This window comes from Anaerovibrio lipolyticus DSM 3074, from assembly GCF_900141865.1.
Lineage (GTDB): Bacteria > Bacillota > Negativicutes > Selenomonadales > Selenomonadaceae > Anaerovibrio > Anaerovibrio lipolyticus.
On the sequence record NZ_FQYW01000004.1, the window covers coordinates 57,672 to 115,342 of the forward strand.

Consider the following 57,671-nt stretch of genomic DNA (forward strand, 5'->3'; position numbering starts at 1 on the left):
CATCTGCTTACCAGGCATTGCGTCCAAAGTGAATCGTGCAGATACCTCGGCAACTCGCTCGGCGCCCTTGGTAATAACAATAAACTGAATGATAATCAGAATTATGAAGATAATGAAACCTACTACTGCATTACCACCCACTACGAAGTTACCGAAGGACATGATTACCTCACCGGCGTAGCCCTCCAGCAAAATAAGTCTGGTGGAGGATACGTTCAGTGCCAATCGGAACAGGGTGGTAATCAAAAGCAGTGATGGGAACACGGATAAATCCAGAGCCTCCACATTATATATAGCCGCCATTACCACTATCAGAGCCAAAGTGATGTTCATACACAGCAGCAAATCCAGCAGCATGGTTGGCAGCGGAATTATCATCATTACAACGATGGTAACAATACCTACTGCTACCATTATGTCACTGTATTTAGTTATAAAACTGCCCTTCTCCTGGGCAGCCGTCTCGGGAGCAGCCATGTTGTTCTCCTAATGTATCAATAAAACTTACGCGTAATATCTGGTCTTTCTCTTTAGCCTATATACATAAGCCAGCACCTCAGCCACAGCCTTGTACAGCTCCTGAGGAATAGCGGCGCCGATTTCCACGGCGGCAAAGAGTGCTCTTGCCAAAGGCTTGTTTTCCACAATTGGAACCTTGCTTTCCCTGGCAATAGCCTTGATTTTCTGGGCAACCAAATCCTGCCCCTTTGCTATAACAATAGGAGCAGACATCCCCGACTGATATTTTAAGGCAACAGCAAAGTGAGTAGGGTTTGTTACGATTACATCAGCCTGAGGAACCTCCTGCATCATACGGGCCATAGCCATCTGACGCTGTTTCTGACGAATCTTGCCCTTAATCTTAGGGTCACCTTCCTGCTGCTTGAATTCTTCTTTTACTTCCTGCTTGGACATTTTCAAATCCTGCAGGTTCTGCCATTTCTGATAGGCATAATCCAGTACCGCCATGACGATGAACACGCCGATAATCTTAAATGCCAGAAAGAATATGGTATCCGACATCTTATTTAGCCCGGCGAATATATCCATGTAAATGAGCTTCGGTATCTGGAAAACCTCATCTTTAAGATAAGTGATAATAAAGTAGCCTATTATTATTATCTTAAGCAAAGACTTAATGAGCTCCACCAGTGAACGCTTGGAAAACATTCGCTTGGCACCATTAATAGGATTGAGCTTATTAGGGTCAAAGCTGATGGTTTCTGTGGAAAAATTAAGACCTACCTGGGCCAAATTCATAGCCAAACCGATAATCATAATAAATACCATCAGCGGAATGGAGGTCTTGGCCAGAAGGATTATCATGCCGATAAACATCTGCATGATGGACTCCTCATTTATATCAACATTCAAGTTGCCATAAATGTAGGTGGAATAATTCATAATCTCGGCCACAGCATTGCCACCAAGAACTTTAAGTACCATAAAGCCAGCCAACAAAACGAAGGCGGCATTTATTTCCTGGCTTTTACCAACCTGACCTTTTTTGCGGGCATCAGCCTTACGCTTGGCAGTTGGTTCCTCGGTTTTTTCTCCGGCGAACAGCTGCAGATCAAACTGGAAAAGAGGTTGTCTATATTTGTTATTGTATTGCCCGTAAGGCGATGGTGATGTTTCCATACATCTCATTGAACAACACATCCAAAAACAATATATAAAATGGAATAACGATAGCCAATGTGAAGGTACCAATAACAATCTGCATTGGAATACCTACAACGAAGATATTCATCTGAGGCATTGTACGGGCCAATATACCAAGGGACACATTCGTAAGAAGTATGGCGAAGGTAATTGGCATGGCTATCTGAACACCTGTTAAGAATATATTGGCGGTAAAATCTATTATTAAATCTGTAATGGCGGCATCGTAATGTATACCCACCATTGGTATGGCATCAAAGCTCCTGATTATGGCCGTCAATAACATGTGATGGCCGTTGGTCACCAGAAAGACTATCATAGTAAGATAGTAAAGAAATGTACCAATCAGCGGATTTTGCTGACCCGATGTTGGATCCATTTCATTTACCACCGCAAAGCCCACCTGCATATCCATTATCTTACCTGCCATGGTAACACACTGAAGGCACACATAGCACACAAAGCCTATAAGCCAGCCCACAAACAATTCTGAAAGCACTGACAAGGAATAGGCAAATAATGACATGGGAGCCTCTATAGGGTAGTTCTGGTCTATCACCGGAAACATAACCAGTGATATGGCAAAACAGGCCCCGGCCCTGAAATATATTGGTATATTCTGGCTGCCAAAGAATGGCGCAATCAGGAACATACCGCTAATCCGAGTCATCATTAACAGGAAAACAGCGGCATGATTTTGCAATAAATCAAAAAAATCCACCTATTTTACCTCATTGAACCTAGCCTATATAAGTTGGCAGATTTACAAAAACATTTGTGAAATACTCCACCATAATTCTGAGCATCCAAGGACCAAAAATCAATATGGCCACAAATACTGCCACAATTTTTGGAATAAAGGCCAAGGTCTGCTCCTGAATGGAGGTGGTAGCCTGGAATACGCTGACCATCAGACCAACAGCCAGGCCTAGTCCCAGCATTGGGGCAGATACCAAAAGTACCACCCTTAAGGCCTCCTGGGCCATCTGTATTACAAGATCTCCTGACACTTAATCATCCCCTAATGAAAACTTATTATCAAGGACTTTATCAGCAAGTGCCATCCATCCACCAGAACGAACAGCAATATCTTAAACGGCAATGAAATCATTACCGGCGGCAGCATCATCATACCCATGGACATGAGGGTACTAGCTACAATCATATCTATTACGATAAATGGAATATAAATCATAAAGCCCAGCTGAAATGCTGTCTTTAGCTCACTTATCATAAAGGCCGGAATTAATGTAAAGGTGGATACTTCCTCTGGGCCGTTTGGCCGAGGAGCATCAGCCAGATTTACAAACATAGCCAGATCAGCTTCCCTGGTCTGCTTGAACATAAACTCTCTGATAGGCTCCACCACATTATCAAGGGCCTCCTCCTGGGTTATCTGCCCAGCCAAGTATGGCTGAAGGCCATTTTCATAGCCCTGATTCCAGTAAGGTGCCATTATATAAAATGTAAGAAATAAGGATAATCCTATTATTACCATGTTTGGCGGTGTTGTCTGTGTGGACATGGCGTTACGCAAAAATCCAAGGACAACAACAATCCTGATAAAGGCTGTAGTCATTATCAGAATTGAAGGAGCGATGGACAAAATGGTCAATACCGCCATGAGCTGCAGAGTCACTGCAACATCCTGAGGATTATCCGAAGATCCAACATCAATATTCACATTAGGAATAAGAGGTGCCGCACTGGCATCTCCTACAAATAAAAAAAAGAAAAGCAGGCTTCCTCCTACTAAGAGTAGCCGCTGCAGCTTTGTCAAGCCTCACAACCCCTATCTTCTGCGATTCAAACCATCACGAATAAACGATGGAACCCTCTTGGTCAGCTCATCCAAGGATGACAGCTGGCTGGCAAACATTCCTGTTTCTATTGGCTGAACAACTGACTGTCTCCTAAGCCGTTCGATTTCTTCAGGATCAGTCACTTCACCCAACAGGGTAACCTGCTGGTCCGTAACACCCAGCATCAAAATTTTTCCTGCCAACTCAACAACACATACTGATTTATGTGGCCCCAGGGGTAAATGCTCCAACATTCTGCCGCCATTATTATTGACACTCTGTCCAAATCTGCCGCCTAAAAATTTAGACGCAAAATATGCCATGACAACCACAAAGGCAAACACAACCACAAGGCTGATAACGTATGCCAATGTCGACCACCATGACATTTGAGAAGGTTTTGGATCGGCATTCTCATATCCAGACAGATAGCCACCGCCACCTGCTGAATCAGCTGCCGCCAGACAATCTGGCGACAGCACTGATAACACCAATATAAAAATACATAGGACAGATGCCATGGAGCAGAAACGTCTCCAGTCAATCATCAGCCAACTGCTTTACGAACAGCTTCAAGAACACGGTCAGCCTGGAAAGGCTTTACGATAAAGTCGCGGGCACCGGCCTGAATAGCCTCGATAACCATTGCCTGCTGGCCCATAGCGGAGCACATAACGATCTTTGCGTTAGGGTCAATCTTTCTGATTTCCTTAACTGCGCTGATGCCATCCATCTCTGGCATAGTGATATCCATAGTGGTAAGGTCTGGCTTCAGCTCCTGATACTTTTCAAGTGCCTTGGCGCCATTCTCTGCCTCGCCAACTACTTCATATCCATTCTTGGATAAAATATCTTTTACCATCATTCTCATGAATGCTGCATCATCAACTACTAATACTCTTACTGCCATTTGTCATCTCTCCTCATCAAATATTCTCATATTTTGAATTGAAATTATACTTACCTTAGTACACTTTATTATATCTTAATCAACGAGATTTAACAAGTATTACTGTTTTGTAACACATCCATGGAATTACAGACTCTGTACTCTTTCCATAGGACTTACAATCTCCGTAATACGAACGCCAAAGTTCTCGTCAATTACAACAACTTCGCCCTTGGCTGTGAGCTGACCATTTACATGAATGTCAACTGGCTCACCGGCCAATTTGTCCAGCTCGATAATCGAACCAGTGGAGAATTCCAAAATCTCCTTAATAGACTTTTTGGCACGTCCCAATTCAACAGTAACCTGCAATGGAACATCCTGAATGAGGCTGATATTTGCTGTATTGGCCACGGTAGGTTCGTTGGTCAAAGGAGCAAACTGTGCGCTCTGTACTGGAACTCCGGCACCAACCACAGCAGAATTTGCATACTGTGCTGGTGGAGCGTACATTGGCTGTGGTGTAGCCATCATCTGAGGTGGTGGCGGTGCCATTGGGGCCGCCTGAGGTGGTGGTGGAGGTGGTGCAGCCGCTGGAGCTGGTGCTGGTGTTGGTGCAGGAGCTGCCGCTGGGGCAGGTGCTGCTGGTGCTGGAGCAGGCTCCGGTTCTGGCTCTTCCTCTGGCTGAGCTCCTCCATTCATAAGGAACTCTACCATTTCCTTAGCCACATCTACTGGAAGTATCTGCATGATCTCACTATCAATAAGACCATCAACCTCCATACGGAAGGATATCTTCGCCACTGGCTCACTCTGGCTGAGGAGCTCAGTGACTTCACTGTTTTCCTCCATACCAAAGTCTACCAAATTTACCCTTGGTGGTGAAATATCAATCTTCTTGTTGAACATGGTAGACAATGAGGTAGCAACTGTACCCATCATCTGGTTCATGGATTCACCCACCGCACTCATGTGAATCTCAGTGAGTTCTCCAGGTGGGTTAAGACCATCACCGCCCATCATCAAATCGGCAATGATGGAAGCATCCTGGGCCTGAATGGCCAGAATATTGTTGCCATTGATACCAATTACATATCCTACCTCGACTATTAAGTAAGGCATTGGGTACTCATCCTTGATGAGCTGCATGGTAGCCATGGAAACAGTAGGAGTGGTAATGTTTACCTTGTGGCCAAGGAGTACGGACAAGGTTGTGGCCGCACTGCCCATGGAAATATTACCAATCTCTCCTAAAGCATCTTTCTCTATATCTGAAAGCATGCCATCAACATCTGCTCCAGCATCGGAAGGAGCCGGTGCCGCCTCAGTAGTAGGCTCTGGATCACTGCTTTCAGAAGATCCGCCGCCGCCATTCATCAGCGCATCTATCTCCTCCTGTGTAAGCATATCACCCATTAGTGCCTTCATCTCCTTCCGTCTTAATCAATTTCGTAATCTGCACCGCAGATCGTTTGCCGGATGTACCCGGCCGACACAAGAATTTTGTGTCGCTTCCTATAATACATTTCAGCTCGTCATCAACCTTGGTATCCAGCTGTAAAACATCACCATAGCTTAATGACAGGAATTCACGAACTGAAATATCGAATTGTCCCATCTGAACTATAACAGGAACCTTTGTCCTCCTAAGCTTCTCTCTGATAATATCAGTATTTTCAGGATGATCCTCCTTGCTGACATTAGCAGATACCCAGAAGGTTGTGGTCAGCTTGGACATGATAGGCTCCAGTACAAGGTATGGAATACAAATATTTAAGAAGCCTTCTACTGAACCAATCTGTGTCTTCAGCGTAATGATAACAACCATGTCACTAGGTGGTACAATCTGAGCAAACTGAGGGTTTGACTCCATTGCCTCCATCTTAGGATTAAACTGAACAACATTGAACCACGCTTCTCTGAGATGTCCCAAAGCCTTATCAAAAATTCTTCTGATAACGGCCTCCTCTATCTCAGTGAGTACCCGGGGCTTAATGGTATTATCTCCTTGACCGCCAAATACACGGTCTATAATTGAAAACGCAATACCAGAGTTCATCTCCAAAATAATATTCCCCTTAAGAGGCGGTACTGCCAATATTCCAATAACACTAGGGTTTGAAAGCGATTGGACAAATTCCTGATATGTCAACTGCTCAACTGACACAACCTCTACAGATACCAATGCACGCAAGTAGGTGGACAGGTACGTATTAAATAGGCGTGCAAAGTTGTCATGCAGCATATTTAATGTTCTAATCTGATCTTTAGAGAACTTATCTGGACGCTTGAAGTCGTAAGTTTTAACCTTTTTCTGGTTCTCTTCCTTCTTCATCTCCTCAGCGTCGGCTTCACCAGAAGCGAACTGGGCCAGTAGTTTATCTATTTCAGATTGTGAGAGTACATCATCTGCCAAGCTTCATCCCCCTTTCCTTCTCAAGATATATATAATGTAACATTTTTACTGAAGCATAAAGCTGGTGATGTAAACATCATAAACACTGCCCTCGCCGAGAGCCTTGTTTACCTCACTCTTAATCTTGGCCTTCAAATCGTCCTGCTTGTTGGCATCGAGCTCCTCGATCTTTACAGTACGAAGAATCTGCAGGGTGGAGTCCATAATCTTGGTTTCAGCCATAGGGACGAGCTTGCCCTCTTTTACGACCTCCTCCTTCTCAGGATTCAGCTCCATAACTACACCGACCTTCAAAAATCTGCTGGCCTTAATGCCACCAACATTGACAATCATACCTTCCTTGGGATCGCCGAGCTTAACAAAAACGCCAGGGTCGTGATTCTTTACTTCACCACCTGCTACGTTAGAGCCGTTGGACATCACCTGAGTGGTAATGAAAAAGGAAATACCGCCGGCCAGTATCAAGCCAAAAAGAATAAGAACTACTACAATAATGATAGGGAACTTCTTACTTTTGCCACCTGCTTCGGGAGCCGGTTCCTCGATCTTTTCTTCATCAGCCATTCTATGTCACTCCTTCATTTTTTATCTATACCATTGACGAGAATCCTTTCTCATCAAAATATATTCAATATTAATATTTTACCAATTCTATGGCAAAATACAACTACTTATTTAAACCAGGCTCTCTTATACTTTACCACCTGGCGGACAACCTCTTCCATTGGTTCCTCAACGATAATCTTCTTGCCATTGGTGAGGGTAATAACAGTATCTGGTGTTTCCTCTATTGTCTCAATTATTTCAGCATTAAGTACAAATTCTGCTTTTTGTTTTTTTTCTGAATTAAATCTTGTAAGCTTAATCATAACTAAGCTCCCCCTTAGAACATTGTAATACTTATTGGCAGGTGTAGGAAGCACCTGCCAATAAATATTTGAAAAACCCTTTTAAAGTCCTAATTACTAAGACCTATTTATTATCTCTTCATGTTGATGAGGTTCTCCAGCATCTCGTCGGATACGGTTATAATCTTGGAGTTGGACTGGAAACCACGCTGGGTGATAATCATGTTACTGAATTCCTCGGCCACATCTACATTGGACATTTCCAGTGCAGAGGCAGTAATGGTAGCACCAAAGCCGCCTGCAGTACCAATATTTGGAGTACCGGAGTTATTTGACTCAACATAGAGAGAATTACCCTTCTTGGTAAGACCAGGAGCATTGGTAAACTGGGCTACGGCAATCTGGGCCTCCTTACGAAGCACGCCATTGGTATATGTGCCTACTACAGTACCTGACTCATCAATAGTTACAGTATCCAGTGTACCGGAAGCATAGCCATCAGCCTCTGCGTTAATGGTGCTGGAATTAGCATACTGGGTAAGCTTGTCAAAGGTAATTGCCACAGTCTGACCAGCCGCACCATTACCATTGGAATAAGCTAATGTCAAAGAAGCACTACCAGAATCAAAAGCTCCTGTTTCCTTGAATTTAATCTCAGCATTAGGCATAGTCAAGGTAGTTATGGAACCATCCTCCTCTTTAATCGTAGCTTGGGCTAATCTAGCAGACCAGGTATTAGCAGCAGTTTTTTCAACAGTTATAGGAACAACGTGAGCAGACCCCAATGAATCATAAACTTTAACCGTTGTAGACAACGGAATACTATTATTCTTATTATACGTTCCAGATGTTACTGTCTGAGTAGTGCCATCCGACATAGTAAGAACCGCCGCAATATAACTAGAGGTGCCGCCTACCGTTACTGTGTTGAGTCCAGTTGTCTGATTGCCATCACTATCAGTGGCTGAAATTGCTGTAATAGTCGGTGCAGTAGCATTAAGATTATTAATATAATCAGCTTTTTTCGTTGCAGAAGATGGCATAGTCTTACCGGCGCGAATCTGAATAGACGAGGTAGCACCGTTGGTATTAATTGAATTATGCTCAGTGGCAGAAGCGTTCATATACCCCTGAACATAAAGGCCCTCTGCGTTGACCAGATTACCTTCAGCATCAAAGTTAAAAGCACCATTACGGGTATAGAAGGTCTGATTGCCCTGCTTTACTACGAAAAGGGCATTACCGGAAAGGCACAAATCGGTGTTTATACCGGTGCTCTGTACGGAGCCGTCCTTGAAGTTTACATCAATGGCGGAAATCTTGGAACCAAGACCGATCTGCTTAGGGTTGGTACCACCAGTGGTGCCGGAGGCCTGGGAAGCAGCGGTAAGGGTCTGGCTAAGGGAATCCTCAAAGTTTACACGGGAGGATTTAAAACCAGTGGTGTTTACATTGGAAATATTGTTACCGATAACATCCATACGAGTCTGATGATTTTTAAGACCGGAAACGCCGGAAAAAAGTGAACGCATCATAATGAATCAATCTCCTTTTCTTGTTCTGATGCGGCTGTGTGGTAAAGGACATCTGTCATTCCGTCCTTTAAGCTCTCCATATAGGTCCAAGCTTACAATATGGCCGCACTGTCAATATTCGTAAAAATGTTTTCCTTTGCACTTGATCCATCCATGGCGGTAATTACAGTCCTGTTGGCGACACTGACAACTAAAGCGGCATCATTCATATAGATAACGGATTCCTTAGCTCCCTTTTCAGCCATCCTGGCTACCGTGTCATCCAACTTCGCAAGGTCTTCTTCACTGAAATTCAGATTACGGTCATTGAGTCTCTGAATTGCATGATTTGAAAACATCACCTTGTTGGAGCTTTCCTTTAACAAGCTGGCAAAGGATGCTCCCTTGTTAACTGCTGAACCAGCATTGGTTCGGCGACTATTGAGACTGGAATTTTCCACTGGCAAAATGGGTTGTGACGGAAAATAAATTCGTGGGTCACTCATATTCTGCCTCCAATACTTTTATACACCATCGCCTACACGAGTTATATGTGCTATGTCGACCTTGGTGGACATATCTGTACCATCCGGGCCCTTTACAGTTGCAAGGACGGAGGTTTTGCCATCGGTAACACTTACACCGCTAACCTTGCCCTCATAGAAGGTTTTACCATCAGCGGACCACTGAATATTTTTGCCAATCATGCCACTAAGCTGCCCCACCAATACGGAGGAATCGATGTTTTCCACCAGAGAATAAACATCACCCAGCTTGGATGCTACGTTGGTCATCTGCTCCAAGGAGGAATACTGGGCCAGCTGTGCCAAATATTCGGTGTTGTCCATTGGAGAAAGGGGATCCTGATACTGCATCTGGGTTACCAACAGGGAAAGGAATGCGTCCTTGTCCAGCTCGTTCTTCTTGCCAACCTCAGAGGCCTTCACACCCTGGGTGGACTTGTAGGTTTCCAGATCATAGGTCTTGCCATCTACAGTAATGGTATTTAATGAATTTGCCATATATTTCTCTCCTTTCTAAAATTTTATACTGCGTAATCAACGCCATCGGAAATCTTATTGCCCTCGCTGTCGCGAATAACCTCGGTGGCCTTGTTTACCGGCTCTGCTGCAAGATTCTCCACATCATCCTCAAAATCCTTCAGATCAATCTGCTGGCTTCTGACATTCTGCTGTTCCTGCTGCTGCTGATAATAGCCCTGGCTCTGTCCCTCTGGTAGCTGTCCATCGGAAAGACCGGTCTGTACTTCTACACTGTCAACCTTGATGCCCTGCTCGTTCAGCTCCTTCTGTAGCTGAATCATTGAGGTTTCAAGCATTGCCCTAACTTGAGCGTTATCAGTGTGGAAGGTGGCAGTTACACCGCCGTTGCTGTTTACGGCAACCTTCAGAGTCAAATCACCAAGATGTCTTGGATTCAGCTTGATTACCATTTCGGTGTTTTCAGCATTACGGAGAAGTCTAGCCTGCTCCACAATCTGCTGATTAATCTGATAATCAGCTCTGGTCTGGCTCACGTTCTGCTGACCCGGAATCTGGGCTGTATTGTCAGCGGTCTGGGTCTGAACATTGGAAACATTTGCGGCTTGGGCTGCATCCATACGGTTGGTGAAGGTTGTTTCTTCACTTTCTGCTGGCTGAGCCTGTGGTACCGCCATGGTCTCTGTTTCTGTTGCCTGTGGTAAGCCCTGCTGGGACTGCTGTCCATCTGGATTTAAGCCCTGCTTGGCATCATTACCAGCTACCACCTGAGTCTGCTGACCAATGAGATTGTTCATATCCTCCACAGTAGTTTTCTGAGGAGCCGTTTCAACAGCCTTTGTTTCCTGTGCTACAACCCTGCCGGACAAAACTGCCAGCAGCTGCTGTTCCTTGGTCATATCTCCTGAATTCATTACCTGGGAGCCATCTGGTGCGGTTACCTTTTCCACTGGCTGTACTGGCTTTAACAGTGCCTCAATGGACTTAGGCTGGTGCATCTCTGACTGCTTCACCTGTGGCTGAGTATTTTCACTTTGAGCCATTGGCTGTGCCTCTGCCTCGGTTACTACAGCATCATTAACCACCACATTTGTCTTTGCAGTATCCTGAGCCTTTGCCTCAGTCTGAATGGACTGCTGCTGGAGCTGAGTAGCTGCTGTTGGCTGCTGTAATTCCTGGGCTGCTGCGCTAACCTCTGGTGCTGTGGTATCCACCTGCGCCATCTGCTGAACCGGCTGCTCCAATGCCACTGAAGCTGCCTCAGTCTGCACTTGCTGAGTGGAAGTTGTCAGTTCTGCTAGTGGAAGCTGAACCACAGTGGCAGCCACTGCTTCGGCTGTCATTTCCTCTGCTGTCTCATCCACCACCTCAGCTACTGCCTCTTTGGCATCAGCACCTGTTGTGGTATCAGCATTTTCAGAGCTTTTCTGCACTGCTTTTTCGGCTGCAGGATTTTCTACAGCCTCCTTGGCAGCCTGGGCCAGCTTGTCATCCTTTGCTACATCCTTAGTAGCATCATTGGTGGCGTCCTTGGTAACGTCCTTCAGCTCAGATGAGAAGTCCTTGCCCTGCTTGCCAGTGGATGCCTTGCGGCCCTCAAAGGCAGTGTTGACATTTTTCTGCTGAACATTGGCCTGTGGCGCAGCGGGTGCAGCGGTAAAGAGATTTGTACTTACATTTGTTCCCATGAATTCACCTCCTTAAAAAAATGAATAATATATATGGAAGGCACCGTATTAGTGCTTAACCATCAAGATTATTTTATCAAAAGAAGATTAAATCATAATTAAGAAAGATTATTAATTGATTAATTATATCCTTATTCGGGATTACCACTCTGATTCTGCCCAGGCTGTGGTGGATTCTGCATAACACGCTTTGGTGCGCCGTTATACATAATCTTGGTTATATTGGCTGCCCGGTCCGTATCAAACTTGGTGAGAACCTGAGATACCTGGGACTCGTCCATACGCTGAAGGATGGATATAACAATATCATCATCCATGGATTCCAATATCTTGGCAGCTTCCTCTGGCTTCATTTCGTTGTAGAGACGGGCCAGCTTGGAAACACGTTTCTTTTCTGCAGCCTGTCTTTCCTTGGTCTGCTTTTCTATTTCCTCCTTGGAAAGAACCACTGGCTTGGACTTGGTTTTAGCATCAGCCTTCTTGTCATCCTTCTTGGTTTCGGTACGCTTTTCCGCCTCATCCACAGATGACTCACCATCTTCTACCGGTCTTACAAAATATTCTCCTATAATCGGCAGCTCATAAAGACCATATTTTTCATTAGCTTCATTGGTGTCAATGATTCTGAAATAGATGCCTAAAAAGAAGCCAGCAATGATTATTATAAACAGCACCAGGGCTATCAGAAGAAACTTCAATATTTTTTTGAATTTACTTGGCTTTTTCCCAGCTTCGCCGTTCTGATTCTCGTCCATTAAATCCACCCTATATATCTATTATCGATAAATATCCAGTACCTTATTTACATAATTTTGGGTCTCAATATACGGAGGAACCCCACCATAATCCTTAACGGCCTGAGGACCGGCATTGTATGCGGCCACGGCCTTCTTCACATCCCCATTGAAGGTATCAAGCATTTCCTTTATATACTTGGCACCACCATCAATGTTCTGCTGCTTGTTATATGGGTCAACGCCCAAAGCTGCAGCAGTGTCCGGCATAAGCTGCATAATGCCAACAGCTCCTGCAGAGGATACGGCCTCCTGATTGCCACCGGATTCAGTCTGGGCAATGGCTGCCACAAGACGCGGATCAACATGATACTTGGAGGCAGCTTCATTTATAAGTGCAGAGGTATCTCCTCCAAAGGAGGTGGCCTCCACCTTGGTGCCACTAAAATCCTTGGTAGGGTCCAGCTTGCCCTCCGCTGCCTTCAGCTCTGCAGCAAAGGAGTTTTTCCCGGAAGCATTGGCATTGTAGGCAGGCTTGCTGATACCAAATCTATCATTAAGTTCATTAATGCGCTGGACAACGCTTTCCAGCCCTTCTATTCTCATCATATTAAATCACCTTTACATATACAGATGTGTTAACCCATATTTCGGAAATAGAGCTGACCGCCGATTTCATCCAGCACCTTCTGTTCCTCAAAGAGAACCTCAGCCATGTATTGCTGGAACCGTTTTTCCTTCAGCTGTTCAATGCTCTTAAGCTTATTCATTATCTTCACCAGCTCTGCCATGCGTTTCTGCCTTTCCGCCTGACATTCCATAATGTAATGCTGCTGTTGTTCTATCTGTTCTCGCTTATAGTTGAAGAAGCTGTTATAGGTCATCAGCGTTCCCACGGTGATGGTTCCCTTGCTGGTAAGGGCATCGTAATCCTTATGCCCCTGGGCCATCTGCTCCAGCAATTCCTCCAGGTGATGTCTTGCTTCTTCAACCTTTTTGGTGGCGGTGGCCAGTTCAACCTGGGCCTGGTCCTTATTCATTTTGGTAACCTTCAGAAGGGTTTCCAACTGGAACCGAAACTTTTTCATGTTTCACTGCCTCCACCGTCTATACTAAATGGCTTCCAATCTCTCTATGGTTTCATCGAAGCTCTGAACCTCGAATACCCCCTGACAAAGGAAGTCATTTATGGCATCTATTTTCTGTATGGCTTCGTCAATTTTCGGGCTGGAGCCCTTGACGTAAGCACCAATGTGTATCAAATCCTCGGCATCCTTATATACTGCCATAAGGGCCCTTAGCTTTCGGTTGGCCTCCATGTGTTCATCCGGCACAACGGCTGACATTACACGGGATACGCTGGCTAATACATCTATGGCTGGGAAGTGGTTCTGGGCCGCAATATTTCTTGAAAGCACAATATGACCATCCAGAATACTTCGCACCGCATCGGCTATTGGCTCATTCATATCATCACCATCAACCAGTACAGTATAAATCCCGGTTATGGAACCCTTTTCACTGGTACCGGCTCTCTCCAAAAGTCTTGGGAGAAGGGCGAATACTGACGGTGTATAGCCTCTTGTGGCTGGTGGCTCACCAACGGTAAGTCCCACCTCGCGCTGTGCCATGGCAAATCGGGTTACTGAGTCCATCATAAGGATAACCTTACGGCCTCTGTCGCGGAAATACTCCGCAATAGCAGTGGCTGTCATGGCACCTTTGATGCGCACCAGTGCAGGCTTATCTGATGTAGCTACTACTACTACAGAACGCTTTAAGCCCTCTTCACCCAAATCACGCTCGATAAACTCCTTTACCTCACGGCCACGCTCCCCCACCAGTGATATTACACTGATGTCGGCTTCGGTATTACGGGCTATCATGGACAGAAGGGTGGATTTACCAACACCACTGCCGGCCATAATACCAATTCGCTGGCCCTGTCCCATGGTTATAAGGCCATCAATGGCCCTTACACCAACATAAAGGGACTCCTTGATAACCGGCCTGTCAAGAGGGGCCGGCGGATCAGCCTGTAGGGGATATTCCTCCTTGCAAAGGATAGGACCCTTGCCATCTATAGGATTTCCCAGGCCATCGATTACCCTCCCCAAAAGCTCCGGGCCAACCTTGACTTGGAGAACCTTTTGGGCGGATACAACCTCACAGCCTGGTCCGATACCCTTGGAATCACCCAAAGGCATGAGAAGAACCTTACCATCCCGAAAGCCTACTACTTCAGAAGGAACTGGCTCCACATCGGGAAAATGCGACTTAACATAGCACAATTCCCCCATGCTGACATTTGGTCCCTGGCACTCAATAACCAGACCAACCATCTGTACCACCTTGCCTATCATACGCATAGGCTTGCTGTTTTCAACTGCGTTAGTAAACTTTTTCAGGTTGATTTCCATTATTTCATAACATCCCTAATAGACTGCTCAATTACTTCAAGCTGAGTGCTCAGCCTGGCATCTATAGTTCCATTAGGTGACTCAACAACCACATCACCTAATTTCAAGGTTTCATCGGATTCAATGGTCAGCTCACACTTTCCCTCCATGGTGGTAAGGTAATCGGAGCGGGCCATAAGCACCAATTCATAGGCCTCAGGGCAAACCCTGACAGTAATCTGGGGCTGGTCCTTGACCTTTTCGATGGCATTTTGCACCAATGGCAACACCATCTGTGGTATATCAATAAAATGCTGGGGAATGACTTTATTGGCAATTTCAATGACCATTTCAGCAATGGTATTTTCTGCCTTTGTTACATAACCAAGAGCCTCCTGCTGGGCCACCTTTATGGTGTTCTCAGCTTTGGCATTGGCATCAACAATGATATGTTGCTGTTCCTCTTTGATCTGCTCCATGCCCTCCTGACGGCCGGCTTCAATGCCTTCCTGTCTTCCGGCTTCCCTAGCTTCATCTTTTATCTTATCCGCCTGGGTGGTAGCTTCAGAAATAATTTTCTCTGCCTCAACCCGGGCTTCCTGTCTTGTGATCTCACTGGCTATTTCAGCATCCTTGAGCTTTTGAATGGCCGCCTCCTCCTTACGGCGGATGTTGGCCAACATATTTTCACGAGCTTCTTCGCTCATCTCCGGAGAATCTTCTTCCGCCTGCTCCTTGGGACGCTCAAACTTGGGAGTCTCCACTATATGGGGATCATCCTTCCAGACTACACCTTTCAGCACCCTAGACAATCATTTCGTCACCCTTTCCACGGGAAATAACAATCTCGCCCTTTTCTTCCAGACGACGGATGACATTTACGATACGCTGCTGAGCTTCCTCAACGTCGCGAATCTTAACAGGGCCCATGAACTCGATTTCTTCACGCAGCATATCGCCGGCACGCTTGGACATATTCTTGAAGACCTTGCCCTGAACATCGGAATTGGTAGCCTTGAGGGCCAAGGAAAGGTCCTTGGTATCCACCTCGCGGAGTACCATCTGAAGGGAACGGTCGTCGATCATTACAATGTCCTCGAATACGAACATGAGCTTCTTGATTTCCTCGGTGAGCTCTGGGTTGTCCACTTCCAGGGCATCCACGATACCCTTCTCTGTAGCACGGTCTACACGGTTCAGCACTTCTACGATAGCCTTTACACCACCGGCATCGGTGAAGTCCTGAGTTACCAGAGCAGACAGCTTGCGCTCCAAAACTCTTTCCACCTCACGGAGTACATCCGGTGATGTACGGTCCATGATGGCAATTCTCTTGGCAACCTCAGCCTGCCGCTCTGCCGGAAGTGAGGACAGAATGGTAGCAGCCTGATCCGGATCAAGATAGGCCATAATCAGGGCTATGGTCTGAGGATGCTCATTTTGAATAAAGTTTAACAGCTGGCTTGGGTCAGTCTTATGCAGGAAGTCAAATGGACGCACCTGAAGGCTGGTAGTAAGACGACTGATTATAGCAGACGCCTTTTCGGAGCCCAGGGCTTTTTCCAGTACGCTCTGTGCATATTCCAGACCACCGGAGGACAAGTAGCTCTTGGCCATGGCCATCTGATAAAATTCACTGATTACGGCTCTTTTCTGTTCTGGAGAAATCTGCTTCTGATTGGCAATTTCCAATGTAAGCTTTTCAATTTCTTCATCGTTCATATGCTTGAACAGCATGGCAGAATATTCTGGGCCGAGGGTTATAAACAAAATCGCAGCTTTTTGCTGATTTGTCATTTCTGGTTCTTTATCACCATACATATCCATAGTCTTTAGTCCTCCGACAGCCAAGTCTTAACAAGCAAAGCAATCTCGGCAGGTTTGGTACGGATGAGTTCCTCGATAACTTGGCGCTCGTTGATATGTTCCTGCTCCTCTGGAGTGAGCTCGTCCGGCTCAACAGTACCAGCTTCAATAGCAGCAGCACGTTCTGCTTCCAAACGCAATCTCTCTTCCTCTTCCAGTCTTGCCTGTTCCTCGGCAGCCTCCCTTGCCAAACGCTCCTTTTCCCGCTTTCTTCTGATATAGAAGCCAACGATAAGAGCAATTATCAGGAGTATCAGGCCGATGGCAATATACATATTTCTGGCCTGACGATCCCTTTCTGCCTGTTCCTCAGCTGCGCGTCTATCAGCCAGTTCAGTGCTGAATGGCAATGGCTCAACGGACACTGTGTCGCCACGTTCCGGATTGATACCAACGGCAGAGGATACAGAACGGGAAATGCTTTCCTGCTGGGCAGGAGTAATATCGTCATTTACCAGAACGGCAATATTTACACGCTTAATGGAGCCAGGTGAAGCAATGGTCTTTGCCTTGGCTTCGTTAATTTCGTAGTTCTTGGTGGTTTCCTTTTTGGCATACTCAGCATTGGAATTATTCTCAGTAGCCACATACCCCGGTACGTTGGACTGTGTACCAGCTGGACCACCTGGAGCATTGGAGGTACCATTATATGACTCATTGACAGTCTGCTCACTGCGAATAATACCAGAATCATCTACTACAGGAGTAAATGTCTGAGTGTCAGTCTGACGCTGGTCAAAGTCAAGCTCCACATTGACACGGACATAGGAACGTCCCTCGCCCAAGGCCTGATCCAGCATGGTCTGAACGTCCTTCTGCATACGGTCCTGAACCTTGCGGGTCATTTCCAGCTGAGTCATGGTCTTGACGCTTACGTTATTTTCCTCTTCATCATCTGGATCGTTGAGAATTTTACCAGTTTCGTCGACTACAGTAATATTTTCAGGCGAAAGACCCTGGATACTGTTGGAAGCCAGGTTAACAATGCCCTTTATTTCTTTTTTGTTTAACTGAGTGTTTGCCTTCAGCTTCAGCATAATGGATGCTGTTGCTGGTTTTTCATTCTTCTTATAAAGGCTGTCCTCCGGGAGTACAATATGTACTCTGGCCTTCTCTACAGCCTCAATCTGTTCAATAGTACGGGTCAGCTCGCCCTGCAACGCCTGGAGATAGTTGACCTTGTTCTGGAACTCGGTAACGCCCAGCTTGCTATCATCAAATATCTCAAAACCCTTGTTACCATGAGGAAGTCCCTCGGTAGCAAGTTGCAGTCTGGCTTCATGAACATTGGCAGAGGGAACCAAAATCGTGGTGCCCTGCTTAGTCTCCTGAACCTCGTATTCTATTTTGTCTTCCTTGAGCTTTGCCGCTACTTCGCCAGCATCCTTTGTTTCCATATTTGTAAACAGTGGAACCATATCAGGCTTGCCGCCATACATGAAGCTGGCACCAATAATCAGAAGCACCAGCAGTACAATACCGCCGATGGCCAAATAACGCTGTTTTTTAGTGGTTTTTTCCCAAAGCTGAAGGTATTTTTCTTTCCACTCGCCCATTATCTCAATCCCTTCGCTGTGTTTTGCCTAATTTTATCAAGTAATTATACCTGCATACGCATAATTTCCTGATAAGCTTCCACAGCTCTGTTACGAACTTGAAGGGTAAGCTGTAGTGCAATATCAGCCTTTTCAGCTGCCACTACAACCTGAGATATATCTTCTACCTGGCCGGCTGCCAGCAGGGCATTCATCTTCTCTGATTCGTGTTCCAAGGAATTTACCTTGCCCAAGGCATCCCCAAGATATTCTCCAAAGGTCTTGACTACAGGAGCTTCCTGGGTCTCACCCAAATGACTCTCAGCATGCATAGAAACCGGAGTCATTTTTAATGCTTCTATCTGCATCATGTCACATCATTTATTTGCTGATACTCAAGGCCTGTGTAGCCATACTCTTCGCTGCGTTAATGGTAGTAACATTGGCCTCATAAGCGCGGGAGGCAGTAATCATATCTACCATTTCATTTACAATATTAACATTTGGCAACTCAACATAACCATCTGCATTTGCATCGGGATGTCCCGGATCATATACCAGCTTGCCCTGGCTTGGATCCTCCTGAATAGCCACAGCGCGAACGCCATCGCCACTTTTTTTGCCAAATTCAGACTTGGAAATTTCACCGGAGAGAACTCTGGCAAAATTCTTGTTGTGCATTTCTCTAGGTTCAAATACCACGAACTTACGCTTGAACGGTGTACCATTCTCAGTACGGGTAGTATTAACATTAGCAATGTTGTTGGATATAACATCCATTCTGAGACGCTCAGCTGTCAAACCAGAAGCAGCCGCATCTATGCCACCAAACATACTCATAAGCTGTTCTCCATTCTGTAATACATATAATGAAAGAATTTAATTATTTGCTATTTTACTTGCTGGTAATGGTAGTCTTCAGCTTCTGAATAAAGCTGCCCATTTCCTTGGTCATGGCATTATAATAAATCTGGTTCTTGGCCATATTTGCCATTTCCTTATCAATATCAACATTATTCTTATCTGTTCTCATTGTGGTACTTTCGTCCATAACAACAGTAGCCTCTGCCCGCTCCCTCATAGGAATAGGCAAATGGCGGTCATGGGTACGCACCATTTCAAGACCCAGCTTTTTATCCAGGCCCATTTCCTTGGCCAACAGACTTTCAAATACAACGTCGCTTTTCTTAAACTTAGGAGTATTTACGTTGGCTATATTGTTACTGATTACTTCATGTCTGAGGTTTGCTGCTGACATACCTCGGGACAGATAATCCATAGTAGAAGTATTAAAAATCTGGTCCAACATGGGGTCATATCCTCCTAAAAAAATTATCTTATAACGCAATTAGGCACAATTCGATATATTACTACAATTCTACATATAATTAAAAAATCCTTGTCTATTCTAACATATTTATTGGGAATCAAGAAGATTTTTTCATACTTTTTCCATAAATTACGAGGAAATGTGACTATTGTCCACCATACTTTATAACTAGTTTTAGTTAATTTTAATTATATTTTTTCTAAAAAAAATAACAAGGAGATTGTAACCTAAAGATAACAAGCTCCTTGCTATTAAAATCGTCACTAATGATAACAATCCATTGCCATCATTCAGCTTCTTTTGCCAATTCTTCAATACCCTTCCACAGATACTCATTCAGTACCTTAATATGAGTTCCCTTCATTCCCTGGGACTTTGGTTCAACAACACCAGCAGACTCCAGCTTGCGAAGGGCATTAACGATTACGGAACGGGTAATATCCAGGTTAGCGGCAATCTTGGAGGCGTTAACGGCGCCATCCTTGCCTCCCAGTTCACGGAAGATTTCTATAGTGGCAAGTGCTTCAGATATGGACAAAGTTCCCAGAGCCATGCGGACATTTTCCTTCTTCTGAGTCTCTTCCTGATTTTTTCTGGAACGATCATGGAGCATTTCCATACCCACTACGGCTGCACTGTACTCTGCCAGGAGAAGGTCATCATTGGTAAAATCCTCATTGTATCGTGCCACCACCAGGGTACCAATACGCTCACCTACGCCATAAATAGGAACAATGGTGGTATTCTTTCCATGGAACTTGCACTTGGTCTCACTGTCATCCACAAAAGCACAGAGACCGGACTTGGAACGAAGGTTGGCAGAGGTCTCATCAATCTTGTTGAGCCAGTTTACATAATGGCGTGGGAATTTTCCCACAGCCACTACATTGTCAACCATCAAATCGCATTCAAAATCATCCTGAAACGCATAGCCATAAATACTGCCATCTGTATCTACAATATATACATTTGCATCAATAACATTGCTGAGCACCGTGGCAATTTCCTTGTATTCTACATTGTGGAACCGCTGCAATACTCTGTTAATTTTTCTTGTTCTCTCCAAAAGAGTAGCCATACTCTTTTACCTCCTAGTTAATTTTATCTTTTTCCTTTTTAGTGCAATTTATTTTACCACAAAAAACAAAAATAATCACATAAAATTGTGATTATTTTTGTTTTAATTATTTATATTTTAAATATTCTTCTTTTTTGATACACTTACGTATTCCAGTTTTTCCCATTATCAGAGAATAAACTGGCTCACATCCTGATTAACAACAATCTCAGAAAGTGCTTCCTTGACATAGGCCTCATCCACAACCACATGCTTTTCCTCCAGATCAGGTGCATCGAAGGAAAGATTTTCCAGCAGCTTCTCCAAAATAGTGTGAAGGCGACGGGCACCTATATTTTCATTCTGGTTGTTTACATCGCAGGCCAGCTTTGCCAGACAATCAATAGCCTCATCGGTAAATTCCAAATCGATACCTTCAGTCCCCATAAGAGCCTTATACTGCTTAATAAGGGCATTCTGTGGCTCAGTGAGAATCCGCTTGAAATCTTCCTTGTCCAAGGAAGTAAGCTCCACGCGAATTGGGAAGCGGCCCTGAAGCTCCGGAATTAAATCAGATGGCTTGGAAGTGTGGAAAGCACCGGCGGCAATAAAGAGTATATGGTCAGTCTTTACAGGACCATACTTGGTCATTACAGTGGAGCCTTCAACGATTGGCAGGATATCACGCTGTACGCCGTCACGGGCCACGTCATGATTACTGCCATGACCACCGCTGGAGGCCACCTTGTCAATCTCATCAAGAAATACGATACCGCTGGTTTCTGCCACCTTTACGGCTTCCTCGGTAACCTCTTCCATATCAACAAGCTTCATGGCTTCTTCCTGCTGGAACAGCTTACGGGCTGCCTCCACAGTAACCTTACGCTTTTTGTGCTTCTTTGGCATCATGCTGCCAATAATATCCTGAATATTGTCACCCATTCCCTCTAAAGAAGAACCCGCAAACATACCCACCATTGGCTTATTGTTATCCTCAATATCAATTTCAATCATCTTGTCTTCGTACTCACCGGCCAGGAGCTTTTTACGGCACCATTCACGTCCTGCCTGGTACTGCTTTGGTTCCTCATCAGAATTCCCCTCGGCTTCCTCATCATTGGAGCTGCCAAAGAGCTGACCAAATGGATTCACCACAGATTTCTTTGGCTGTGGCACCATAACATCAAGAATTCGCTCCTCTGCCATTTCCGCAGCCTTCTCCTGTACCTCCTCCAAACGGGAAGAACGTACCATACGCACGGAGGTCTCAGCCAAATCGCGGATAATAGATTCCACGTCACGGCCTACATAACCAACCTCAGTAAACTTGGTGGCCTCCACCTTAATGAATGGAGCCTTTACCATTTTGGCCAGACGGCGGGCGATTTCAGTTTTTCCCACACCTGTGGAGCCAATCATAAGGATATTCTTTGGAATAATATCATCCTTCATGCTTTCGCTGTCAAGCTGACGGCTGCGCCAACGATTTCTAAGAGCAATCGCCACAGAACGCTTGGCTGCCTTCTGCCCTACTATATATTTATCTAATTCCTCAACAATTTGCTTTGGAGTCTGTTCATTCATTTATAAATTCCTCCGTATTCGTAATATTAGTCCAATTCTTCAACCTTGATATTATGGTTGGTGTATACACAAATATCTGCAGCAATGGTAAGGGCCTCCTTGGCAATTTCCGCAGCAGACAGCTCGGTATGCTTTACTAGGGCACGGGCTGCGGAAAGGGCGTAAAAGCCGCCAGAGCCAATGGCTCCTACTTCACCATCCGGCTCAATAACCTCGCCATTACCGGAAATCATTAAGAGGTTTTCCTTGTCTGCCACCAGAAGGAGGGCCTCCGGCTTGCGAAGTACCTTGTCTGTGCGCCATTGCTTGGCCAGCTCTACGGAAGCTCTTGGAAGATTTCCGTTATAGGCCTCCAGGGTTGCCTCAAATTTTTCAAAAAGGGTAAAGGCGTCAGCCACAGAACCGGCAAATCCAGCCAGCACCTTGCCATGGTACAGGCGGCGCACCTTTCTGGCACTTGCCTTCATTATGGTATTCTGACCAAAGGTAACCTGGCCATCACCGGCGATGGCGGTTTTGCCGTTATGCTTAACTGCAACTATGGTAGTCGCATGAAATTGTGTTTCCATTTATTTCTCCTTTTTTGCAGTGGCTATTAGTTTTTGCTCAGCTTCGTCACTAAAAGTATTTTTTGTTTATAACTAGCAGCAAGAAAAATCCAAACTCGCTCCACCCTTACAGGACTGGCTTCGTGTCGCTCAAACAATGGATATTTCCTCGCTGTGTAAGAACACAAAAAATCCTTTCTTTACGTTCCGAAGCCTAATGCAAAAACATAATAGCCACATGCAAATCACAGCTTTAACAATAATTCATCAAAATGATGCTCTAAATACCTTGTTTAAATTCTTCCAGCGTCGTCAAGGCCCGCTCAGCGATGCGCTGTTTTTTGAGCTTCTTGTCACGGATTTTTTCCTTTATAGGGGACATGATGCCAAAGTTTACGTTCATTGGCTGGAAGTGCTTTGCAGGGGCAGTAGTGATGTAATGGCACAGGGAACCATGGGCAGTTTCCTGTGGGAATACTACCGGCTCCAAGCCTTTACAAATACGGGCTGCATTTATGCCGGCCACTAACCCGGAGGACGCGGATTCCACATAGCCCTCAACACCTGTCATCTGCCCCGCAAAGAAAAGGTGGTCGTTATCCTTGAACTGCATGGTAGGCCGCATAGTTTCCGGGGAATTGATAAAGGTATTTCTGTGCATTACCCCATAGCGGACGAATTCTGCATTTTCAAGTCCCGGAATCATTCCAAATACGCGGCGCTGCTCCGGCCATTTCAGATGTGTCTGAAAGCCTACAATATTATAAAGTGTACCATCTGCATTGTCCTGACGAAGCTGTACCACTGCATAGGGCAGCTTGCCATCTGCAGGATTTTCCAACCCCACGGGCTTTAATGGTCCAAAAAGCAGGGTGTCTTCACCACGGGAGGCCATTTCCTCCACTGGCATACAGCCCTCAAAAAATTTTTCCTTTTCAAAATTATGGGTAGGTGCCTTCTCGGAATTAACCAGCTCTGTCCAGAACTTATGGTATTCTTCCTTATTCATGGAGCAATTAATATAAGCCGCCTCACCCTTGCCATAGCGGGAAGCCTTCCAGGCCTTGGTCATATCAATTGACTCCAGAGTAACTATTGGTGCAGCAGCATCATAGAAATAAAGATACTCCTGTCCCATAAGCTCCCCAATTTTTTCTGCCAGCTTGCCTTCTGTAAGAGGGCCACTTGCAACAATGGTAACTGCATTATCTTCATAGGGAATTTCTTCCAGCTCCCTATGAATGACGTTGATTAATGGATGATTGGTTACCTTTTCGGTAATGTAACGGCTGAAGCCCAAACGGTCCACAGCCAAAGCCCCACCTGCCGGAACCTTGGTGGCGTCAGCAGCCTCCATGATAATGGAGCCTAAACGACGCATTTCCTCCTTAAGAACACCTACAGCATTTTCCAGCCCAGCACCACGAAGGGAGTTGCTACAAACAAGCTCCGCAAACAGATCAGTCTTGTGTGCCGGTGTATTCTTTACCGGGCGCATCTCATATAAATCAACCTTTATACCTCTGCTGGCAGCCTGCCAGGCAGCTTCACTGCCTGCCATTCCAGCGCCAACTACGATTATTTTATCCATTCTGTTCCTCTTTTGACTTTTGGGCCTCCTCTGCCTTTTGGGCTTTCTTGGCCTGCTTTAAAAGCTCCTTGTTTATCGGATGGTCAATTCTGGTCTTGCAGTCTGCATTATAGCAATATACCAATCCACGACCATTTCTGTAATAATGCTTCAGCTGCAGTGAACCGCACTCAGGACATGGCTCTGGAATTGGTGCATCCCAGCTTACAAAATCACACTCCGGATATTTGTTGCAGCCATAGAAGCCCTTACCACGACGGGATTTACGCTCCACGATATGGCCGTCACATTTAGGGCACTTTACGCCGGTGTCCTTCAAAATTGCCTTGGTATTACGGCATTCAGGGAATCCAGGACAAGCAAGGAACTTGCCAAAACGCCCCTGCTTAACCACCATCATGCGGCCACAAATATCACATGGCACATCAGAAACCTCCACTGGAAGCTCTACATGGCCAATGGCCTCGTCAGCCTTCTCCAGGGTCTCTGCAAATGGCCCATAAAATTCGCGAAGGAGATCTGTCTTGTCCATCTTGCCTACGGCAACGCTGTCCAGCTTGCCCTCCAAATCAGCGGTGAATTTGGCATCTACAATATCCTTAAAATATTCCTTCAGCATATCCACCACAATATCTCCCAGCTCAGTTGGCTGGAAGGATTTGCTTATACGCTGTACATAACCACGTGCCAATATGGTTTCGATAATTGGAGCATAAGTGCTTGGTCGGCCAATCCCCATTTCCTCCAAGGTCTTAACCAGAGAGGCATCGTTATAGCGAGGTGGTGGCTCAGTAAAGTGCTGAACAGGATTAACCTTAAAGAGGTTAATCTCATCACCTATAGTCATATCTGGCAGAATTACATCCTTGTCATTGGTATCTGCCATGGTATAAACGGCTGTAAAGCCGGCAAATTTCATCTTGGAGCCAGTGGACTTCAGAGTAAATTCTTCCTTAACATCCTTGGCCTTACCGTCATTTTTAATGGTAACAGTAAGTCTGTCAAATACAGCCGGTACCATCTGGCTGGCCACAAAGCGCTGCCAAATGAGCTGATACAGCTTAAACTGGTCCTTGCTGAGATATTTTTCAATCTGCTGTGGTACCATCATGGCACTGGTAGGGCGAATGGCCTCATGGGCATCCTGGGCCTTCTTCCCAACGGAGTAAACATTGGCTTTGGCGGGATAATACTTTTCGCCGAAGTTTTCAAGTATATATTCCTTGGCCTCCTGCTGTGCCTGCTCTGAAATACGCACGGAATCAGTACGCATATATGTGATAAGACCTACAGGGCCCTTGCGTCCTAAATCAATACCTTCGTAAAGCTGCTGTGCCACCATCATGGTGCGCTTGGATGTAAAGCCCAGCTTTCTGGCAGCATCCTGCTGTAGACTGGATGTCGTAAAAGGTGGTGCCGCCTTGCGGGAGGTCTGACGTTCCTTGATGTCGCTTACCTTCCATTTGCAGGCTTCCATTTTCTCCTGAATAGCTCTGGCCTGGTCCCCTTTGCTAATTTCCAGCTTTTTACCGTTAACCTGGGAAAGCTCCGCCTCAAACTGAGGAGAAGTCCCCTTTTTCAGCTTGGTGCCAATTGTCCAATACTCTACAGACACGAAGTCCTTTATTTCCTTTTCACGGTCGCAAATAAGCTTTACAGTAACTGACTGTACACGACCGGCACTAAGGCCCTTTCTGACCTTACGCCAAAGAAGTGGGCTCAGCTTGTAACCCACTATACGATCCAGCATGCGGCGGGCCTGCTGGGCATCCACCATATCCAAATTGATGGAATGGGGGTCCTTGACAGCTGCCTGAATAGCTGGCTTGGTTATTTCATTAAATACAATACGACAGTCAGAATTACTGTCGATGTCAAAGATATGTGCCAAATGCCAGGCAATGGCCTCGCCCTCACGGTCCGGGTCGCTTGCCAGATATATTTTATCAGCCTTCTTGGCTTCTTTTTTCAATTCCTTTATCAGATCACCTTTGCCACGGATGTTAATATACTTTGGCTCAAAGTTATTGTCCACATCTATAGCAAACTGACTCTTTGGCAGGTCCCGGAGATGCCCCATGGAGGCCTTAACCACATAGCCTTTGCCAAGGTAACGCTCAATGGTCTTGGCCTTGGTAGGAGACTCCACCAATACCAGAGTGTTCTTGGTGTCCTTGGTTTTCTTGGACTTGGCAGTGGTCTTTTTGGCAGTTTTCTTGGTGGTCTTTTTGGCAGCAGTTTTTTTGGCTACTGTTTTCTTTTTCTTTACGTCTTCATTTTGCGTTGCAGTCACAAAATGTCCCCCTTTATTTACTTACATACAAATGAGCCTCATTACTCTTTATTATCCCCCGTATTTCCAACTGGAGCAGCAAAAAGGCTACGCTGGCAGGGTCGCCGCCATGCAAATTGTATATGATCTCATCAACTGATAATGGTCTGTCAGGAGTAAGAAGGCTGTAAATACGCCTTTCTTCCTCTGATAATGCAAATTTCTTTTCCATATTATCATTTTTTGCTGATAAAGTCTTGTTTTTTATAAAATCACCGTACTCTGATATTATATCGCCAATGTCAAGTACCAGCTTGGCGCCCTGCTGAATCAGCTTATTGCAGCCAATACTTCCTTGGGTAAAGATACCACCAGGAATGGCAAATACATCACGATTTTCCTTAAGGGCATAGTCCGCAGTGATAAGAGCACCGCTTCTTTGGGCCGCCTCCACAACAAGGGTGCCACTACACATGCCGGCAATAATTCGGTTACGGGCTGGAAAGGTATACTTGGTGGGCTGGGTACCTGGTAAGTATTCAGAAATAACCGCCCCCCTCTCAGTTATTTCTTCCAATAATTTTATATTGGAACGTGGATAGGCCACATCCACTCCACAACCCAGAATGGCTTCCGTTATACCCCCAACAGATAATGCCCCTTTATGGCTTTCAGTATCCACCCCATAGGCCGCACCACTGACAATGGTTATTCCCAAGGAAGCAAGACCGGAGGAAAATCTTTCAGACACCGCTCTGCCATATGGGCTTATTTTTCGTGAGCCCACCATGGCAATGCTGGGCTGAGTATTATCTAAGTGACCTCTGTAAAATAAAATGTGGGGTGGTTCGAAGGTTTCCTTCAATAAAGTAGGGTACTCCTCATCCTCCTGTGATACCAGCTTAATGTGCTGCTTATGGCATATATCCGGCAGTGTTTCCGGATAGGAGGAATTGTCCCGACGAAATTGCAGGAAGCTCTCCAGTTTATTTTCTGTTAAGAGGTTGGTATGGGCCAGCTCCTTTTCTGATGCCTGCCAGATAGCTGCACCAGATTTAAAATTATCCAAAAGTTTGGCTAATATAGTACTAGTCATTCCTGGGATATTCTGTAAAACTGATAAATAATATTTTTCCATGGTTCTCTCCACTTATTTTTTTCTGAATTATATCTATATTGTATAAAATAATTAATAGATTGTGAAGTGTTTAGTTGTTATATAAAGTGGAACTAATGATTTGAACAATTAGGTTCGGTGCGTTAATAAACTTTTTGTTGCTCAACCTTAGTATTAGTGGAAAAAATCATAGTTCCACTTATATAAAAAAGACAGACTACAATAATTGCAGTCTGCCGAAAAATATTATTTAATTTGTAAACAGCTTATCCCAATATGCGTAGAGAATCATCAGGAACACCAATATTAAGATGATTACATCACCCATAATTAATCCACATCCTCAAGTCTTGGGTTATCACTATATGCCCGGCCTGCCTTTGCACATGGCTTGCCGTTAACCAAAACGATATCAGCGGTGAAGTCCGCATTAGTGGCAAAAATATTGCTGCCCACAGCATATACATCTACAGGAACATTATTAGTCTCAAAGAGACGAATACGCTCAGGATTGAAGCCACCAGAAACCATGATTTTCACATGATTGAAGCCCTCAGCATCCAGTGCTTCACGAACATTTCTTACCAGCTGCTCGTTTACGCCGGTTGGCTTGAAATGGCCCATCTGACCGATAAGAGACTTGTCCACCATCTTGTCAGAGGTATCAAGGCGCACACCATAGAGCTTGTCACCCAGGGCACGAGCCACCTTCAGGCTGGTGCCTACACAGTCATTGTTGAAATCCACCAGGGCCACACGACCGATTTTAGGATCGATGTATTTATCAAACATCTCAGTAGCCTTAAGGGTATCTCCTTCACAGGCTGCAATAAGAGCATGAGGAATGGTGCCTGCTGCTTCAATTCCCCAACTAATGGCGTTAGCAGGTGTGGAAACATTAGTCATGCCACCGATCTTAGCTGCATAGCCGTCCCCCTTTTGAACTGCATAATGGTCAAAACGGGATGGGAAGAACAATACAGGCTTGCCGTTGGCTGCCTCCACTGCCTTGGCACAGTTGGTTGCCACCTTGGTCTGGCGGGCAATAATACCAAGATATACAGTCTCCAAATGGCTGAAATCAGCCAAATCTCCTTCAATAGTCATAACGGTCTCCCATGGCTCGATTTTATCGCCATCATGGAGAGCGCGAAGCTTGATTTTTTCCGGATGATAGGCACAACGCTTAATAAGGGCAATGGCCTCATCTATACCGCAGAGGGTGGCATAATCACGCTGGAAAATCTGCATGGTTACAGTTGGATGATAGTCAGCATGATTGAGAATCTCCTGAGTACGGAGAAAATATATGTCACTATACAGTCCGCTCTTAATCTCGTCTACCGGAAAGTCAAAGCTTTCTGGATTAAGCCGCTTCTTTGTCATAAAATATGCCTCCTAAGTTCCCTATGTTATCTAATACTTTATTATGATACAATGAAAAGGTTAATAAACGCAAATAAAAATAAGGAGATTTTCCCATGGAAAGCCATATTATAACTTTATCCCCCTTATCCTCCAATGATATTGAAAAGGAACTGCAAAGCATCCAGGCTTCTGCACGAGGTATAGAAATAATGAAGGAAAAGCTGATTTTCCGTTGCTTCAGAATAACTGATGTGGATACCAGAGCAGCCAACATTTTAAAGCAGACCATGCTTAGTCAGGGGGCCGAGGCAGCCGTTTCCGCAGGTACGGTAAATTTAAGTGCCAGCCACACGGATGTAATTATCGGCGCCACCCTGCACCAGCTCAGAAATGCTGTAGCTCGTCTCAAGGAGCAGCCCTGGGGATTAAAGGACATTGCCCATCAAATTGAAAAAGAGTATTTGTAATATTATATCTTTATTTATATCCTTTTAGGCAGGAATTAAAATTCCTTTGGCGAATAAGTACCTATACGACAAAATATTCCAAAGGAGTTGATTTATGTGGCAAAAATCAGAATAAACAATATGATGTTTTATGGATTCCACGGTCAGTACGAGTATGAGCGTGAGCAGGGCCAGAAATTTTACTTTGATGTGGAAGTAACCACCAAGAACGACAAGGTTGTGGATAGTGATGATATGGCAGACACCATTAACTCCAGTGCCATTTATTCCATAGTAAAGGAAGCAGTAGAAAACAAGAAGTTCCATGTGCTGCAGGCTCTGGGGGGACATATTGGCGACAAGCTGATTGCTCACAGTGACGTGGTGGCTGAAGTTAAGGTTACCATCCGCAAGCAGTATGTGCCTATCTCTGGTGCCTTGGACTGCGTAGAAATCGAAGTCATCCGCAAGGCACAATGATTTAATAATTTTGTATATGCAAAGGACCTGTACCGTGGTGCAGGTTCTTTTTATTGCGATAATTGAGTCTTTTAAGCGTCTTATTTTTTTAACGAGGAAAATGGAATTAAGACAAAAAAAGACGGAGCACTAAGCTCCGCCAAATAGAAGTTTTAAATTACTCTGCGTGCGCCGATGTAGCATGAACCCCAGTAACCACTGTACAGGGAATCTACAGCAACACCACGGCTGGAAGATGCATTGATGAAGGAACCATCGCCGAGATAGATACCAACATGGGATGCACCATAATCGTAAGTGGAGAAGAATACCAAATCGCCTGGGATTAACTCACCACGGGATACTGGCATACCGACCTCATACTGTGCATCTGCAGTGCGTGGAAGGTAAATTCCGGCATTTGCAAATACATAGCGTACATAACCAGAACAATCGAAACCACTTGGGGAAGTACCACCGAATACATAAGGTACACCAATGTAGTTCATTGAATTGGCAATGATACGGCGGGAAATGGAGTTAAAGCTACGGCTTACCTGTGGCATCTCTCTACCCATCAAAGCAGAATAAGTAGAAGGGCCAACAAGACCATCAGCGTCAAGCCCCTGGTTTCTCTGGAACATCTTAACTGCTTCTACAGTAGCTGGTCCAAAGTCACCGTCAGCGGCAACATCATATCCAAGGTTAGCTAACTGACCCTGGATCTCTGCCACCTCACTTCCCTGATCTCCCATACGAAATGCTGTCGCATTGCACACGGAAAAAACGCACACAAACATCATGGATAGCGCGAAAATACGCATAAACTTACCCAAAAAGACACTCCTCTCTCTATGCGCCTACGAGGTTAGCTGTCGGGTTAGGGTTGAGAAAGACTACCCTTTAAGATCCACTTGTGCAGCATCCGTGCTGCAACAGCTGATTTTCATTCACCCCAAAAATTTGGTTCCCCCGCTCCATGGGCTGGATTAGGCTTTTTATAGATATATATGCCCATTATATTAGATTGTAAAAATGCTATGAGTGATCAATAAGCCGAGTTCTGTTCCGCCGAAGCGGTGACAATCATTTATCTGGACTGCCAGTTGCCTGACAGCTCTAGCGACACACCCGGAAGGTCAGCGGGCCGCCTCATACCCTTCCCTATTCGGTCTTGCTCCATGTGGGGTTTATCAAGCCAGCCAGTCACCTGACTGCTGGTGCGCTCTTACCGCACCTTTCCACCCTTACCTGGCGAACCAGGCGGTTTCCTTTTCTATGACACTTTCCCTAAGGTCACCCTCGCTGGACGTTATCCAGCACACTGCCCTGTGGAGCCCGGACTTTCCTCAAACGAAGTAAATCGTCAGCGATTGTCTTTCACGCTCATAACACGATAATTATATCATTCTGAAAAAAAGGTGTCAAACCACATAGGACAAAATTGGTCATATAATGGTTACGTTTTGATTATCTTTTGATATTATTGACCAACTCATGTATTTTTTGTTCGATATTATCAGACTGCGTTATATCGGTAACTACAGCCATATTTTTAGCTCCATGTTCCCATACATGAAAAATATTTTGAGTTTTTATGCCACCAATTGCTACAAATGGCACAAGAGAATTTTGAGCTGCATACTCAACGTAGGAAAAGCCCACGGGCTCAGCAGTGGCCTTGGTTTGAGTAGCAAAGACAGGACCGACTCCCACATAATCTATCATATCTTTTAAGCGGTTTGCTGCCTCTAATTGGTCCGGGTTATGGGTCGAAAGTCCGATAACCATGTCTTTCCCCACGATTCGTCTGACAACTTCCACAGGCAAATCATCCTGCCCCACATGAATTCCGTCAGCTTCCACAGCAAGGGCCAAATCCACAAAATCATCAATAATAAATGCCGCCCCATATTCACGGGTGAGCCTTCGAAGCTCCACACATTCCCTGTAACGGGCCAGACCACTCTTTTCCTTTTCACGATACTGTACAAAGCGGATTCCAGCTTCCAGCATAGCCTTTACCACTTCATAGTTGCTTCGCCCCAATGATGCTTTTTCTGCTGTAATTCCGTAAATAGGGAAGCTCTTAAATAGCTCCATGGTTTCCTGTCTTTTCATAATCAGCCTTCTTTCCCGCCAACTACCTTAAAGAAATCTTCGGATATATTATCCTCACAAACCTCCACATCAGCCTCCTGTTTCATGGAGGCCAGCTCCTGACGAAGATATTTCGCCACGGCCTCTACCATGGGAAATTCAGTGGCAAAGTGGCCGGCGTCAATAAGATTAATGCCCTGCTTTACAGCCTGTTGGGCTTCATGATACTTAATATCGCCGGTTACATACACATCGGCCCCCTTAAACACTGCCTTGCTTATAAATTCAGCACCGGCACCACTGCAAAGGGCCACCTTTTTCACCATATCCTTACCGCCCTTCACAAGACGCACATGATGACATCTAAGAGTATCACACAGCATTTTGGAAAATGCTTCTATGGACATGGGCTTGGAGAGATAGCCAATTCGTCCTAAACTGTCCCCAGTTTCGGGATCTGTAAGGGCAAGTCCTTCTACCTTTTCCAGATTCCATAATTGTGCCAGAATATCATTACAGCCTCCCTGGGCAATATCCAGATTAGTGTGGGCAGAATACACGGCAATGTTATGGGACAATATTTTTTGAAGCATTTCGCCATCATAGGTATCGGTTCTAATGCTAAGAAGTCCCTTAAAGAGCATCACCGGGTGATGGGATATGATCATATCCGCCCCAATCTCAATGGCCTTGTCCACCACTGGCTGACTAACATCAAGACACACCAAAAGCTTACTTATCTCCTGCTCCGGATTTCCCAGCTGAAGGCCGGGATTATCCCAGTTCTCTGCCAGCTTTTTGGGAGCCAGCTTTTCCATAATCCCCATTATAGTCTGACACTTCATAAAGTATATTCCTCCAACAGCTTCATTCTGACTTCAATCTCTGTCAGCTTGTCCTTGGTGTTACTGCCACCCTTTTGAAGACCCTTACGGATTTTATCCAGCTGATCAATATTGTTTTGAACATGGTCCGCAAAAAGCTCCGGGCGTTTTTTTATAAGGACGGGGCCCAATATAAGCTCCGGCTCTGTAAGCATTTTTTCCTTCCCTTGGACAGCCTTTATTATCTGATATACCCTGCCATCAACCTTGGATAGCTTCTCATCCTCTATGTGCCAATTATGGTCATAAAGCCAGCCCCTAAGATATTCAAAGCCATTTTGTGGCTGCAGCACCAGGCATTGCAGCTTGGCTGTTACATCAGGCTGTGCCTCCAGGATATCTGCCTCCAGCTTGCCCCCCATGCCAGCGATACAGACAGTATCCACCTCACCGGGAGTCAGGGCAGCCAGTCCGTCACCCTGACGAACCTCTATAGAGTCACTGAAACCAGCCTCAGAAATAGTGCGCCGAGCAGCCTGGCATGGGCCTGCATTTAAATCTGCAGCTATTACTTTACGGGTGCTATTTATTTTTAAAAGCTCAATGGCCAGATAGCCGTGGTCAGTACCGATATCGGCCACACTGGAAGCCGGTGGAACAAAATCTGCCACAGCCTGTAAGCGGTCATCTAACATATTGTCACCTCTGATTTTTATTCATGGGCAGTGACTGGTGTCTTTCACGACGGTTTCGGTTCTAAAACTTTTTCTTGCTTTTATATAGTGTAAAAAATCATAACTCGCGTTGCTCAAACAGATGATTTTTTCCACTAATACTAAGGTATAGCAACAAAAAGTTTCTTAACGCACCGAAACCTAATTGTTCAATCCACCAGTCCCTGCCCTTCTAAAGCATAAAAAGGGGACGGCATATGTCCGTCCCCTTGATATTTAAATATTCTTAGTCCAAAAAATCCTTGAGCTTTTTGCTGCGGGTTGGATGACGCAGCTTCCTCAGGGCCTTGGCCTCAATCTGACGGATACGCTCACGGGTTACACCGAAGCTCTGCCCAACCTCCTCAAGAGTGCGGGCACGGCCGTCCTCAATACCGAAGCGCAGAACCAAAACCTTCCGTTCACGCTCGGTGAGGGTATCAAGTACCTCCGCCAGCTGCTCCTTAAGCATCATGAAGGATGCTTGCTCTGCTGGTGCTGGTGCGTCATGGTCCTCAATGAAGTCTCCAAGGTGGGAGTCCTCCTCCTCACCAATAGGAGTTTCCAGTGAAACTGGCTCCTGGGCTATCTTCATGATTTCCCGAACACGCTCAACGCTGATATCCATCTTTTTGGCAATCTCGTTAGGCTTAGGATCACGACCTAAATCCTGAACCAGCTGTCTGGTAACCCGAATCAGCTTATTAATTGTTTCCACCATATGAACCGGAATGCGGATGGTTCTAGCCTGATCCGCAATGGCTCTGGTGATAGCCTGTCTAATCCACCAGGTAGCATAGGTACTGAACTTATACCCCTTGGTATGGTCAAACTTCTCCACAGCCTTTATAAGACCCAGATTGCCTTCCTGAATCAAATCGAGGAAAAGCATCCCACGCCCCACATAACGCTTGGCAATACTTACAACCAAACGAAGGTTAGCCTCTGCCAGACGTTTCTGGGCATCCTCACCAAAGGCCTTGGCGGTATTCATGGCGATAATATCTGTCTTGGAAAGCGGCTCCACCTCAAGCTCAGCATAGCCTAATGCTTCATTATAATTGGTGAAGAGCTCACTGTCAAAGTCCTCCAGGCCGTCAATATCCTCCTTGTACTGCTCCACAATGGCATTTACACTGTCATTGTCCACATGAAGATATTTACGGGTAACATCATTGTTGTCCAGCTTCAGCAGCTCAGTCCACTCTGACAGTGGTCTTACACTGTCAGTGCCAGCCTCAGCATCCTGCTTAACAACCTCATCGGCAGCCAAACGGATTTCAGCGGACACGCCGTCCTCCATACGCTCTGCCAGTTCCTTCTCCTCAGAGCCTGTGAGAAGTGGCACACGGCCAATCTCCTTCAGATACATACGAACCGGGTCATCTATATTTACACCGTCAGGTATGTTAATACCAACCTCAACGTCGACGTCTTCTTCGTCTTCAGGTTTATCAACATCATCTTCTGAGTCGTTATCGTCAAAAGAAACTTCCACACCATTCTTACTGAACTTGTCAACGATAATCTCATCCAACTCTTCTGGAGATATATCCTGTTTCTGTAAAGCTTCCATAATCTCCCCTGCTGTTATCTTATTCCCATTATCACGGGCACGCTCAACTAAGTCAGCTAAATTGCCTGTCTCCATCTCCGTGGTATTTTCCACAGCTTCATTTGCTTCAACTAAAGCCTTTGGCTTAGCATTTTCTTCAGCTTTGGTGCTCTTGGTTGCTTTGGTGGTTTTTGCAGTTTTTGCAGTTTTTGTAGTTTTGGTTGATTTTGTTGCCTTTGCAGGCTTTTCACTCTTGGCAGTCTTTTCTGGCTTTGTTTCGCTATCCTCGACGACTGTCTTCTTCACTGCTTTGGTGGTAGCCTTAGTGGCCTTGGCTGTTGTTTTTGTAGATGTTTTGGTTGTTGTGGTTTTGGTAGATTTCTTGGCGGTAGTCTTGCCAGTCTTCTTCTCCGCAGGCTCTGCTGCCTTGGTGGTCTTTGTCTTCGTCTGGGTTGCTACTGCCTTTTTTTCTTCTTGTTCAGTAGTGGTAGTCTTTTTCTTCTTCTCAGCCATTGATAAACCTCCTTTCTCAGAATTTTGGTAGTTGATTGTTAATTAACACCTTGTAATTCATCCATTTCATGCTTTATTTTCTGACTGGCGGCCAGTTCCTCCAAATACTTTGCATCACCCTGCCGATACAACTCCTCGGCATTTTTTGAATGCACTTCATACTGACTCACCAGATAATTTCTTCGTAATTGGCGCACACAAGCTTCATATAATATAGAGCGGTCTTCCTCTCCTAAATCCTCGACTACAGCCCGGGATAATTCCTCCACTGCCTCGTCGCCTAAATGGGCCAGCCCCATTATGTCGCTTATTTTCTCGCCTGCCCTATACTTCTCCATAAGGGCTTCCAATATTCTTTTGTGAATTTCGTCAGGCACAGACTCCATAGGCACCAGGCTTATAAAATGGTCCAAAATAGCCGGCTCATCCCATACCATGCGAATGATTACCCTGCCAGCCCGACGGCCTGCATCATCGACTTGACGCACCACGCTTCTTACTGCCCTGCCTGAGCTTGGCTGGTTTACTGACCAACGACTTTTTTTGCCTAACTCTACAAGTATATCATTTTCTGACACACTTAGCAATTGTGCCACCTTGGACACATAAGCTGAACGCTCGGCGGCATTTTTTATGGTGGCCAATATAGGAAGCATTTCCGACAAGGCTTTGAGTCTGCCCTCCAAGCCAGATACATCACTGTGAGCCATAACATGTCTCAGGCGGAATTCCACCACGGAAACGGCCTGGCTCACAACCTTTCTGAAATCCTCAACCCCATGCTTTCTGATATATTCATCAGGATCCTTGCAATCCGGGAGCTGAACCACCTTCACTATAGCAGAGGTGCCAGCAGCTATGCCTATGGCTCTGGCTATTGCCTCCTGTCCCGCATTATCGCTGTCGTAACAGAAATAAATGGCAGGAGCATATCTTAGCAGCTTTTTGCACTGGTCTATGGTAAAGGCCGTTCCCAGAGAAGCAACCACATTTTTGATGCCGGCTGCCGCCACGGAAATAACATCCATATACCCTTCCACCACAAGGGCGAATCCCTCCTGACTAATGGCCCGATGGGCCTTGTCCAGTCCAAAGAGAAGTCTGCGCTTGTTAAACAAAATAGTTTCAGGAGAATTGAGGTACTTTGGATTGCCATTGTCAATAACACGGCCTCCAAAACCGCAAACCCGACCACGTTCATCCATAATTGGAATCATGACCCGATTGCGGAATCTGTCATATTCCCCCTGGCCCTTCTGTCTTTTCACCACCAACCCGCTTTCCAGTAAAAGCTCAGTATCAATACCACGCTTAGCGAAGGCGGTGGTGAGCTTGTCCCAGGCATCTGGAGCAAAACCAAGGTTAAACTCTTCTATTATATTGTCGTTTATACCACGATGATGGAAATATTCCAGACCGGCGGTGCCATATTTTGTCATTGTCAGACAATTATGGAAGAATTTGCCAGCCAGCTCATGGGCCTCACGGAGTTTTTTCAGCTTCTCCTCCCGGGCTATTTCCTCTGGGGTCCGCTGTCTCTCGGGCAGGGGAATATTCAGCTTCTCCGCCTGAAATACGATGGCCTCCCTATAGGAAAGGCTTTCTATCATAGATATAAACTTAAAAACATCCCCACCTGCGTGACAACCGAAACAGTAAAAAAATCCCTTATCCGGGGTCACTGCAAAGGAAGGCGTTTTTTCATTGTGAAACGGGCAGCAGCCCCAAAACTGTTTTCCTTTGCGCTTCAGAGGTACATAAGTGGAGATTACAGAAACAAGATCTGATTCTGACCGAACCCTTTCCACGAATTCATCTGTCAGCCAGGTTGCCATGTGTACTCATCCTTTTCCAACGCATAAAAACAGTGCAAAGATTTGTCATACCTTTATACTGGATATCAGAAAGATACACAGTATAATTCGAGGCTAAACATAAAATTCCTGCAAGAATCCACTAAAAATTCGTCTAGCCCTACTCAAATCCCTTGCACTATTAATATTCAATATAAATCTAAAATATCCTTTTTTTACTACGAAATCTTGGCGAATCTATGCAAATTTGTCAAGATAAGCCTTAGATTTCGTGTAAGGGCTGATGAAAACCCGTATGTTTTCATCTTGCTTATCTTGACAAAATCATATTAGCATCTCAACTAATGGTGACAAGCCTTGAAATCACTTCACCATTACCCCCACAGGCGGCATAAAAATATCATTAAAAAGCTGTACAGCATAGCTGTCGGTAATGCCGGCCACATAATCCACCACCGTCTGTTCCAGACCCCATTGGTCCTGACGAGCCTGAAACTCATGGGGCATCTTGTCAGGATTGTCCATAAAATACTTAAAAAGCTGCTCAATAACAAAAACTGCCTGTCCCCGCTCCTTGGCCAGCCGTTCTGAGTGATATATACTATTGAACATAAATTCCCTAAAAGTCCCCATGGCCTCGGTCATTTCCCTGGAGAAGGTAATATCTCCTGCTTTTTCTGAGGAACGAATCATGTCCGATACCATGGCGGTTATCATTTTTGAGGTATCCGTACCAATTTTTTCAATGACAATCCTCGGCAAGTCATCGGGCTTTAATATATCCGCCCGCATACTGTCATCATAATCGTGGCAAAGATAAGCTATACGGTCAGCCCAGTGAATAATTTTTCCTTCCATAGTAATAGGTTTTCCCTTGCCACTATGGTTAAGAATGCCATCCATGGTTTCCTTGGTAAGATTAAGACCCTTGCCACCCTTTTCCAGATACTTTACCACTCTAAGGCTTTGCTCGTTGTGGGCAAAGTGGCCTGTAAGACGGTCAAGGACTGCTTCCCCGGCGTGTCCAAAGGCTGTATGTCCCACATCATGCCCCAATGCAATGGCCTCAGTAAGATCTTCGTTAAGCCGCAGGCTTCTGGCAATGGTGCGGCCTATCTGTGACACTTCAAGGCTGTGGGTCATGCGGGTGCGATAATGATCACCGGAGATAATATATACTTGTGTCTTGTGCTTTAAGCGGCGGAAGGCCTTGGAATGGATAATTCTATCCCTGTCACGCTGAAATCTGGTACGGAATTCGCAATCCTCCTCAGGGCGTTCCCTTGTCGCATCGCGACTTTTGGCTGCCAATGAAGAAAGCATCTGGTATTCGTTTTCCTCAGTTCGTTCCCTAACCTTCATATATAACACCGCCTTTTGCATAATCTCTATACCTGTTAAACGAAATCTCATTTTATGGTTTATCATTTTAACCCACTTCTGTCAAGGGTTGCGGTTTTCTTTCATTAAAAACAGTGTACACAAAAGTATTTTTCTATGATATAATATAGCATATTATGTTTATTATGATTTAGAGGGGAGAGTTTTAAATGACTCAGGAATCTATCGAAGCAATTCTCAAAGCAAAGATTGCTGAAGAGCGCGGCAAGCTGCCAGTTCATGAATATATCGACCTGAACGCTGTTTCTAATGGTCGTGGTGTTGCTGACGGCGGTCTGATGTTCCTCAAGGCTGTTGATACTGCTCTGGACATCATGAGCAAGTCTGTAGCAGCTACCTTGGCTGAGGTTGTAAAAGACTAATTTTTAATCTATTAAAAAAATGCTGTTCCTTTCGGAACAGCATTTTTTATTTAGTTAAATATATGACGCAGAGACAGATGGCTTGAACAGTTTGTCGCGATGCGTTAAGAAAGTTTTTATTGCTTACCTTAATATTAGTGAAAAAAATCATCTGTTTGAGCTACGCATAGCTAGACCTTTAGGGCGAAGCGAGTTATGATTTTTTACACTATATCACAGCAAGAAAAAGTTTTAGAATCGTGACATTGTGAAAGCCACTGTCTCTGCGTCTATTATTTATCCTAAAACAATCTTGCTGAAGTCTGCCACCTTGCAGATGAGCTGATCAACAGCCTTCAACAAGCCAAGACGGTTGTTCTTAATCTTCTCATCCTTGTCCATAACCATAACAGCATCAAAGAAGCCATCAATAGGAGCTGCCAGCTTGGTAAGCTCAGAAATGGCACCAGCATAATCCTGATTCCTCAAAAGGCCTTCAACCTTGGCAGAAGCCACCTTGAACTCATCATTCAGAACACCCTCTGCTGCCTCCACAAAGAGGGAAGCGTCACAGCCAGGAGCAACTTTTTCGTCCTTGCGGGAAATATTGCCGGCACGGTTAAAGGACTGAATTGTTTCTTCCATACCTTCCTTCTTAACTGCCTCATTTACAGCCTGAGCACGGAGGGTTACGGAATAAATATCATCCACATCTACAAATACTGCGTCTACCACATCATAGCGGATTTCAGCATCGGAGAGAACATTCTTCAGACGGAGCTTCATAAAATCAGCCACATCATCCTGCATCTTGGCCTGAGCCTTGGCATCAGTTATATCAAGGAGCTCCATAGCCTTTGCCACTAGACCGGAAAGAGAAATGTGGTACTTGGCCTCCACCAGCATATTTACCATACCAAGTGCCTGACGGCGCAGAGCAAATGGATCCTGAGAGCCAGTTGGAATAAGACCGCGGCTGAAGGTTGCCACCAGATTATCAATCTTGTCAGCCAAGGAAACAATACGACCAGCTACAGAAGCAGGCTGTCCATCGGATGCACTTCTTGGCATATAATGCTCGTCAATAGCCTGGGCTACTGCTTCGTTCTCACCATCAAGAAGGGCATATTCACGGCCCATAATACCCTGAAGCTCAGTGAACTCAGTTACCATGCCGGTTACCAGGTCAGCCTTACAGAGCTTGGCTGCACGAACAGCATCCTTTTTCTCCTGATCAGAAACCTTCAGCTGGTCTGCAATATATGCTGCCAGCTTCTCCAAACGTCCAGCCTTGTCGTAAATAGAGCCAAGGCCTTCCTGGAATACTACTGTCTTCAGCTTGTCACAATGCTCCTCCAGGGACTTCTTGCGATCCTCATCGAAGAAGAACTGGGCATCCTCAAGGCGGGCACGAAGTACGCGCTCATTACCATGCTGTACAACCTCCAAATGCTCACTGCCACCATTGCGAATGGTAATAAAGAGAGGCATCAGCTTGCCATCCTTCAATACAGGGAAATAGCGCTGATGGTCACGCATTGGGGTGATAACAGCCTCAGCAGGGAGCTTCAGATACTTGTCATCAATGGTACCGCAGAGAGCAGTTGGATACTCCACCAGATAGAGAACCTCCTCCAGCAGACCTTCCTCAATCTGAGCCTTGCCCCCCTTGGACTCAGCCAGCTCCACAATCTGCTGACGAATCATCTCGCGGCGACGGTTATGGTCAACAATAACGAACTGCTCCTCGCAAGCCTTTTCATAGCTGCAAGCGCACTTAATTTCAAAATCTCCATCAGAGAGGAAACGATGGCCACGGGAAATGCGACCGGATTTTACATTGGCAGTTTCAAAATCAATAACATCCTCACCATAGAGGCCCACCAGCCAACGAAGCGGACGAATGAACTTGTAGTCCAAATCAGCCCAGTGCATGTTATTTGGGAAATTCAGGCCATCAACCAGACCCTTCAATGTATCGCTGAGAAGGTCAACGGTCTTGCCGCCCACCTCATGTACCATAGCGTATACATAGCCATCCTTGGTTACCAGGTCCTTGGCATCAATACCCTGGCCTCTGGCAAAGCCCTGGGCTGCCTTGGTAGGATTGCCATCGGCGTCAAAGGCGATATTTACTGCCGGACCGCGGTTCTCCTTGGAAAGGTCCTCCTGATTTTCAGCCAGTCCCTCAACAATAAGAGCCAAACGGCGTGGAGTACCCATGGTCTTTACATTATCGTAGGTAAGACGCAGGTCAGTAAAGGTCTTCTCGGCATTTTCCTTAAGCTGAGAGATAATACCAGGCATTGCATAGGCTGGAATTTCCTCAGTACCAATTTCTAATAATAAAGTCTTGCTCATTATGCCTTATTCCCCTTTCCCATCATTGGATAACCCAGCTCCTCACGCTGCTTCAGGTAGCATGCGGCGCACATACGGGCGAGCTTACGAACGCGGCCGATGAAGGCAGCACGCTCAGATACGGAAATAGCACCACGGGCATCCAACATATTGAATGCATGGGAGCACTTTAATACATAGTCATAGGCTGGATGAACATAGCCCTTTTCGATTATGCGAACAGCCTCTTTTTCATACTTGTCGAAAAGCTCAAAGAGCAAATCTGCGTCGGAGAGATCGAAGGCATAGGTGGACTGCTCAAACTCATTCTGATGGAATACATCACCATAGGTGTAATTGCCAACCCACTGAATGTCATATACATTCTCAACGCCCTGAATGTACATGGCAAGACGCTCCAGACCATAGGTAATTTCAACGGCAGTTGGCTTAATATCCTGACTGCCCACCTGCTGGAAATAGGTGAACTGGGTGATTTCCATACCATCAAGCCATACCTCCCAGCCCAGGCCCCAGGCACCAAGAGTTGGAGATTCCCAGTTATCCTCTACAAAGCGGATATCATGCTCCTTAGGGTTGATGCCAAGACGCTCCAGAGATGCCAGATAAAGCTCCTGAATATTGTCAGGGGATGGCTTCATAATAACCTGGAACTGATGATGCTGATAAAGACGGTTTGGATTGTCACCATAACGGCCATCTGCCGGACGGCGGGAAGGCTCCACATAGGCCACATTCCAAGGCTCAGGTCCAAGAACTCTGAGGAAAGTGAATGGGTTCATGGTTCCGGCACCCTTTTCTACGTCATAAGGTTCGCCCAAAATACAGCCCTGTTCGGACCAGAACTGCTGAAGGGCCAGGATTATTTCCTGATATTTCATAAGAGTCTGCCTCCTTCTGATTTGTTACAGAAACAATAAAAAACGCCCCTGTAACATCGGTTAATAATGTTACAGGGACGAGATAACCCGCGGTTCCACCCTGCTTGAATGCCAAAGCATTCCGCCTCAATGGATATTTACTTACGCTCCAAAGTGCCATTCGTCCCAACAGCAGGCTCGCACCACCCCTGCATCGCTTGATAGGAACTGTCACGGAGTAAATCCTAGGATATTGCGAAGAATAAATATTTACTGTCTAGGCGGAGAAGTGAGTCATAGTGGTGCTATGACGAAGGACGACAACGCAGACAGTGAATATTTAGGCAAGCAAGATACAGGAGTTATTCCGTGACAGTTCCTAAAGGACTACTCCTCTTCTTCATCGCTAAGAGGAATTTTAGCAAAATACCAGTTCACTGTCAAGAAAGTTAACGAGGCGGTACAGGTAGCTTTTCGCGAAATATAATACAGCCATGCTATTTTCTAAATACAAACAAATATTCATGTGCTATCAGTAAAAAATTGTATTTCACACTATTTGTTTTCCAATATCCTGTAGCACGACAATTATGTTGCTCTTTGATAATTAGTTCCTTCAATTTGAACCCCGCTTCTTCAAAAATCTTCATCACACCAAAAGACATTGGCACCATATTGCCTTTTTTACGGGTATCTCCCATAAGTATGGCACAAAATTTATCCTTTTTAAGAATACGATAGCTTTCTGCTGCTACTTTCTTCATTTCTTCCAAAAAATCTTTGACTTTTAACAATGAGAGATCTTCTGGTATATCTTCGCTATATTTTATAATATCCGCATACGGGGGATGCGTACAAATGAGGTCTATACTTTCATCATCAATAAAATCTAAATTACGGGCATCACCTTTATATAATGAAACTTTGCCATTAGCCCCCTCATGTTCAAATGCTATCTTTTCTTTACAACGAGTGATTGCATTCTCATTAACATCTACACCAATAATATCCCTATTGAGTAATTTGGCTTCAACAAGAGTAGTACCGCCACCAGTGAACTGGTCTATAATCAAATCATTTTCCGTAGAATAACGTAATATTATATTTCGCGGAATATACGGAGACCAATTCCCACGCCACTTGGCATCATGAGTAGCCCAATCACCACGTTTAGGAAAGGACCAATGGGTAGTCATTTCCAGATTAAAATCATCTGGCTCCCATTTTCTTATTATCTTTTCTGCCACAATTATACCCCAAATTCTATCTTAATCATTTCTTCCAGCATTCCACTTTTAGCCAGATTATAATTCATTAAGTACTTCAAATATTTAAATCCTTTAGCTAGTTGATTAGTTGTTCCTTTCCAACAATTTCCATCTGTTATCAGTGCAAATTTAATTCCTATTTTTCCCAAATCATCCTGTCGTCTAATATAAGCATCTATTATTTCTTCAGGTTTTGAACCACCACCATTATAGAAATTAACTTCAATATTCAAACATTTTGTATATTTTTTATTTACTATGATAAAGTCAGCTTTTCTATTTTCTTCATCATCACTGATATTAACCCCAAACTTTTTCAAGTATTTAAACTTTTTCTGTGAAAGCAGTAGCAAATCATATTTAGCACACACTCTACTGATTAATGGCTCACATGCTAATTCAAATGCTTTACCGCCCCTATTTTTCCTGCCATTTGAATCCATACCCACTAATACGCCGGTAATATAGTCCCAGACGCTTTTTTCCAATAAATTTTGGAACAAAGACTTCAAGCCCATTTTGACAAAAAAATCATAATAAGTATCTATTACATCGAAATTGCAACATTCTTTAAATGTATCACCATTAAAGTTAAATGTACCAAAATCATCACCATCAATTTCATTACCGATTATTTTTAGGGACTCATTTTTTATTACAGATTCCCTTTCAGTCTTTGCAAGTGCAAACAAAAAAGGAAAAACTTCCACAACAGAAGGTAGTTTAACTAACAATTCACGAAATTTGTTCTTAATTAATTCCTCATCACAATGTATCAAAACATCCATTGCATGAATTTCAACTTGGTATTTATCTAATCCTGTAATATTAGACCAGTCGACATAATAATTATAGCCCCTATTGGTATCTAAAAGTCCTTGCTCAAATTTTTGTGCTATCTCATCTATTTCCATTTATTTTTTCTCCCTATTAGTTACCAATATTTCTGTTATCTTACCTCTTTTAGAACTTTTACTATTGATCATTCTATTGGCATATACTCTGTTCACCTTATAATTCATGTATAAATCATCAAAAAAATCATCATCTGGATTTACATTTTTCGGATCTGAATTACTCAATAAACATATCGCTCCTTTTCTACAAAGCTTGTCATAATATTTTGCCAAGTTTTCCTGCTCTATATCACCAAATCCATTTTCTGTATACGATGTAAAACCTGCTGTTTCTGTAATAGGTCTATATGGCGGATCAAAATAGACAAATGTATGATCATCAATAAACTTATCAGACTCATAATATGGTGCACATACTATAATTACATTTTTCAATTTATTTGATACTGCACTAAGATTTTTTTCATCGCAAATTGTAGGATTTTTATATCGCCCTGCTGGAACGTTATATAACCCTTTTGAATTAACTCTATATAATCCATTAAAACAGGTTCTGTTAAGAAATATCATAAGCGCAGCCTTTTCAACCATGCTCGCCTCATCAGGATGTAATTTTAGATAGTTAAAGCGCATCCTTTTGTCTAAAAAAATTTCCTTACGCCCATAATTATCGGCTGACAAATATAATTCTTCTAATTCTCCCAATTTCTCTACGAGAGAATCAACATTATCCCTAATTGATATATAAGTATCAATTAGGTCAGAATTGATATCACTAATATATATTGCTTCAAGTTCATAATTATTTAATATATGAAACAGTACTGCACCGCCCCCCACAAAAGGTTCAGCATATTTAGTAATATTTTTATCATCAAACGGCAAGTATTCATCTATTTCATCTAATAATTGAGTTTTTCCGCCAGCCCACTTTAAAAATGGCTTAACCGCTTCAATTTGTGTCGGCATATGTTCCACCTCATTCAAAATATCACGCTATTAATTTCAAATATATTTTAATGAATTTGCGCTTAATTGTAAATATTTTAAAATAAAAAATCAAATATCATTAATTATATTTTAAATTAATTGTTAATATATGCTTTTATCAAAATTATGCAATAATTAATAAACTACATTGTACCATAATGAAGTAGGTACGCAATTTCAATAAATTTATAGCAAAAACTGCCCCACAAACCGTGAGGCAGTTGAATAGCTAAAACTTGGTGCGCTCGGCGGGAGTCGAACCCACGCTTTCAGCTCCGGAGGCTAACGTCCTATCCACTGGACTACGAGCGCAAATATAAAGTCATTGCGGAATGAAAATTCTCACAAGGGACATTATACCATCCAGTGGCTTAATCCGCAAGAGAAAGTCAGCACAGCAAAGGCTAACGGACAAAGCGTGGTTTTAACAGCAAGGTTATAAAGAAAATCAAAGCAGATATTACCACAATGGTGGCACCGGCAGCCATATTGAAATGGTATGCCAACATAAGTCCCGAAATGCCGGAAATCATGGCACTGCCGATGGATACAGCGTGATACTGCTTTACGCTGTTGGACACGTTGCGGGCAGCAGCAGCAGGAAGCACCAGCAGGGAATTAATAATCAAAAGACCTACCCACTGAATACTGATGGCCACCACCACCGCCACCATGGCGGCAAAGATCCCCTCCGTAAGCATCACATCAATACCACGGCTGCGGGCAAAGGACTGGTTGATGCTTAGCACCAGCAGCTTATTGAACATCAGCCCCCAAATGACAAACACCAGCACCAGCACCAAAAGCAGGGAACCTAACTCCTGGGTAGTAATGCTCAACACATCACCAATAAGGTAATTGCTGAATTTATTAAAGCCGCCACCATAAGACATCATCATAAGGCCCAGAGCAATACCAGTAGATGAAAACACCCCGATAATGGTATCTGTGGAGGCTGAGCTTTTATTTTTAATCCAGGTAATAAGCAGGGCAAATACAACAGAAAACAATATCAGCGACTCCATCGGAGATATAATCCCCACCACCGCACCAATGGCCAGGCCCGTAAAAGCGCCATGTCCCAAGGAATCCGAAAAGAAGGCCATGCGATTTGATACCACCATGGTACTCAGCAAGCCAAACAGCGGGGTTATGAGAAGAACTGCCAGAAAGGCATTTTTCATAAAATCGTACTCAAGCCATTCCATTATTCCTCATCCCCCTCTGCTTCTGCACAATCAGGACAGCCACAGCCCTGCTGATGCTTTTTCTTCTTATGCTCAACCCAAACAAAGCCGGTACCTCCGTGATTGACACCGCCCTCTGTAAGCATACCAAAAATCCTTCGGGTTCTGCTGTCATGGAAAACCTCCTCTGGGGTGCCGGAGCATACCACGCCCTTATTCATGAGCACCACCTGATCAGCATGACGGGCCACCATATTAAGATCGTGGGATATGAGGATAATGGCCATATCCTCGTTGTTCTGCAAATCCTCCAAAATATTATAGAAGATTTCCAGACCATTCTGGTCCACACCAGATACTGGCTCATCCAAAAGGAGAATGTCCGGCATTGGATTTAGGGCCAAGGCCAAAAGCACCCTCTGAAGCTCTCCACCGGAAAGAGCCCCCAAACGGCGATCAATGAGATCAGCCGCCTTAACCCGTTTCAGGCTTTCCTCCACTTCCTTGCGAATATTGGAGGGCAAAAGCCATATAGGACGGTGGGAGCGACAGGTGGAAAACAAATCCAGCACCGTAATTGGGGCACTTACATCAAATTTCAGATACTGGGGAACGTAGCCGATAATTGGCTTTCCCGTATGCTTCCCCTTGGCATCGGCATATTTTAAGGTTCCGGTGTGACTAATCTCCCCCAAAATAGCCCTGAGAAGAGTGCTTTTCCCCGCTCCATTTGGTCCAATAACAGCCGTAAGCTGACCACAATGGACATGAAGATTCACATCCTCAAATATAGTCAGCTTACCTACTTTAACTGTGAAATTTTCGATTTTGGTACAGCACAGCTTGGAGCAGTCATTGCCCTCTCCTTTAGTGTGCCTAAATAATCTTTTCAGCATATTATTCTTCCTGCTTTATAATACAGAATCATTGGGAGATGTACTGGGGAACGCTCTCGCTCACTAGTACATCTCCCAATATTCCTTAACACATAAAACTACTCTACATTCAGTCAGAATATAGAATGCTAACTGAATAGGCCTACAATTTACTTTAACTGATCGCGAAAGGCCTTGTTGCCTAATATAAAACCTATTATAGCATAAACCACCAACACCGCAACTGACTCCAAAGCCACGGGGCTCTGGGTGGAAATCCCTCTTAAAAGATAGGAGGTATGGGTCAGTGGTAACACATCGATGAACCAGCGAAGAACCTCCGGCAAGGTCCGCGTACTGAAAAATGTACCACACAAAAAGGACATGGGCAACAGCACATAGGTATTCACCTGGGACAGCTCCTCATAGCTGTCCATTTTCATGGCGGCGAAAAATCCCACCTCGGCAAATATTACACAATTTAATATGAGAATCCCCACAAACAACGGAGTAATATTGAGATTTGCCCCAAAGGCCAGTGCCAAAATCATAATAATAGCGGAGGAAATAAGTCCCCGCAGCACAGCTGCCAAAATCTTGCCGATAATAAAGGCATTAAAGCGCATAGGAGCAATTATATATTCCCCAATGCTTCTGTGATAAATACGCTCAGTACAAAGAGGAGTAAGGCTGTTGTAGCTGATATTCATGGAGTTTAAGGCCATAATACCAGGTACTAAAAAATCCAGATATGAGCCGGAGCCCACCTGGATGTTCCGCCCCAAGCCCCAGCCAAAGGCCACCAAATACAGCATAGGGGCCACCATGCGGCTAAGGATAAACTTTGGCAGACGTCGTTTCAATACCACCCAGTCACGCCAAAAGACGGTACAAATATCCTGCAGCATTATACCCCCTCCTTTCTGCCGGTGAGCTCAATGAAGGCATCCTCCAGATTTGTTCTTCTGATATGTGCCCCATGCTCCAATGTTCCCGCAAAGGCTGCCGCCTCCTGACGGCTTTCAAAGAACTGATACTGATGCCCATCCACATCATCCCATTCCACCGTAATCCGTCCCAGGCTTTTACAAAAGGCCTCAGGGGTATCAATGGCAATCAGTTTTCCCTTGTTCACAATAGCCACCCGATTGCATAAAGCCTCCGCCTCCTCAATGTAATGGGTTGTAATAATAACCGTGGTTCCCTTCCCCGCCAAAGCTCTGATAAGCTCCCAAATACGACGGCGCACCTGGGGATCCAAGGCCACGGTAGGCTCGTCCATAAAGAGAATCTTAGGCTCATGGATAAGGGAACGGGCAATAAGAAGACGACGCTTCATACCTCCGGAAAGAGAACGGGGCATACGATTAATGGTATCCCCCAGCTCCACAAATTCCAGCATTTCCTGAATGCGCTGTTTGCGCTTTTCAGAGCTCATGTGGTGAAGGCGTCCATGAAGCTCCATATTCTCCCCTACAGTAAGGTCGTTGTCAAAATTAATATGCTGTGGCACCACACCAATGAGTTTTTTTATTTCCAACGGATTTTTTTTGATGGATTCACCATTATAATAAATTTCTCCAAGGGTAGGTTTAGTTTCCATAGTAAGCATGCGAATAGTGGTGGTTTTTCCGGCACCATTTGGCCCCAAAATACCAAAAATCTCCCCTGGCTTTACATGAAGGGAAAGATTATCCACTGCCCGCTTGGTAACTGTTTTCTTATCTTTATTTTTTACTTGAAATTCCTTTATAAGGCCTTGAATCTTTATCATAAATGGGTACTCCGTAAAAAAATACTATATTATCGCAATTTAAAGGTAATTCTTACCCTTTTCTGGAAAGGAACAGCCTGACCATATTCATTGTAAGCAACAGTATAACGATATCCCCAGGCTGCATTAAGGGCAGACTGGTCCATTTCTCCATAACCAGAGGAGGACTCAATATCTGCGCTCATCACTTCACCATCAGTTCCCACCACAATGCGAACGATAACCTGTCCCTTAATATTACGCTGACGAAGGCTTTCAGGATACACTGGTTCAGGTGCTTCTATAAGGGTAGGAGCTATGGCCGGGCGCTTGCCGTTACCATCTCCGTTTCCGGGGCCATCTCCAGTGCCATTTCCAGTGCCACCGTTGCCATTCCCCGATGGACCACTGCCAGTGCCGTTGCCTTCTCCGCCACTGCCATTTCCACCATTAGGGGAAAGGCTGTCGCCAGTGCCATTTCCCTCTCCATTTGGAGAAGTGACTACCGCCGGAGCCGTGGGAGCATTGTGTTCCTTTTTAAATATCTCCTGCTTTTCCGGTTCCTTGGTGAAGGATTCTTCTATTTTAGGCAGAAGCTCCTCCTTCTTTTTGTCCAGCACCACATCGTCAATAGCCGGGGCCGTTGGTGCCGGTGGCGGTGCGGCCGCCGCAGCAGCTGCCCCTCCACCACGATTGCCGCCCCCAGCGTCTGCATCATAAAGACTTACATCCAAGGGCTGCTCCTTGGGAGGTGATACCACAACAAAGAGTCCCGTGAAGCATACAATGGCAAATATAACCACGTGAATAGCCAAGGACCCCAGCCAGGCCCGGTACTCACGTTTTTCGTCTGAATCATTTTTGTCCGGATTCATATTAATTACCTCCAGACTCCGCCGCCAAACCGAATTTAGTAATACCAGCAGCCTTAAACTTGTCCAAAAGGCCGATGACCATACCATAATCCAGATTCTGGTCTGCCCTTACCACCACTGCAAACCGCGGATTTTTGGCATTTTCCGCCTTTGCCTTGGCAATCAGCTCCTTCTCCCCGATGAGCTTATCCTCCAGCCACAGGGAGCCATCGCTTTTCATGGTTACAAGATAGTTGACACTCATCTGAGTTTCCGCACTTTGGGCCTTTGGCATATTAACGGGAACCGTCTTTAGATTAACCATGTAAAGAGTGCTGAGCATGAAAAATACCAGGAGGAAAAACATAATATCTATCATTGGTATAATCATTACCTCAGGCTTGTCAAAATCATGACGATCACGTATGCGCATAATCAATCACGCTCCTCTGCCATACCCTCCACCAGGGAGAAGCACTGCTCCATATCGGAAACGATGCTGTCAATGCGCTGGGTAAAATAGGCATGAACAGCCAAAGCAATAATAGCGGTGCAAAGTCCCATGGCAGTAGCAATAAGGGCCTCACCAACACCGCCAGTGATGGCACCGGCCTGGCCAGACTCCAGATTGAACACGCTAAAGGCAGAAATCATACCGCTGATGGTACCTAAAAGTCCAAGGAGTGGTGCCATGGTAACAATGACATTTAAATAGTAAAGGCGCTTGCGAAAACGAGTAAGGGCTATGCCGGACTGTACCTCAAAAAATGTGGTAAGAGGCACATTTTCATCACCTGTGAAGGCCATTCCCTTGGACAAAAGGGAAGGAATTATGCCCTTGGTTGAGCTTGCCAGCTCAGCAGCCCCGTTTCTGTCTCCCTGGCTGAGCATATCCGCAAAGCTACGGGCAAAGCTGCGACCAGGATCCTTGGCCTTAAAATACATACTGCGCTCAATGGCAATAGCCACCACAAACATGGAGCAAAGCAGCAATAAATACATTACAGGGCCGCCTTTATGAAAAAAATCTATTCCAGTCATTATTAGTTCCACGAAAAAATCCCCCTTGCACAAAAAACATTACCCCCTTAGTATATCACAACCAAGGGGGTACTGCTTCAATCATGAAATTTAAACAAAATTATTTTGCCTGCAAAGCATCCCAAGCTTCATTTGCTCTTTCAACGTAGATGCCACGGATTGCCTTATTCTCGCCGAGACCGTGGATGTAGGTATTAACATTGAAGCCCTCAGCCTTCAGAATAGACTTATGGGAATCTGGCTCGTCACCTGCCATATCGTTGTTGGCATGATCACCGGCTACCATCATCATAGGCATAAGGGTTACATTCTTGATGCCCTTTGCCTTCAGCTGTGGAATGATAGTCTCCAGGGAAGGCCAGCCCTCTACGGTGTAGATGTAAGCATTGTCATAGCCCAGCTGGTTCAGACGGTTCTGCATTACAGTATAGTAAGCATTTGCAGGATGTGGAGTACCATGCTCCAGAATCAGAACTGCATCCTCCTTGCCAGTCTTAGGGAACTGGGTAGCAAATGCGTTCATGGTCTCGATAATATCGTCACGCTGCTCCTCCTGGCCCATCCAGTACATGAGGGAAGTACCCATGGTCATCTTCTTGAAGTCGTTCTTGTACTGATGGAATACAGCAACATCATAGGAATACTCCATACCAGGAATTACATCTAAAGTAGTGAGAGCTACGCGGGTGTAGCCTTCCTTCTTCAGCTGCTCCAGAGCCTCCTCAGGAGTTGGATAGGTAATGCCCTCGTTGGCCTTGATACGATCAATGATAATGTGAGAAGTAAAAGCAGTAACAACCTTTACACCAGGATGAGCTGCCTGAATGTCAGCCACAGTCTGGGTAATGGTCTTGTCGCGATTCTCCTTGTAGGTAGTACCGAAGCTCATTACTACGATAGCATCCTTGTTGGCCTTGTTAGCCAGTGCCTTGTTCTCGTTCACCATTACGCCAATCTGGGAAGCGTTCTTCAAAGCAGTAGTTGCAGTGGTAACCTCTGGATTCAGGGCATAAGCAGCCTCAGAGCTGTTTACGTTCACTGCGAATAATGCGGCACAAGCCAAAGAGCATGCTACCATTTTCTTTAAATTCTTCATGATTTAATTACCTCTCTTTATAAATAAAATTTTAAAAAATAAAAAGCCCTTCCGCGAATACTCGCGAAAGAGCTTAATACTCACAAATCCATGAGAACCTGTAAATAATCCCCTTCCTATCTCTCGCAGGTAATAACGGTGATTGTTCAACAGGCAGTTCTCCTGACTCCAGATCATAACCGTGGCGTTGCCTTCCCAGAATACTCCAGTGACATATAGTAACGCCTGATTCCCTGATACAGTGGCGGGACCGTACCGGCCTTTAACCGGTTTCTCATGTTAGGCCAGCCTAGCAACTAGGCCTTGGCACCTGTTCCAAATATTTAACTAGGTATAGTATATTGCATTTTTTTCTATTAAGCAATACCTGTAATCATGTAGAACAGTATACAGAGGAAAGGTACGAGGAACTTCATACCCATCAGTACGATGATATCAGCATAGGATTCCTTGTGGCTAAGACCACAGATTGCCAGCAGAGTAACGAGAGCACCTGCATGTGGAACTGGGTCAATACCGATGGAAGCAACTGCCACAATACGATGGAGAGCCTCCAGAGGAATACCAGCTGCAGTGGCCATCTGAGCCCACTGCTCACCCAGCATGGAAAGGGCAATGGTCAAACCTGAGGATGCGGAACCGGTGATACCGCACATTACGTTAGTGGTAAGCACTGCGGAAAACAGTGGACCGCCACCGAAGTCAAGATTCAAAAGGAAATCCTTGATAACAGCGAAACCGCCAAGGCTTACAACTACGCAACCGAAAGCATAGCCGGAAGCAACATTCAGTACAGCACTACAGGAGGATACTGCGGAACCATTAATGGTAGGGAGCATACCATCCTGAAGGCGAAGATGACGGCGGGCAATAAAAGCAGCCACAATAGAGCTGAGAATCAGGGAAATACTGATGGACCAGCCAGCGGAAATCTTGGCTACAGACTGAGCCAAGAGGGACAGCTTAAGTCCCCCCAGGGACTCCAGTGAATTCTGATCCCAATGGAAGCCCCATTCCCAACCGAATGGGTTGGAAAGAATAACGTTAAGAACAATAACCATCAAAAGTGGAACACAGGAAACCTTCCAATTTGGATTAGGGAGCTTGTGGCGTCTCTGACCAAACTCAATATGACGGCCATAGCCCTCACCAGCAGCCTTAAGGCGCTTGGCACGGAAGGAAATCCAGCCCCAGCCCATAAGAAGGAAAACCAGGGAGGCGAACACTCCAATGCCCACACCGGACCAAGTGGAGGTACCGAAGTAGGAAGAAGGAATAATGTTCTGAATCTGTGGAGTACCAGGTAAAGCAACCATTGCAAAGGAGAAGATACCCATCCATAATGCGGCCGGTAACAGACGCTTTGGAATATCAGCCTGCTTGAATACTACAGCACCGAAGGGATACATAACGAATGCTACTACGAATACGGAAAGACCACCATAGGTCAAAGCACCGCAACCTAAAAGCACTGCCAGTACCGCACGCTTTTCACCTAAAATTTCAATAATCTTGCCTGCAACAGATGCTGCCATGCCACCCTTTTCCATAAGACGGGCAAAAACAGCACCAAACAGAAAGATTGGATAGTAATTCTTTACATATTCAGCGGCCTTTGTCATATAAAGCTCACTGAATATTGGTAAAACTGCATGCTCACTTCCAAGTGCAGCAACTACGGCAAACAGGGGAGCAACCAAAATTACGGAAGCACCACGATATGCCATGTACATAAGACCGATAAGCGCAATAAGAATTATTGCTGTGTCCATTACAAAATCTCCTCCTAAATTGTTAGATAATTGTATTTAACGACTCATTGTTTTAGAGTCAGCTTCTATATTAAAACAGTCTGAAAGTTAAATGTCAAGATAAACTTAACAGTAGGTATTAATTTTTTAGAAATTATGTATTTTTTTCATGTTTCGCTGTTAATTATAACCATTGGTTATTATAACTATGCTTTTAAACTTTTGTTCAAACTATTATTTACATTTTTTCAATTATCCACATTTAAAAGAAAGATAGCTTTCGGATAGCTCCACCTATCCGAAAGCTAGTGTTGCACAAGGCAACCAATGAATGAAATGAAATGTATGAGCAATGCTTTTCCTTGCAGCGCTGAAACCACAAGAAAAAACCTTTCGACTTATTCAGTAACCTGAAAGCGAAAGGTTTAGGCAATACAAATAAAAAATCCTGACACTCAGCCAGGATTTAAACAATCTACGTTGCTAAATCCCCATCCCCATCACTCGCAGGTCAAACGGTGATTGTTAAACAGGCAGTTCTCCTGACTCCAGATCATCGCTCATCACGCCTTCCCAGATAAAATCCAGTGACATAATTGTGACTCGCTCCCTGATACAGTGGCGGGACCGTGCTGGCATTTAACCAGCTTCTCTATTAGGCCTTTCGGCACCTGTTCCAATCATTATTTAATTCATCTTACAAATATGATACTAGCACTTAAGGTAAAAAGTGTCAACAGTAAATAACACATTTTTTCATTTTATTTCAAAATATGTCACAATCTGTCAATCTGTATGGTTACTTCCTTGTCCGGATATTCCTTATGGATATCCTCCTCCACCATTTCAATTATACGCTCATCAGTGAATGTGCAATTGTATGGCACAGCCAGATCAAAAAGTATCCTGCCGGAGGAAGTAAGACGGAAATCGTGGAAAGTAATCAGAGGGTCCACACAGGCCACAATATGATAGAGCTTCTCCTTGATTTCATTTTGTAACGGATCACCCACCACCATAGGGTCCACATGAACGGTCATGGAAACCTTGAATTCATCCCTAATGGATTCCTCCAGACTGTCTATGATGTTATGAGCCTCCATAAGACTCATATCCGAAGGAACCTCCGCATGAAGGGAAACGAATATTCTTCCTGGTCCATAGTTATGCACTATGACATCATGGACTCCCAATATTTGCTTTTCCTCCAGGGTGCGTCGGGTAATGGCCCGAACAAACTCAGGGTCAGGCGGTTCACCCAAAAGGGGCTGCAGAGTATCCCGTGCTGCCCCCCAGCCGCTGTGGATAATAAAGAGTGCCACTACAATACCGGCCATACCATCAAAATCATGGCCTGTGGTGAGGTCAACAATAAGGCAGATAATAACCACGAAGGTGGCAACACAGTCACTGAGGCTGTCAGTGGCTGCTGCCAGCATGGCAGGTGAATCTATCCGCTTGCCCAGTCCCCTGTTAAACAGCCCCAGCCAAAGCTGAAGCATAAGGGACATGGCTAAAATCACTATGACGATTACGGAGGTGTCCATTGGCTCCGGATTAAGCATCTTTTCCACGGAGGAATGCAGCAGCTCAATACCAATTACCAAAATGGCCCCCGCTATTATAAGACCCGCAATGTATTCTATGCGGCCATGGCCGAAGGGATGCTCAGGATCCGCCGGCTTGGCGGACATGCGATAGCCTAAAATGGTTATAACAGAAGCTCCCGCATCAGCCAAATTGTGTATGGCATCACCAATGATGGCAATGGAGCCGGAAGCAAAACCAATAAACAGCTTTATCAGGCAGAGAATTACATTCACCATTATGCCAACGCCACCACTGAGGTAGCCATAGCTGGTACGCACCGTAGTATCGTTAATCTGTTCGCTGTTTTTTACAAATCTTTTAATGAGAACATCAGTCAGCACTACTATCAACCCCTACACTGGTCACATACCAAGCATCAAAATCCTTTACAAACCTCCAGATGGCCTCATCGGAAATTCTGGCATAGGCTACATACTGCGTATATCTGGCTTTTGCTTCCTTGAATTTTTTATACAGCTCCGGTTGTTTTAGTTCAGATGGTTTCTTATCCAATATCATCAAAGCGTATTTTTCAGCCTCAGTAAGGGTCTGAAGCTGCTCCAAATTAAGCTTGCATTCATTAAGGTACTTTCTGGGCAGCTCATCATGGAGCTCCTTCAGTGCCCTTTCCCTTTTACGGTTGTCCTTTTTCAGGGCATCCATGGTTTTTCTTTTCGGAATAGTATCCCTGCCTGTTACTGTGCCCCAAAGGTTCTTGTACAGCACCTGCAAATTGATGGCATCCGGACGTCCAATATGGGCCCAGTTATTTTCTAACCGCTGGGAATGGCTGGCAAATATTCTCATGGGCTCATACAAATCCCCAAACTGCTCCTTGAGGGCCATATTCCAAGATTTGCTTTCATTGTACTTGCCGGGATTCTTGGCAAAGTCTGCTCCCGTGGCAATAGCAATTTTGGATAGCTCAGCCTTTTCCATAGGATTCATAAAAAAGGCGGGAACCTCCTTTGAGTCCATAGCCTTGTCCATTTTATCCAGAGGCCCCAAAGCCAGCTTTTCCTTTTGATAATCTGTCACCGGATAATTCCACCAGATTCCCATAGGCTTTCTATATATTTTATTGGTCTGATGAATTGTATTCTCCGTAAGGCCGTCAGGACAAACCTCCTCGCCGGTATAAAGCACCAATATATCTTTTTCCAGCTCATCAGCCAATATTCTGGTATAGTCTGAAACGTAACCAGTCTTGACCATATCACGAAGATAATATTCCGTAGGCACCAAAATAAGCTGTTTGCAATCAGGACGGGCTTTAACGAAGTTATCATTTACCCAATTGACGAATTCTGCCTGGCCATGGGCATCCTTGGTGGGAATATCGTCAAAAAACAAGGCAAAATGTCTGATACCAATATCATACATGGCCTGCAGCTTGTTAATCATGGCATAACGATCTTCGTACATATCCTGACCCGAAAAGGCAATGTCATTGCCTGGAGAAACCGCAAAAATAATATCTATATTAAGCTTTTTGGCTTTTTTGGTCAGCTCCTGCAATTCCTTGTATTTATCCTCCGGATATGGCTGACGCCAATATTTACGATGATATTCATCATCCTTGGGAGCATAAATATAGGCATTGAGATCCTTGGATGACATGAATTTAAGCATATCAAGACGTTGCTCATGGGTCCAGGGCACGCCGTAAAAGCCCTCCACCACACCTCGCAGTGGAATTGCCTTGCTGTTTCCCCTGTCTGCCTGAGCACTTATGGGGAGCTGTGATAATACAATCAAGCATACCACCAATAAAAATATGAATTTCATTTTCATATAC

At 44.8% G+C, this 57,671-nt stretch carries 57 protein-coding genes, 1 tRNA gene, 1 other RNA gene, 2 pseudogenes and 3 riboswitches (1 of these 64 only partly in view); of the genes and pseudogenes, 3 read left to right on the forward strand and 58 right to left on the reverse strand.

Annotated elements, in window-relative coordinates; all coding sequences use genetic code 11:
- From flhA to B6K08_RS01555, 32 genes are all read right to left on the reverse strand, one after another.
- Window positions 1–477, reverse strand: partial view of a flagellar biosynthesis protein FlhA gene (gene flhA, locus B6K08_RS01400; RefSeq protein WP_039205767.1) — the beginning only. 1,599 nt of this gene lie to the left of the window's left edge; 477 of the gene's 2,076 nt are visible here — the first part of the coding sequence; its start codon is at window positions 475–477; its stop codon lies off the left edge, out of view.
- 27 nt (window positions 478–504) lie between these two features.
- On the reverse strand, window positions 505–1,641 hold the full coding sequence (gene flhB / locus B6K08_RS01405) for a flagellar biosynthesis protein FlhB (protein WP_039205775.1): 1,137 nt from the start codon (window positions 1,639–1,641) through the stop codon (window positions 505–507).
- Complete coding sequence (gene fliR, locus B6K08_RS01410; protein ID WP_039205766.1) at window positions 1,604–2,386, reverse strand: flagellar biosynthetic protein FliR; 783 nt, start codon at window positions 2,384–2,386, stop codon at window positions 1,604–1,606. Before fliR ends, flhB begins: the two co-directional genes overlap by 38 nt.
- Before the next feature lie 19 nt (window positions 2,387–2,405).
- Window positions 2,406–2,675, reverse strand: coding sequence for a flagellar biosynthesis protein FliQ (gene fliQ / locus B6K08_RS01415; RefSeq protein ID WP_039205764.1), 270 nt, complete (start codon window positions 2,673–2,675; stop codon window positions 2,406–2,408).
- A gap of 11 nt (window positions 2,676–2,686) precedes the next feature.
- Window positions 2,687–3,436, reverse strand: coding sequence for a flagellar type III secretion system pore protein FliP (fliP, locus tag B6K08_RS01420; protein WP_027397518.1), 750 nt, complete (start codon window positions 3,434–3,436; stop codon window positions 2,687–2,689).
- 21 nt (window positions 3,437–3,457) lie between these two features.
- A complete protein-coding gene (gene fliO / locus B6K08_RS01425; RefSeq protein ID WP_071997196.1) occupies window positions 3,458–4,015 on the reverse strand; it encodes a flagellar biosynthetic protein FliO in 558 nt (185 codons plus the stop codon).
- The gene (locus B6K08_RS01430) at window positions 4,015–4,377 is read right to left on the reverse strand and encodes a response regulator (RefSeq protein ID WP_027397516.1); all 363 of its coding nucleotides are present in this window, start codon (window positions 4,375–4,377) and stop codon (window positions 4,015–4,017) included. The genes fliO and B6K08_RS01430 overlap by 1 nt, the downstream gene beginning before the upstream one ends.
- A 126-nt stretch (window positions 4,378–4,503) precedes the next feature.
- The gene (gene fliY / locus B6K08_RS01435) at window positions 4,504–5,772 is read right to left on the reverse strand and encodes a flagellar motor switch phosphatase FliY (protein WP_039205762.1); all 1,269 of its coding nucleotides are present in this window, start codon (window positions 5,770–5,772) and stop codon (window positions 4,504–4,506) included.
- Window positions 5,765–6,772 (reverse strand): flagellar motor switch protein FliM, encoded by a 1,008-nt coding sequence (gene fliM / locus B6K08_RS01440; protein WP_039205760.1) that lies wholly within the window; start codon window positions 6,770–6,772, stop codon window positions 5,765–5,767. Before fliM ends, fliY begins: the two co-directional genes overlap by 8 nt.
- Window positions 6,773–6,817: 45 nt before the next feature.
- Entirely contained in the window at window positions 6,818–7,336 is a 519-nt protein-coding gene (locus B6K08_RS01445; protein ID WP_027397513.1) for a flagellar basal body-associated FliL family protein, read from the reverse strand.
- A 107-nt stretch (window positions 7,337–7,443) separates the two neighbouring features.
- Window positions 7,444–7,641 (reverse strand): flagellar FlbD family protein, encoded by a 198-nt coding sequence (locus B6K08_RS01450; RefSeq protein ID WP_027407324.1) that lies wholly within the window; start codon window positions 7,639–7,641, stop codon window positions 7,444–7,446.
- A gap of 110 nt (window positions 7,642–7,751) precedes the next feature.
- Window positions 7,752–9,155 carry a flagellar hook protein FlgE gene (locus tag B6K08_RS01455; protein ID WP_039205758.1) on the reverse strand — a complete coding sequence of 468 codons (1,404 nt, stop codon included), beginning with the start codon at window positions 9,153–9,155 and terminating at the stop codon, window positions 7,752–7,754.
- A gap of 92 nt (window positions 9,156–9,247) precedes the next feature.
- Window positions 9,248–9,640 (reverse strand): TIGR02530 family flagellar biosynthesis protein, encoded by a 393-nt coding sequence (locus tag B6K08_RS01460; RefSeq protein WP_039205756.1) that lies wholly within the window; start codon window positions 9,638–9,640, stop codon window positions 9,248–9,250.
- Between the two features lie 18 nt (window positions 9,641–9,658).
- The gene (locus B6K08_RS01465) at window positions 9,659–10,156 is read right to left on the reverse strand and encodes a flagellar hook capping FlgD N-terminal domain-containing protein (protein WP_039205755.1); all 498 of its coding nucleotides are present in this window, start codon (window positions 10,154–10,156) and stop codon (window positions 9,659–9,661) included.
- Between the two features lie 23 nt (window positions 10,157–10,179).
- On the reverse strand, window positions 10,180–11,823 hold the full coding sequence (locus B6K08_RS01470; RefSeq protein WP_052211692.1) for a flagellar hook-length control protein FliK: 1,644 nt from the start codon (window positions 11,821–11,823) through the stop codon (window positions 10,180–10,182).
- A gap of 131 nt (window positions 11,824–11,954) precedes the next feature.
- Window positions 11,955–12,578 carry a MotE family protein gene (locus tag B6K08_RS01475; RefSeq protein WP_052211690.1) on the reverse strand — a complete coding sequence of 208 codons (624 nt, stop codon included), beginning with the start codon at window positions 12,576–12,578 and terminating at the stop codon, window positions 11,955–11,957.
- Window positions 12,579–12,599: 21 nt separating this feature from the next.
- Complete coding sequence (locus tag B6K08_RS01480; RefSeq protein WP_039205753.1) at window positions 12,600–13,166, reverse strand: lytic transglycosylase domain-containing protein; 567 nt, start codon at window positions 13,164–13,166, stop codon at window positions 12,600–12,602.
- A gap of 29 nt (window positions 13,167–13,195) precedes the next feature.
- Window positions 13,196–13,645, reverse strand: coding sequence for a flagellar export protein FliJ (gene fliJ / locus B6K08_RS01485; protein ID WP_039205752.1), 450 nt, complete (start codon window positions 13,643–13,645; stop codon window positions 13,196–13,198).
- Window positions 13,646–13,669: 24 nt separating this feature from the next.
- On the reverse strand, window positions 13,670–14,977 hold the full coding sequence (gene fliI / locus B6K08_RS01490; RefSeq protein WP_039205750.1) for a flagellar protein export ATPase FliI: 1,308 nt from the start codon (window positions 14,975–14,977) through the stop codon (window positions 13,670–13,672).
- Window positions 14,977–15,759 (reverse strand): FliH/SctL family protein, encoded by a 783-nt coding sequence (locus tag B6K08_RS01495; RefSeq protein ID WP_159446664.1) that lies wholly within the window; start codon window positions 15,757–15,759, stop codon window positions 14,977–14,979. The genes fliI and B6K08_RS01495 overlap by 1 nt, the downstream gene beginning before the upstream one ends.
- 1 nt (window position 15,760) lies before the next feature.
- Complete coding sequence (gene fliG, locus B6K08_RS01500; RefSeq protein ID WP_080325252.1) at window positions 15,761–16,777, reverse strand: flagellar motor switch protein FliG; 1,017 nt, start codon at window positions 16,775–16,777, stop codon at window positions 15,761–15,763.
- 11 nt (window positions 16,778–16,788) lie between these two features.
- A complete protein-coding gene (gene fliF, locus B6K08_RS01505; RefSeq protein ID WP_039207815.1) occupies window positions 16,789–18,378 on the reverse strand; it encodes a flagellar basal-body MS-ring/collar protein FliF in 1,590 nt (529 codons plus the stop codon).
- Window positions 18,379–18,422: 44 nt separating this feature from the next.
- On the reverse strand, window positions 18,423–18,725 hold the full coding sequence (gene fliE / locus B6K08_RS01510) for a flagellar hook-basal body complex protein FliE (RefSeq protein ID WP_039207813.1): 303 nt from the start codon (window positions 18,723–18,725) through the stop codon (window positions 18,423–18,425).
- A 13-nt stretch (window positions 18,726–18,738) separates the two neighbouring features.
- Entirely contained in the window at window positions 18,739–19,197 is a 459-nt protein-coding gene (gene flgC, locus B6K08_RS01515; protein WP_027397500.1) for a flagellar basal body rod protein FlgC, read from the reverse strand.
- A gap of 55 nt (window positions 19,198–19,252) precedes the next feature.
- Window positions 19,253–19,666 carry a flagellar basal body rod protein FlgB gene (flgB, locus tag B6K08_RS01520; protein WP_027397499.1) on the reverse strand — a complete coding sequence of 138 codons (414 nt, stop codon included), beginning with the start codon at window positions 19,664–19,666 and terminating at the stop codon, window positions 19,253–19,255.
- Window positions 19,667–19,973: 307 nt separating this feature from the next.
- Entirely contained in the window at window positions 19,974–20,765 is a 792-nt protein-coding gene (codY, locus tag B6K08_RS01525) for a GTP-sensing pleiotropic transcriptional regulator CodY (RefSeq protein ID WP_027397498.1), read from the reverse strand.
- 168 nt (window positions 20,766–20,933) lie between these two features.
- On the reverse strand, window positions 20,934–22,328 hold the full coding sequence (gene hslU, locus B6K08_RS01530) for an ATP-dependent protease ATPase subunit HslU (RefSeq protein ID WP_027397497.1): 1,395 nt from the start codon (window positions 22,326–22,328) through the stop codon (window positions 20,934–20,936).
- 26 nt (window positions 22,329–22,354) lie between these two features.
- A complete protein-coding gene (gene hslV, locus B6K08_RS01535) occupies window positions 22,355–22,897 on the reverse strand; it encodes an ATP-dependent protease subunit HslV (protein WP_080325211.1) in 543 nt (180 codons plus the stop codon).
- A gap of 259 nt (window positions 22,898–23,156) precedes the next feature.
- A complete protein-coding gene (gene trmFO / locus B6K08_RS01540; protein ID WP_039207808.1) occupies window positions 23,157–24,467 on the reverse strand; it encodes a methylenetetrahydrofolate--tRNA-(uracil(54)-C(5))-methyltransferase (FADH(2)-oxidizing) TrmFO in 1,311 nt (436 codons plus the stop codon).
- The gene (gene topA / locus B6K08_RS01545) at window positions 24,460–26,760 is read right to left on the reverse strand and encodes a type I DNA topoisomerase (protein WP_080325212.1); all 2,301 of its coding nucleotides are present in this window, start codon (window positions 26,758–26,760) and stop codon (window positions 24,460–24,462) included. The genes trmFO and topA overlap by 8 nt, the downstream gene beginning before the upstream one ends.
- A gap of 13 nt (window positions 26,761–26,773) precedes the next feature.
- Window positions 26,774–27,835: a DNA-processing protein DprA gene (dprA, locus tag B6K08_RS01550; protein WP_159446665.1), complete on the reverse strand. Its 1,062-nt coding sequence runs from the start codon at window positions 27,833–27,835 to the stop codon at window positions 26,774–26,776.
- A gap of 351 nt (window positions 27,836–28,186) precedes the next feature.
- Complete coding sequence (locus B6K08_RS01555; protein WP_039207805.1) at window positions 28,187–29,242, reverse strand: nicotinate phosphoribosyltransferase; 1,056 nt, start codon at window positions 29,240–29,242, stop codon at window positions 28,187–28,189.
- Between the two features lie 95 nt (window positions 29,243–29,337).
- Here B6K08_RS01555 and B6K08_RS01560 point away from each other — a divergent pair, with 95 nt between their 5' ends.
- Entirely contained in the window at window positions 29,338–29,691 is a 354-nt protein-coding gene (locus B6K08_RS01560; RefSeq protein ID WP_080325213.1) for a hypothetical protein, read from the forward strand.
- Window positions 29,692–29,787: 96 nt separating this feature from the next.
- Window positions 29,788–30,150 (forward strand): dihydroneopterin aldolase, encoded by a 363-nt coding sequence (gene folB, locus B6K08_RS01565; protein WP_080325214.1) that lies wholly within the window; start codon window positions 29,788–29,790, stop codon window positions 30,148–30,150.
- Window positions 30,151–30,302: 152 nt separating this feature from the next.
- Here folB and B6K08_RS01570 read toward each other — a convergent pair whose 3' ends face one another.
- The 9 genes and pseudogenes from B6K08_RS01570 to B6K08_RS01605 form a co-directional block, all read right to left on the reverse strand.
- Window positions 30,303–30,953 carry a C40 family peptidase gene (locus tag B6K08_RS01570; protein WP_192828019.1) on the reverse strand — a complete coding sequence of 217 codons (651 nt, stop codon included), beginning with the start codon at window positions 30,951–30,953 and terminating at the stop codon, window positions 30,303–30,305.
- Window positions 30,954–30,970: 17 nt separating this feature from the next.
- Window positions 30,971–31,135: riboswitch (cyclic di-AMP (ydaO/yuaA leader) on the reverse strand.
- A gap of 31 nt (window positions 31,136–31,166) precedes the next feature.
- Window positions 31,167–31,518, reverse strand: an RNA gene (gene rnpB / locus B6K08_RS01575) — RNase P RNA component class A.
- An 81-nt stretch (window positions 31,519–31,599) separates the two neighbouring features.
- Window positions 31,600–32,250 carry a thiamine phosphate synthase gene (gene thiE, locus B6K08_RS01580; protein WP_039208401.1) on the reverse strand — a complete coding sequence of 217 codons (651 nt, stop codon included), beginning with the start codon at window positions 32,248–32,250 and terminating at the stop codon, window positions 31,600–31,602.
- 2 nt (window positions 32,251–32,252) lie between these two features.
- Complete coding sequence (locus B6K08_RS01585) at window positions 32,253–33,074, reverse strand: Nif3-like dinuclear metal center hexameric protein (protein ID WP_039208405.1); 822 nt, start codon at window positions 33,072–33,074, stop codon at window positions 32,253–32,255.
- Entirely contained in the window at window positions 33,071–33,748 is a 678-nt protein-coding gene (locus B6K08_RS01590) for a tRNA (adenine(22)-N(1))-methyltransferase (protein ID WP_039208409.1), read from the reverse strand. The genes B6K08_RS01585 and B6K08_RS01590 overlap by 4 nt, the downstream gene beginning before the upstream one ends.
- A 265-nt stretch (window positions 33,749–34,013) precedes the next feature.
- A pseudogene (rpoD, locus tag B6K08_RS13915) lies at window positions 34,014–34,739 on the reverse strand (RNA polymerase sigma factor RpoD); the annotation flags it as partial.
- A 318-nt stretch (window positions 34,740–35,057) separates the two neighbouring features.
- Window positions 35,058–35,834 (reverse strand): annotated as a pseudogene (locus B6K08_RS14250) (sigma-70 factor domain-containing protein); the annotation flags it as partial.
- A 38-nt stretch (window positions 35,835–35,872) separates the two neighbouring features.
- On the reverse strand, window positions 35,873–37,669 hold the full coding sequence (gene dnaG / locus B6K08_RS01600) for a DNA primase (RefSeq protein ID WP_039208412.1): 1,797 nt from the start codon (window positions 37,667–37,669) through the stop codon (window positions 35,873–35,875).
- Between the two features lie 342 nt (window positions 37,670–38,011).
- Window positions 38,012–39,010 (reverse strand): deoxyguanosinetriphosphate triphosphohydrolase, encoded by a 999-nt coding sequence (locus B6K08_RS01605; protein ID WP_039208415.1) that lies wholly within the window; start codon window positions 39,008–39,010, stop codon window positions 38,012–38,014.
- A 188-nt stretch (window positions 39,011–39,198) separates the two neighbouring features.
- Here B6K08_RS01605 and B6K08_RS01610 point away from each other — a divergent pair, with 188 nt between their 5' ends.
- A complete protein-coding gene (locus tag B6K08_RS01610; protein ID WP_027397484.1) occupies window positions 39,199–39,411 on the forward strand; it encodes a hypothetical protein in 213 nt (70 codons plus the stop codon).
- 276 nt (window positions 39,412–39,687) lie between these two features.
- On the opposite strand, the gene glyS is transcribed toward B6K08_RS01610, so the two are convergent.
- The 17 genes from glyS to B6K08_RS01695 form a co-directional block, all read right to left on the reverse strand.
- On the reverse strand, window positions 39,688–41,751 hold the full coding sequence (gene glyS, locus B6K08_RS01615) for a glycine--tRNA ligase subunit beta (RefSeq protein ID WP_039208419.1): 2,064 nt from the start codon (window positions 41,749–41,751) through the stop codon (window positions 39,688–39,690).
- Window positions 41,751–42,632 (reverse strand): glycine--tRNA ligase subunit alpha, encoded by an 882-nt coding sequence (glyQ, locus tag B6K08_RS01620; protein ID WP_027397482.1) that lies wholly within the window; start codon window positions 42,630–42,632, stop codon window positions 41,751–41,753. Before glyQ ends, glyS begins: the two co-directional genes overlap by 1 nt.
- A gap of 476 nt (window positions 42,633–43,108) precedes the next feature.
- The gene (locus B6K08_RS01625; RefSeq protein WP_080325215.1) at window positions 43,109–43,858 is read right to left on the reverse strand and encodes a TRM11 family SAM-dependent methyltransferase; all 750 of its coding nucleotides are present in this window, start codon (window positions 43,856–43,858) and stop codon (window positions 43,109–43,111) included.
- Between the two features lie 2 nt (window positions 43,859–43,860).
- Window positions 43,861–44,793 (reverse strand): DpnII family type II restriction endonuclease, encoded by a 933-nt coding sequence (locus B6K08_RS01630; protein ID WP_039208427.1) that lies wholly within the window; start codon window positions 44,791–44,793, stop codon window positions 43,861–43,863.
- Complete coding sequence (locus tag B6K08_RS01635) at window positions 44,794–45,705, reverse strand: DNA adenine methylase (RefSeq protein ID WP_052212143.1); 912 nt, start codon at window positions 45,703–45,705, stop codon at window positions 44,794–44,796. It abuts the gene before it with no gap.
- Window positions 45,706–45,963: 258 nt separating this feature from the next.
- Window positions 45,964–46,038, reverse strand: a tRNA-Arg gene (locus B6K08_RS01640).
- A 92-nt stretch (window positions 46,039–46,130) separates the two neighbouring features.
- Window positions 46,131–46,934: a metal ABC transporter permease gene (locus B6K08_RS01645; RefSeq protein WP_052212147.1), complete on the reverse strand. Its 804-nt coding sequence runs from the start codon at window positions 46,932–46,934 to the stop codon at window positions 46,131–46,133.
- Window positions 46,934–47,809 carry a metal ABC transporter ATP-binding protein gene (locus tag B6K08_RS01650; RefSeq protein ID WP_080325216.1) on the reverse strand — a complete coding sequence of 292 codons (876 nt, stop codon included), beginning with the start codon at window positions 47,807–47,809 and terminating at the stop codon, window positions 46,934–46,936. Before B6K08_RS01650 ends, B6K08_RS01645 begins: the two co-directional genes overlap by 1 nt.
- 149 nt (window positions 47,810–47,958) lie before the next feature.
- A complete protein-coding gene (locus B6K08_RS01655) occupies window positions 47,959–48,696 on the reverse strand; it encodes an ABC transporter permease (RefSeq protein ID WP_039208431.1) in 738 nt (245 codons plus the stop codon).
- Entirely contained in the window at window positions 48,696–49,562 is an 867-nt protein-coding gene (locus tag B6K08_RS01660) for an ABC transporter ATP-binding protein (protein WP_039208433.1), read from the reverse strand. The genes B6K08_RS01655 and B6K08_RS01660 overlap by 1 nt, the downstream gene beginning before the upstream one ends.
- A 29-nt stretch (window positions 49,563–49,591) precedes the next feature.
- A complete protein-coding gene (locus B6K08_RS01665) occupies window positions 49,592–50,416 on the reverse strand; it encodes an energy transducer TonB (RefSeq protein ID WP_052212150.1) in 825 nt (274 codons plus the stop codon).
- Window position 50,417: 1 nt separating this feature from the next.
- Window positions 50,418–50,828 (reverse strand): ExbD/TolR family protein, encoded by a 411-nt coding sequence (locus tag B6K08_RS01670; RefSeq protein ID WP_039208436.1) that lies wholly within the window; start codon window positions 50,826–50,828, stop codon window positions 50,418–50,420.
- Between the two features lie 2 nt (window positions 50,829–50,830).
- Window positions 50,831–51,448: a MotA/TolQ/ExbB proton channel family protein gene (locus tag B6K08_RS01675; protein ID WP_039208449.1), complete on the reverse strand. Its 618-nt coding sequence runs from the start codon at window positions 51,446–51,448 to the stop codon at window positions 50,831–50,833.
- Between the two features lie 88 nt (window positions 51,449–51,536).
- Window positions 51,537–52,532, reverse strand: a complete 996-nt coding sequence (locus B6K08_RS01680) for a sirohydrochlorin cobaltochelatase (RefSeq protein ID WP_080325217.1) — start codon at window positions 52,530–52,532, stop codon at window positions 51,537–51,539.
- Between the two features lie 135 nt (window positions 52,533–52,667).
- Window positions 52,668–52,861: riboswitch (cobalamin riboswitch) on the reverse strand.
- 27 nt (window positions 52,862–52,888) lie between these two features.
- Window positions 52,889–54,304: a GntP family permease gene (locus B6K08_RS01685; protein ID WP_080325218.1), complete on the reverse strand. Its 1,416-nt coding sequence runs from the start codon at window positions 54,302–54,304 to the stop codon at window positions 52,889–52,891.
- Between the two features lie 494 nt (window positions 54,305–54,798).
- A riboswitch (cobalamin riboswitch) is annotated at window positions 54,799–54,973 on the reverse strand.
- 86 nt (window positions 54,974–55,059) lie between these two features.
- Window positions 55,060–56,214 carry a cation diffusion facilitator family transporter gene (locus B6K08_RS01690; RefSeq protein ID WP_143254803.1) on the reverse strand — a complete coding sequence of 385 codons (1,155 nt, stop codon included), beginning with the start codon at window positions 56,212–56,214 and terminating at the stop codon, window positions 55,060–55,062.
- Window positions 56,204–57,667: a protein O-GlcNAcase gene (locus B6K08_RS01695; protein WP_052212159.1), complete on the reverse strand. Its 1,464-nt coding sequence runs from the start codon at window positions 57,665–57,667 to the stop codon at window positions 56,204–56,206. Before B6K08_RS01695 ends, B6K08_RS01690 begins: the two co-directional genes overlap by 11 nt.
- Between the last annotated feature and the right edge of the window lie 4 nt (window positions 57,668–57,671).

What these genes read in the sequence shown, in the direction of transcription:
- flhB (WP_039205775.1), bottom strand. Translation starts at nt 1,641, where the DNA reads ATGGAAACATCACCATCGCCTTACGGGCAATACAATAACAAATATAGA.
- fliO (WP_071997196.1), bottom strand. Translation starts at nt 4,015, where the DNA reads ATGATTGACTGGAGACGTTTCTGCTCCATGGCATCTGTCCTATGTATT.
- B6K08_RS01430 (WP_027397516.1), bottom strand. Translation starts at nt 4,377, where the DNA reads ATGGCAGTAAGAGTATTAGTAGTTGATGATGCAGCATTCATGAGAATG.
- fliY (WP_039205762.1), bottom strand. Translation starts at nt 5,772, where the DNA reads ATGGGTGATATGCTTACACAGGAGGAGATAGATGCGCTGATGAATGGC.
- B6K08_RS01445 (WP_027397513.1), bottom strand. Translation starts at nt 7,336, where the DNA reads ATGGCTGATGAAGAAAAGATCGAGGAACCGGCTCCCGAAGCAGGTGGC.
- B6K08_RS01450 (WP_027407324.1), bottom strand. Translation starts at nt 7,641, where the DNA reads ATGATTAAGCTTACAAGATTTAATTCAGAAAAAAAACAAAAAGCAGAA.
- B6K08_RS01455 (WP_039205758.1), bottom strand. Translation starts at nt 9,155, where the DNA reads ATGATGCGTTCACTTTTTTCCGGCGTTTCCGGTCTTAAAAATCATCAG.
- B6K08_RS01460 (WP_039205756.1), bottom strand. Translation starts at nt 9,640, where the DNA reads ATGAGTGACCCACGAATTTATTTTCCGTCACAACCCATTTTGCCAGTG.
- B6K08_RS01465 (WP_039205755.1), bottom strand. Translation starts at nt 10,156, where the DNA reads ATGGCAAATTCATTAAATACCATTACTGTAGATGGCAAGACCTATGAT.
- B6K08_RS01470 (WP_052211692.1), bottom strand. Translation starts at nt 11,823, where the DNA reads ATGGGAACAAATGTAAGTACAAATCTCTTTACCGCTGCACCCGCTGCG.
- B6K08_RS01475 (WP_052211690.1), bottom strand. Translation starts at nt 12,578, where the DNA reads ATGGACGAGAATCAGAACGGCGAAGCTGGGAAAAAGCCAAGTAAATTC.
- B6K08_RS01480 (WP_039205753.1), bottom strand. Translation starts at nt 13,166, where the DNA reads ATGATGAGAATAGAAGGGCTGGAAAGCGTTGTCCAGCGCATTAATGAA.
- fliJ (WP_039205752.1), bottom strand. Translation starts at nt 13,645, where the DNA reads ATGAAAAAGTTTCGGTTCCAGTTGGAAACCCTTCTGAAGGTTACCAAA.
- fliI (WP_039205750.1), bottom strand. Translation starts at nt 14,977, where the DNA reads ATGGAAATCAACCTGAAAAAGTTTACTAACGCAGTTGAAAACAGCAAG.
- fliG (WP_080325252.1), bottom strand. Translation starts at nt 16,777, where the DNA reads ATGTATGGTGATAAAGAACCAGAAATGACAAATCAGCAAAAAGCTGCG.
- fliF (WP_039207815.1), bottom strand. Translation starts at nt 18,378, where the DNA reads ATGGGCGAGTGGAAAGAAAAATACCTTCAGCTTTGGGAAAAAACCACT.
- fliE (WP_039207813.1), bottom strand. Translation starts at nt 18,725, where the DNA reads ATGCAGATAGAAGCATTAAAAATGACTCCGGTTTCTATGCATGCTGAG.
- flgC (WP_027397500.1), bottom strand. Translation starts at nt 19,197, where the DNA reads ATGAGTATGTTTGGTGGCATAGATGCGGCTGCTTCTGGTTTGACAGCT.
- flgB (WP_027397499.1), bottom strand. Translation starts at nt 19,666, where the DNA reads ATGTTGGACCAGATTTTTAATACTTCTACTATGGATTATCTGTCCCGA.
- codY (WP_027397498.1), bottom strand. Translation starts at nt 20,765, where the DNA reads ATGGCTACTCTTTTGGAGAGAACAAGAAAAATTAACAGAGTATTGCAG.
- hslU (WP_027397497.1), bottom strand. Translation starts at nt 22,328, where the DNA reads ATGAATGAACAGACTCCAAAGCAAATTGTTGAGGAATTAGATAAATAT.
- hslV (WP_080325211.1), bottom strand. Translation starts at nt 22,897, where the DNA reads ATGGAAACACAATTTCATGCGACTACCATAGTTGCAGTTAAGCATAAC.
- trmFO (WP_039207808.1), bottom strand. Translation starts at nt 24,467, where the DNA reads ATGGATAAAATAATCGTAGTTGGCGCTGGAATGGCAGGCAGTGAAGCT.
- dprA (WP_159446665.1), bottom strand. Translation starts at nt 27,835, where the DNA reads ATGACTAGTACTATATTAGCCAAACTTTTGGATAATTTTAAATCTGGT.
- B6K08_RS01555 (WP_039207805.1), bottom strand. Translation starts at nt 29,242, where the DNA reads ATGACAAAGAAGCGGCTTAATCCAGAAAGCTTTGACTTTCCGGTAGAC.
- B6K08_RS01560 (WP_080325213.1), top strand. Translation starts at nt 29,338, where the DNA reads ATGGAAAGCCATATTATAACTTTATCCCCCTTATCCTCCAATGATATT.
- B6K08_RS01570 (WP_192828019.1), bottom strand. Translation starts at nt 30,953, where the DNA reads ATGCGTATTTTCGCGCTATCCATGATGTTTGTGTGCGTTTTTTCCGTG.
- thiE (WP_039208401.1), bottom strand. Translation starts at nt 32,250, where the DNA reads ATGAAAAGACAGGAAACCATGGAGCTATTTAAGAGCTTCCCTATTTAC.
- B6K08_RS01585 (WP_039208405.1), bottom strand. Translation starts at nt 33,074, where the DNA reads ATGAAGTGTCAGACTATAATGGGGATTATGGAAAAGCTGGCTCCCAAA.
- B6K08_RS01590 (WP_039208409.1), bottom strand. Translation starts at nt 33,748, where the DNA reads ATGTTAGATGACCGCTTACAGGCTGTGGCAGATTTTGTTCCACCGGCT.
- dnaG (WP_039208412.1), bottom strand. Translation starts at nt 37,669, where the DNA reads ATGGCAACCTGGCTGACAGATGAATTCGTGGAAAGGGTTCGGTCAGAA.
- B6K08_RS01605 (WP_039208415.1), bottom strand. Translation starts at nt 39,010, where the DNA reads ATGAAGGTTAGGGAACGAACTGAGGAAAACGAATACCAGATGCTTTCT.
- B6K08_RS01610 (WP_027397484.1), top strand. Translation starts at nt 39,199, where the DNA reads ATGACTCAGGAATCTATCGAAGCAATTCTCAAAGCAAAGATTGCTGAA.
- glyS (WP_039208419.1), bottom strand. Translation starts at nt 41,751, where the DNA reads ATGAGCAAGACTTTATTATTAGAAATTGGTACTGAGGAAATTCCAGCC.
- glyQ (WP_027397482.1), bottom strand. Translation starts at nt 42,632, where the DNA reads ATGAAATATCAGGAAATAATCCTGGCCCTTCAGCAGTTCTGGTCCGAA.
- B6K08_RS01630 (WP_039208427.1), bottom strand. Translation starts at nt 44,793, where the DNA reads ATGGAAATAGATGAGATAGCACAAAAATTTGAGCAAGGACTTTTAGAT.
- B6K08_RS01635 (WP_052212143.1), bottom strand. Translation starts at nt 45,705, where the DNA reads ATGCCGACACAAATTGAAGCGGTTAAGCCATTTTTAAAGTGGGCTGGC.
- B6K08_RS01645 (WP_052212147.1), bottom strand. Translation starts at nt 46,934, where the DNA reads ATGGAATGGCTTGAGTACGATTTTATGAAAAATGCCTTTCTGGCAGTT.
- B6K08_RS01650 (WP_080325216.1), bottom strand. Translation starts at nt 47,809, where the DNA reads ATGCTGAAAAGATTATTTAGGCACACTAAAGGAGAGGGCAATGACTGC.
- B6K08_RS01655 (WP_039208431.1), bottom strand. Translation starts at nt 48,696, where the DNA reads ATGCTGCAGGATATTTGTACCGTCTTTTGGCGTGACTGGGTGGTATTG.
- B6K08_RS01660 (WP_039208433.1), bottom strand. Translation starts at nt 49,562, where the DNA reads ATGATAAAGATTCAAGGCCTTATAAAGGAATTTCAAGTAAAAAATAAA.
- B6K08_RS01665 (WP_052212150.1), bottom strand. Translation starts at nt 50,416, where the DNA reads ATGAATCCGGACAAAAATGATTCAGACGAAAAACGTGAGTACCGGGCC.
- B6K08_RS01670 (WP_039208436.1), bottom strand. Translation starts at nt 50,828, where the DNA reads ATGCGCATACGTGATCGTCATGATTTTGACAAGCCTGAGGTAATGATT.
- B6K08_RS01680 (WP_080325217.1), bottom strand. Translation starts at nt 52,532, where the DNA reads ATGAAGAATTTAAAGAAAATGGTAGCATGCTCTTTGGCTTGTGCCGCA.
- B6K08_RS01685 (WP_080325218.1), bottom strand. Translation starts at nt 54,304, where the DNA reads ATGGACACAGCAATAATTCTTATTGCGCTTATCGGTCTTATGTACATG.
- B6K08_RS01695 (WP_052212159.1), bottom strand. Translation starts at nt 57,667, where the DNA reads ATGAAAATGAAATTCATATTTTTATTGGTGGTATGCTTGATTGTATTA.